This window comes from Sphingomonas sp. S-NIH.Pt15_0812 (assembly GCF_003951315.1).
In the GTDB taxonomy this organism is placed as follows: domain Bacteria; phylum Pseudomonadota; class Alphaproteobacteria; order Sphingomonadales; family Sphingomonadaceae; genus Sphingomonas.
In genome coordinates this window covers 1-57,671 of sequence record NZ_QLJH01000001.1, presented here as the reverse complement: position 1 = coordinate 57,671, position 57,671 = coordinate 1, and the positions used below count along the sequence as shown (strand labels likewise).

The 57,671-nt window shown below is 69.9% G+C and carries 46 protein-coding genes (1 of these 46 running past the window's edge); 37 read left to right on the top strand and 9 right to left on the bottom strand.

Going from position 1 to position 57,671, the window contains the following annotated elements; translation table 11 throughout:
* From BRX43_RS00220 to BRX43_RS00165, 12 genes are all read left to right on the top strand, one after another.
* Window positions 1–148, top strand: the 3' portion of a protein-coding gene (locus BRX43_RS00220; RefSeq protein ID WP_125992813.1) for an ANTAR domain-containing protein. The gene continues 431 nt to the left of window position 1, outside the view; only the last 148 of its 579 coding nucleotides appear in the window; its start codon lies beyond the left edge, outside the window; it ends in the stop codon at window positions 146–148.
* Entirely contained in the window at window positions 148–1,359 is a 1,212-nt protein-coding gene (locus BRX43_RS00215) for a CmpA/NrtA family ABC transporter substrate-binding protein (protein ID WP_125992812.1), read from the top strand. Before BRX43_RS00220 ends, BRX43_RS00215 begins: the two co-directional genes overlap by 1 nt.
* A gap of 180 nt (window positions 1,360–1,539) precedes the next feature.
* The gene (locus BRX43_RS00210) at window positions 1,540–2,859 is read left to right on the top strand and encodes a hemolysin family protein (RefSeq protein ID WP_125992811.1); all 1,320 of its coding nucleotides are present in this window, start codon (window positions 1,540–1,542) and stop codon (window positions 2,857–2,859) included.
* A 253-nt stretch (window positions 2,860–3,112) separates the two neighbouring features.
* Entirely contained in the window at window positions 3,113–4,351 is a 1,239-nt protein-coding gene (locus BRX43_RS00205; protein WP_125992810.1) for a nitrate/nitrite transporter, read from the top strand.
* A 3-nt stretch (window positions 4,352–4,354) separates the two neighbouring features.
* On the top strand, window positions 4,355–5,563 hold the full coding sequence (locus tag BRX43_RS00200) for an alginate export family protein (RefSeq protein ID WP_125992809.1): 1,209 nt from the start codon (window positions 4,355–4,357) through the stop codon (window positions 5,561–5,563).
* On the top strand, window positions 5,563–8,040 hold the full coding sequence (gene nirB, locus BRX43_RS00195; protein ID WP_125992808.1) for a nitrite reductase large subunit NirB: 2,478 nt from the start codon (window positions 5,563–5,565) through the stop codon (window positions 8,038–8,040). The genes BRX43_RS00200 and nirB overlap by 1 nt, the downstream gene beginning before the upstream one ends.
* Complete coding sequence (gene nirD / locus BRX43_RS00190) at window positions 8,037–8,375, top strand: nitrite reductase small subunit NirD (protein ID WP_125992807.1); 339 nt, start codon at window positions 8,037–8,039, stop codon at window positions 8,373–8,375. Before nirB ends, nirD begins: the two co-directional genes overlap by 4 nt.
* Before the next feature lie 37 nt (window positions 8,376–8,412).
* Window positions 8,413–11,004 carry a nitrate reductase gene (locus BRX43_RS00185; RefSeq protein ID WP_125992806.1) on the top strand — a complete coding sequence of 864 codons (2,592 nt, stop codon included), beginning with the start codon at window positions 8,413–8,415 and terminating at the stop codon, window positions 11,002–11,004.
* A complete protein-coding gene (gene cobA / locus BRX43_RS00180; protein WP_125992805.1) occupies window positions 10,994–11,779 on the top strand; it encodes a uroporphyrinogen-III C-methyltransferase in 786 nt (261 codons plus the stop codon). Before BRX43_RS00185 ends, cobA begins: the two co-directional genes overlap by 11 nt.
* A 51-nt stretch (window positions 11,780–11,830) precedes the next feature.
* Window positions 11,831–12,919, top strand: a complete 1,089-nt coding sequence (locus BRX43_RS00175) for a spore photoproduct lyase family protein (protein ID WP_125992804.1) — start codon at window positions 11,831–11,833, stop codon at window positions 12,917–12,919.
* A gap of 51 nt (window positions 12,920–12,970) precedes the next feature.
* On the top strand, window positions 12,971–14,407 hold the full coding sequence (locus BRX43_RS00170) for an NAD-dependent succinate-semialdehyde dehydrogenase (protein WP_125992803.1): 1,437 nt from the start codon (window positions 12,971–12,973) through the stop codon (window positions 14,405–14,407).
* 162 nt (window positions 14,408–14,569) lie between these two features.
* Entirely contained in the window at window positions 14,570–15,385 is an 816-nt protein-coding gene (locus tag BRX43_RS00165) for a hemerythrin domain-containing protein (RefSeq protein WP_241214682.1), read from the top strand.
* Window positions 15,386–15,388: 3 nt separating this feature from the next.
* Here BRX43_RS00165 and BRX43_RS20110 read toward each other — a convergent pair whose 3' ends face one another.
* Window positions 15,389–15,565, bottom strand: a complete 177-nt coding sequence (locus tag BRX43_RS20110) for a hypothetical protein (RefSeq protein WP_164523479.1) — start codon at window positions 15,563–15,565, stop codon at window positions 15,389–15,391.
* Between the two features lie 216 nt (window positions 15,566–15,781).
* On the opposite strand from BRX43_RS20110, the gene BRX43_RS00160 reads away from it, so the two are divergent.
* From BRX43_RS00160 to BRX43_RS00140, 5 genes are all read left to right on the top strand, one after another.
* Entirely contained in the window at window positions 15,782–23,473 is a 7,692-nt protein-coding gene (locus tag BRX43_RS00160) for a BapA/Bap/LapF family large adhesin (protein ID WP_125992802.1), read from the top strand.
* Window positions 23,474–23,671: 198 nt separating this feature from the next.
* Complete coding sequence (locus BRX43_RS00155) at window positions 23,672–24,970, top strand: TolC family protein (protein WP_125992801.1); 1,299 nt, start codon at window positions 23,672–23,674, stop codon at window positions 24,968–24,970.
* Window positions 24,967–27,117, top strand: coding sequence for a type I secretion system permease/ATPase (locus tag BRX43_RS00150; protein WP_125992800.1), 2,151 nt, complete (start codon window positions 24,967–24,969; stop codon window positions 27,115–27,117). Before BRX43_RS00155 ends, BRX43_RS00150 begins: the two co-directional genes overlap by 4 nt.
* Window positions 27,114–28,298, top strand: a complete 1,185-nt coding sequence (locus tag BRX43_RS00145) for an HlyD family type I secretion periplasmic adaptor subunit (protein WP_125992799.1) — start codon at window positions 27,114–27,116, stop codon at window positions 28,296–28,298. The genes BRX43_RS00150 and BRX43_RS00145 overlap by 4 nt, the downstream gene beginning before the upstream one ends.
* A gap of 121 nt (window positions 28,299–28,419) precedes the next feature.
* Window positions 28,420–28,887, top strand: a complete 468-nt coding sequence (locus tag BRX43_RS00140; protein WP_125992798.1) for a MarR family transcriptional regulator — start codon at window positions 28,420–28,422, stop codon at window positions 28,885–28,887.
* Between the two features lie 7 nt (window positions 28,888–28,894).
* Here the strand turns inward: BRX43_RS00140 and BRX43_RS21110 are convergent, their stop codons facing one another.
* A complete protein-coding gene (locus BRX43_RS21110) occupies window positions 28,895–30,097 on the bottom strand; it encodes a GGDEF domain-containing protein (RefSeq protein WP_164523478.1) in 1,203 nt (400 codons plus the stop codon).
* Window positions 30,098–30,228: 131 nt separating this feature from the next.
* Window positions 30,229–32,700 (bottom strand): TonB-dependent receptor, encoded by a 2,472-nt coding sequence (locus BRX43_RS00130; RefSeq protein WP_125992796.1) that lies wholly within the window; start codon window positions 32,698–32,700, stop codon window positions 30,229–30,231.
* 202 nt (window positions 32,701–32,902) lie between these two features.
* Between BRX43_RS00130 and BRX43_RS00125 the strand changes: the two genes are divergently transcribed.
* Window positions 32,903–36,262: a PAS domain S-box protein gene (locus BRX43_RS00125; protein ID WP_241214681.1), complete on the top strand. Its 3,360-nt coding sequence runs from the start codon at window positions 32,903–32,905 to the stop codon at window positions 36,260–36,262.
* 9 nt (window positions 36,263–36,271) lie between these two features.
* Here the strand turns inward: BRX43_RS00125 and BRX43_RS00120 are convergent, their stop codons facing one another.
* On the bottom strand, window positions 36,272–36,451 hold the full coding sequence (locus tag BRX43_RS00120) for a hypothetical protein (RefSeq protein ID WP_241214680.1): 180 nt from the start codon (window positions 36,449–36,451) through the stop codon (window positions 36,272–36,274).
* 137 nt (window positions 36,452–36,588) lie between these two features.
* On the opposite strand from BRX43_RS00120, the gene BRX43_RS00115 reads away from it, so the two are divergent.
* Window positions 36,589–37,446: an SPOR domain-containing protein gene (locus tag BRX43_RS00115; RefSeq protein WP_241214679.1), complete on the top strand. Its 858-nt coding sequence runs from the start codon at window positions 36,589–36,591 to the stop codon at window positions 37,444–37,446.
* On the opposite strand, the gene BRX43_RS00110 is transcribed toward BRX43_RS00115, so the two are convergent.
* Entirely contained in the window at window positions 37,447–37,908 is a 462-nt protein-coding gene (locus tag BRX43_RS00110; RefSeq protein WP_241214678.1) for a hypothetical protein, read from the bottom strand.
* A 72-nt stretch (window positions 37,909–37,980) separates the two neighbouring features.
* On the opposite strand from BRX43_RS00110, the gene nusB reads away from it, so the two are divergent.
* The 5 genes from nusB (at window position 37,981) to BRX43_RS00085 (ending at window position 44,031) form a co-directional block, all read left to right on the top strand.
* Entirely contained in the window at window positions 37,981–38,439 is a 459-nt protein-coding gene (gene nusB, locus BRX43_RS00105; protein ID WP_125992793.1) for a transcription antitermination factor NusB, read from the top strand.
* 3 nt (window positions 38,440–38,442) lie between these two features.
* Window positions 38,443–38,619 (top strand): DUF4169 family protein, encoded by a 177-nt coding sequence (locus BRX43_RS00100; RefSeq protein ID WP_125992792.1) that lies wholly within the window; start codon window positions 38,443–38,445, stop codon window positions 38,617–38,619.
* Between the two features lie 22 nt (window positions 38,620–38,641).
* Window positions 38,642–39,559, top strand: coding sequence for a thiamine-phosphate kinase (thiL, locus tag BRX43_RS00095; protein ID WP_125992791.1), 918 nt, complete (start codon window positions 38,642–38,644; stop codon window positions 39,557–39,559).
* A gap of 224 nt (window positions 39,560–39,783) precedes the next feature.
* Window positions 39,784–41,943, top strand: a complete 2,160-nt coding sequence (locus BRX43_RS00090; protein ID WP_125992790.1) for a sodium-translocating pyrophosphatase — start codon at window positions 39,784–39,786, stop codon at window positions 41,941–41,943.
* Between the two features lie 105 nt (window positions 41,944–42,048).
* Window positions 42,049–44,031: a S9 family peptidase gene (locus BRX43_RS00085; protein WP_241214677.1), complete on the top strand. Its 1,983-nt coding sequence runs from the start codon at window positions 42,049–42,051 to the stop codon at window positions 44,029–44,031.
* Window positions 44,032–44,534: 503 nt separating this feature from the next.
* On the opposite strand, the gene BRX43_RS00080 is transcribed toward BRX43_RS00085, so the two are convergent.
* The 3 genes from BRX43_RS00080 to BRX43_RS00070 are packed head-to-tail and all read right to left on the bottom strand — an operon-like array spanning window position 44,535 to window position 47,100.
* Window positions 44,535–45,320: an SDR family NAD(P)-dependent oxidoreductase gene (locus BRX43_RS00080; RefSeq protein WP_125992789.1), complete on the bottom strand. Its 786-nt coding sequence runs from the start codon at window positions 45,318–45,320 to the stop codon at window positions 44,535–44,537.
* A gap of 17 nt (window positions 45,321–45,337) precedes the next feature.
* Window positions 45,338–46,522 (bottom strand): zinc-dependent alcohol dehydrogenase, encoded by a 1,185-nt coding sequence (locus tag BRX43_RS00075; protein WP_125992788.1) that lies wholly within the window; start codon window positions 46,520–46,522, stop codon window positions 45,338–45,340.
* Window positions 46,519–47,100 carry an SRPBCC family protein gene (locus BRX43_RS00070; RefSeq protein WP_125992787.1) on the bottom strand — a complete coding sequence of 194 codons (582 nt, stop codon included), beginning with the start codon at window positions 47,098–47,100 and terminating at the stop codon, window positions 46,519–46,521. The genes BRX43_RS00075 and BRX43_RS00070 overlap by 4 nt, the downstream gene beginning before the upstream one ends.
* Before the next feature lie 170 nt (window positions 47,101–47,270).
* Here BRX43_RS00070 and BRX43_RS00065 point away from each other — a divergent pair, with 170 nt between their 5' ends.
* From BRX43_RS00065 to BRX43_RS00030, 9 genes are all read left to right on the top strand, one after another.
* Entirely contained in the window at window positions 47,271–48,185 is a 915-nt protein-coding gene (locus tag BRX43_RS00065; RefSeq protein ID WP_125992786.1) for a heme o synthase, read from the top strand.
* The gene (locus BRX43_RS20105) at window positions 48,182–48,319 is read left to right on the top strand and encodes a hypothetical protein (RefSeq protein ID WP_164523477.1); all 138 of its coding nucleotides are present in this window, start codon (window positions 48,182–48,184) and stop codon (window positions 48,317–48,319) included. Before BRX43_RS00065 ends, BRX43_RS20105 begins: the two co-directional genes overlap by 4 nt.
* On the top strand, window positions 48,316–48,861 hold the full coding sequence (locus tag BRX43_RS00060) for a cytochrome c oxidase assembly protein (RefSeq protein WP_125992785.1): 546 nt from the start codon (window positions 48,316–48,318) through the stop codon (window positions 48,859–48,861). Before BRX43_RS20105 ends, BRX43_RS00060 begins: the two co-directional genes overlap by 4 nt.
* A 131-nt stretch (window positions 48,862–48,992) precedes the next feature.
* Complete coding sequence (locus tag BRX43_RS00055) at window positions 48,993–49,919, top strand: cytochrome c oxidase subunit 3 (RefSeq protein ID WP_125992784.1); 927 nt, start codon at window positions 48,993–48,995, stop codon at window positions 49,917–49,919.
* Window positions 49,920–49,942: 23 nt separating this feature from the next.
* The gene (locus tag BRX43_RS00050) at window positions 49,943–50,335 is read left to right on the top strand and encodes a DUF983 domain-containing protein (protein WP_125992783.1); all 393 of its coding nucleotides are present in this window, start codon (window positions 49,943–49,945) and stop codon (window positions 50,333–50,335) included.
* Window positions 50,336–50,346: 11 nt separating this feature from the next.
* Window positions 50,347–50,934, top strand: coding sequence for an SURF1 family cytochrome oxidase biogenesis protein (locus tag BRX43_RS00045; protein WP_346962839.1), 588 nt, complete (start codon window positions 50,347–50,349; stop codon window positions 50,932–50,934).
* A 105-nt stretch (window positions 50,935–51,039) separates the two neighbouring features.
* Entirely contained in the window at window positions 51,040–51,591 is a 552-nt protein-coding gene (locus tag BRX43_RS00040) for a TadE/TadG family type IV pilus assembly protein (RefSeq protein WP_125992781.1), read from the top strand.
* Between the two features lie 20 nt (window positions 51,592–51,611).
* Entirely contained in the window at window positions 51,612–52,133 is a 522-nt protein-coding gene (locus BRX43_RS00035) for a TadE/TadG family type IV pilus assembly protein (protein WP_164523476.1), read from the top strand.
* 14 nt (window positions 52,134–52,147) lie between these two features.
* A complete protein-coding gene (locus BRX43_RS00030) occupies window positions 52,148–53,464 on the top strand; it encodes a pilus assembly protein TadG-related protein (protein ID WP_125992779.1) in 1,317 nt (438 codons plus the stop codon).
* A gap of 7 nt (window positions 53,465–53,471) precedes the next feature.
* On the opposite strand, the gene BRX43_RS00025 is transcribed toward BRX43_RS00030, so the two are convergent.
* Window positions 53,472–54,668, bottom strand: a complete 1,197-nt coding sequence (locus BRX43_RS00025) for a PQQ-dependent sugar dehydrogenase (RefSeq protein WP_125992778.1) — start codon at window positions 54,666–54,668, stop codon at window positions 53,472–53,474.
* Between the two features lie 181 nt (window positions 54,669–54,849).
* Between BRX43_RS00025 and rimP the strand changes: the two genes are divergently transcribed.
* From rimP to BRX43_RS00005, 4 genes are all read left to right on the top strand, one after another.
* Window positions 54,850–55,422 (top strand): ribosome maturation protein RimP, encoded by a 573-nt coding sequence (rimP, locus tag BRX43_RS00020; RefSeq protein WP_241214676.1) that lies wholly within the window; start codon window positions 54,850–54,852, stop codon window positions 55,420–55,422.
* Window positions 55,422–57,071, top strand: coding sequence for a transcription termination factor NusA (gene nusA, locus BRX43_RS00015; RefSeq protein ID WP_125992776.1), 1,650 nt, complete (start codon window positions 55,422–55,424; stop codon window positions 57,069–57,071). Before rimP ends, nusA begins: the two co-directional genes overlap by 1 nt.
* Window positions 57,071–57,295 carry a 4-oxalocrotonate tautomerase family protein gene (locus BRX43_RS00010; protein WP_125992775.1) on the top strand — a complete coding sequence of 75 codons (225 nt, stop codon included), beginning with the start codon at window positions 57,071–57,073 and terminating at the stop codon, window positions 57,293–57,295. The genes nusA and BRX43_RS00010 overlap by 1 nt, the downstream gene beginning before the upstream one ends.
* Window positions 57,276–57,671, top strand: a 396-nt coding sequence (locus BRX43_RS00005; protein ID WP_125992774.1) for a DUF448 domain-containing protein, incomplete at its 3' end; no start/stop codon positions are given. The genes BRX43_RS00010 and BRX43_RS00005, both read left to right, overlap by 20 nt.

The window sequence follows — 57,671 nt, the reverse complement described above, 5'->3', positions numbered from 1 at the left end:
GGCCAAGGCGATCCTGATGAAGCGGCGGAACCTGGACGAACCGGCCGCCTATGCGCTGCTGCGCGGCCATGCGATGCAGTCCAACCGGCGCATCGCCGAGGTGGCGGAGGCGATCGTGACCAGCGACGCCGTGATGGGAGGGCTGTGATGGGCCGCGAGACGTTCCGCATCGGCTTCCTGCCGCTCGTCGATGCCGCGCTGCCGATCCTGGCGCACGAACTGGGCTTCGCGGCGGCCGAGGGGATCGCGATCCGGCCGGTGCGCGACCTGACCTGGGCGACGGTGCGCGACCGGCTGCTCTATGGCCATACCGATGCCGCGCATCTGGTCGCGCCGCTGGCGATCGCGACGACCCTGGGCCGGGGGCGACCGGCGGTGCCGCTGGCGGTGCCGTTCGTGCTGGGGCTGAACGGCAACGCCATCACCCTGTCGACCGCGCTGGGCGAGGCGTGCGGGCTGGACGCGGGACTGGGCGATCCGGTGACGCTGGGCGCGGCGCTGAAGCAGGTGGCGGCGGCGCGCCGCGCGGCCGGGCGACCGATACGGCTGGGCGTGGTGCATCGCCATTCCAGCCACAACTATATGCTCCGCTACTGGCTGGCGCAGGTCGGCATCCGCCCGGACGAGGATGTCGTGATCGCGGTCACCAGCCCGCCCTTCGCCGCCGATGCGCTGGCGACGGGCGCGATCGACGGCATCTGCGTCGGCGAACCGTGGAACTCGATCGCGGTCGATCGCGGCGTTGGCCGCATCGCGCTGGCCAGCGCGCAGGTGTGGCGGCGCGGCGTCGAGAAGGTGCTGGCGCTGACCGCCGCCACCGCCGCCCAACGGCCGGAGGCGGTCGCCGCCCTGATCCGCGCGCTCCATGCCGCCGCCGCGCATTTCGTCGCCCCCGGCACCGCCGGGGACAGCGCGGCGATCCTGGCGCGCCCGGAATATTGCGACGCGCCGGTCGATGCGATCCTGCGCGCGATCACCGATCGCATCCGGGTGGTGCCGGACGGCGACCCGATCCATTATCCCGACTTCATGTTCCAGTATCGCGAGGCCGCCAACTTCCCGTGGCGCAGCCAGGCGGCGTGGCTCTACACCCAGATGATCCGCTGGGAAGGCCAGCCGTTCGACGGGCACGAGGCGGCGGCGGCGATGGCGACCTTCCGCCCCGACCTGTACCGGGCCGCGCTCGCCGGATCGGGCGCGGTGCTGCCCGGCGCCAGCTCCAAGCTGGAGGGCGCCTTGGGCGAACCGATCGCCGCAGGCTCGACCCAGGGCCGGCTGATGCTGGGCAGCGACCGGTTCTTCGACGGACGGGCCTTCGATCCCGACGACATGCCGGGCTATCTGGCGGGACTGCCCTGACCCATTGCGCTCCCCGTCAAGGGTAGAATGCGTGTCCCCGGCGCAAACAACCCCCGCCGCGAACGATCCGCCCTCCCCAAGCCCGCGCGGCTGTGCCACACCCGCGCACAAGGCGCGCCCGCCGCCGACCGCCGGGCATCATGACGCAGGTCGGACTTCGGCCTGCGGGGTAAGGAGCTTATGTCGCCGTTTCTCGGACTGGCCGCGGTGCTGGTGCTCGTCATCGCCAACGGCTTCTTCGTCGCCTCGGAATTCTCGCTGGTCGCGGTGCGGCGCAGCCGGGTGGCGGAGCTGGTCAATGCCGGGCGGATGAACGCCAAGGCCCTGCAACGCGCGATCGACCAGCTCGACGCCAATCTCGCCGCCACGCAGCTCGGCATCACCATCTCGTCGCTGGCGCTGGGCTGGATCGGCGAGCCGGCGCTGGCGCATCTGGTCGAGCCGATGCTCGCCGGCCTGCCCGCCGGTCTCGCCTCGGGCGGGTCTCATGCGGTGGCGGTGGCGATCTCCTTCACCGTCATCACCGCGCTCCACATCGTGCTCGGCGAACTCGCCCCCAAGAGCCTGGCGCTCCAGCGCAGCGAGCGGACCGCGCTCTGGGTGGTGCGGCCGCTCGCCGTCTTCCTGTTCGTGCTGCGCCCGGCGATCGGCGCGCTCAACGGCCTGGGCAATCTGGTGCTGCGGCTGTTCGGCCTGCGTCCCGGCACCGGCGAGGAGGCGCTGCACTCCCCCGAGGAGTTGAAGCTGCTCGTCGCCGCCAGCCACGAGGCCGGCCTGCTCAACGAGGCGCAGCAGGAGGTGGCGGAGCGCGTCTTCACGCTCGGCGACAGGCGGATCGTCGACATCATGACCCCGCGCCGCGACATCGACTGGATCGACGCCGATGCCGGGCCGGAGATGGTCCTCCAGGCGGTGCGACGCTCGACCCACGAACAGTTGCTGGTCGGGCAGGCCGATCTGGACGAGCTGCGCGGCATGATCCTGAAAAAGGACCTGCTCGACCAGGCGCTGGACGGCGGCGCGATCGATCCGCTGGCGGTGGTGCGCAAGCCGCTGATCGTCCATGAGGCGACGCCGATCGTCCGCGTTCTGGAGCAGTTCAAGCGCTCGCCCGTGCGCCTGGCGGTCATCATCAACGAATATGGCAGCGTCGAGGGGCTGGTGACGCAGACCGACCTGCTGGAGGCGCTGGCCGGCGAGCTGGCGGAGGACGAGGACGGGCCCGATCCCGCCATCGTCCGCCAGGACGACGGATCGCTTCTGATCGACGGGCTGGTGTCCGCGCATGACGGCTATCGCCTGCTGCAATGGCGCGACGAGCCGACCGATGCCGATTACCATACCATGGCCGGCTTCGCGCTCGCCCGGCTGACCCATCTGCCGGTGCCGGGGGAGACGTTCGAGCATAATGGCTGGCGTTTCGAGATCGTGTCGCTCGACGGGCGGCGCATCGCGCAGCTGAGGGCGACATCGCTCGATCCCGACCTGACCGTGGAGTGATGCTGCACCTGCGAAAAGGGGCTTGCGCGGCAAGCGTGATTCGGGCAGCTTGTGGTCGTCCGGCAATGGCGTCGGGCATGAGATAGCAGCGAACCGCCTCTCCAGCGCCGGGGAGGCTCCCGCTGACCGGACCGAGGCCGTCACGGCCCCGCACCCGGATGGAGGCAACGAAGCCGCCAGGACGCGATCCCGAAAGGGTCGCCGTCCTGGCGGCTTTTTTCATTTCCGGCCCCGCGCGGCCGAGGGGGACAGCATGGCGACATCGATCTGGAACGATCCGAAGGAGGAACCCGCGACCGGCTTCTGGGCGAGCGGCCATACGCCGACGCTGATCGCCGCCTTTCTCTATTTCGACCTGGCTTTCATGGTCTGGGTGCTGCTCGGCCCGCTGGCGCCCGACATCGCGCACGCGCTGGCGCTGACCCCGGCGCAGAAGGGACTGATGGTCGCGGTGCCGACGCTGGCCGGCGCGGTGCTGCGCGTGGTCAACGGCCTGGCTGTGGACCGGATCGGACCGAAGCGGTCGGGCGCGATCAGCCAGATCATCGTCATCGCCGGCCTGGCCAGCGCCTGGATGCTGGGCGTCAGCAGCTTCGCTGGCACGCTGGCGCTGGGCGTGATCCTGGGCTTTGCCGGGGCCAGCTTCGCGATCGCATTGCCGCTCGCCAGCCGCTGGTATCCGCCCGAACATCAGGGCAAGGCGATGGGCCTGGCCGGCATGGGCAATTCGGGCACGGTGCTGGCGGCCCTGTTCGCCCCCGCGCTCGCCAAGCTGTTCGGCTGGAACGCGGTGCTGGGCCTCGCCTGCATCCCGCTGACCATCGTGTTCGCCGTCTATCTGGTCCTGGCCAAGGACGCCCCCAACGCCCCCGCCCCGCGCCGGCTCGCCGAATATCTGCAACCGCTGCGCCAGGCCGATGCCTGGTGGCTGATGGGCTTCTACGCCGTCACCTTTGGCGGGTTCGTGGGGCTGGCGGCCAGCCTGCCGCTCTATTTCACCGAGCGGTTCGGGCTGACCACGGTGCAGGCCGGCTATGCCACGGCGGCCTGCGTCTTCGCCGGGTCGCTGGTCCGGCCGATGGGCGGGGCGCTGGCCGATGCGATCGGCGGGGTGAAGGCGCTGATGGCGGTGTTCGCCGCCGCCGCCGTGACGCTGACCGGCGTGGCGATCGCCGATGGCTTCGCCGCCTCGCTCGCGCTGTTCGTCCTGTCGATGCTGGCGCTGGGAACCGGCAACGGCTCGGTCTTCCAACTGGTGCCGCAGCGCTTCGCCGCCGAGATCGGCGTGATGACCGGGCTGGTCGGCATGGCGGGCGGCGTCGGCGGCTTCTACCTCGCCTCCTCGCTCGGCCTCGCCAAGCAATGGACCGGCAGCTTTTCCCTCGGTTTCCTGATCTTTGCCGCGCTGGCCATCGTCGCCCTGGCGGGCCTGGCACTGGTGAAGGCCCGGTGGCGCCGCGATTGGGCGACCGCCGGAACCGTACGGATCTGATCGATGCGCCTGGCCCCTTCCCTCCTCCTGTCGGCGTCGCTCCTCGCCACCCTGCCGGCCGCCGCGCAGACCGTGACGCTGACGCCGCTGGCCGAGGCCCGGCTGCGCTGGGAGCGGGTCGACCAGCGCGACCTGCCCCGCCGGTCGGACGCGGTCACCGCCCGCGTCCGCACCGGGATCGCGGCGACCGCCGGCCCCTGGTCGGCGCTGGTCGAGGCGCAGGGCAATCTGGCGATCGTGCCCGACTATTTCGATGGCGTGCATCCCGACGCCAGCCGCCCGCTGATCGGCGATCCGCAGAGCATCGGCCTCTACCGCGCGCAGGTGCAGTACAAGACCGACGCCCTCACCCTGACCGCCGGGCAGCAACGGATCGCGCTGGACGACGAACGCTTCGTCGGCGCGGCCGCCATCCGCAACAACGGCCAGACGTTCGACGCGGTGCGCGCCGAACTGGTGCCGGTGAAGGGCGTCAAGGCGGACCTGAGCTATGTCTGGGGCGTCCGCACCGTCTGGGGGATCGACGGCACCGGCGCGCGGCCGCGCTCGATCGGCGGCGATAGCGTGCTGGCCAATCTCGGCTGGGCGACGCCGATCGGCACGCTGACCGGCTTCGCCTATCTGATCGACGCGGACGAGGCGGCGCTCCAGGGCTATCGCCTGTCGAGCCAGACCTATGGCGCGCGGCTGGCGGGCAGCCGACCGCTGGGCACGGCCAAGCTCGCCTATCAGGCCAGTTGGGCGCGTCAGTCCGACTATCGCCGCAACCCCAACGACTATGCGGCCGATTACTGGCTGGCCGATGTCGCGCTCGACCTGAACGGCCCGCGCCTGGGCGGCGGGTACGAAGTGCTGGGCGCCGATCGGGGCCAGGCGCTGACCAGCTTCCAGACGCCGCTGTCGTCGATCTTCAAGTTCCAGGGCTGGGCCGACAAGTTCACCGCCACGCCCGCGGACGGCATTCGCGACCTCTATGCCAGCACCGGCTGGGGCTGGAAGCAGGTCGGCCCGGTCAAGGCGCTCGGCCTGTCCGCCATCTGGCACCGGTTCGAGAGCGACCGGCTGGTCCGCCATTACGGCAACGAGATGGACCTCCTAGCGCAAGGCAAGGTCGGCCGCACCACCGCGTCGCTCCGCTACGCCGATTATCAGGCCGATCGCTTCGGCACCGACACCCAAAAGCTTTGGCTGCAACTGGACTGGACCATCTGATGGAACACCGCCCCGTCGTCGCGGCGACCGATACCCGCGAACGCCTCATCGTGATCGGCAACGGCATGGCCGGCTGCCGCGCCGTCGAGGAATTGCTGGCCCGCGATCCCGACCGATACCGAATCACCATCTTCGGCGCCGAGCCGCTGGTGAACTATAACCGGATCATGCTGTCGCCGGTGCTGGCGGGCGAGAAGACGTTCGACGAGATCGTCATCAACGGCCATGACTGGTATGCCGATCACGGCATCGCGCTGGTCAGCGGCGATCCGGTGACGGCGATCGATCGCGACGCGCGCACCGTCACCACGCGCGGTGGCATCGTCACCGGCTATGACCGGCTGCTGATCGCGACCGGGTCCGACCCGTTCATCATCCCGGTGCCCGGCCACGACCTGCCCGGCGTCATCAGCTTCCGCGACATGCAGGATGTCGAGCATATGCTCGCCGCCGCCGAGCGGGGCGGCAGCGCGGTGGTGATCGGCGGCGGCCTGCTGGGGCTGGAGGCGGCGCATGGCCTGAGCCTGCGGGGCATGACGGTCACCGTCCTCCACCTGATGCCGACGCTGATGGAGCGGCAACTGGACGAGGCGGCGGGCTGGCTGCTGAAACAGGCGCTGGAGGCGCGCGGCCAGACCGTGCTGACCGGTGCCGACACCGCCGCGATCCTGGGCGACGGCAAGGTCGAATGCGTTCGCCTGAAGGACGGGCGCGAGATCGTCGCCGACCTGGTGGTGATGGCGGTCGGCATCCGCCCCTCGGTCGCGCTCGCCCGCGCCGCCGGGCTGGAGGTCGGACGCGGCATCAAGGTCGACGACCATATGGTCACGTCCGATCCGCGCATCCTGGCGGTTGGCGAATGCGTCGAGCATGACGGACAGGTTTACGGCCTGGTCGCGCCGCTCTGGGACATGTGCCGCAGCCTCGCCGATGCGCTGACCGGCGCACCGTCCGGCTATCGCCCCACCGCCACCGCGACCAAGCTGAAGGTCGCCGGGCTCGACGTCTTCTCGGCGGGCGATTTCGGCGGCGGCGACGGCGCGGAGGATATCGTGCTGCGCGACGCCGCGCGCGGCATCTACAAACGCGTCGTGGTCAAGGACGACCGGATCGTCGGCGCGGTGCTGTACGGCGATACCGCCGACGGCAACTGGTATTTCGACCTGCTGAAAAAGGGCGAGAGCATCGGCGACATCCGCGACGCGCTGATCTTCGGCCAGGCCTTCGCCTCGGGAGGGGGGCAGGCGGACCCTAAGTCGGCCGTTGCGGCGCTCTCCGACACGGCGGAGATCTGCGGCTGCAACGGCGTCACCAAGGGCCAGGTCGTCTCGTGCATCGCCAAGGGCGCGCACAGCCTCGACGCCGTCCGCGCCACCTGCAAGGCGTCGGCGAGCTGCGGCTCGTGCACCGGGCTGGTCGAGACGCTGCTCGCGCTCACGCTGGGCGACGAGGTGGAGGCGGGGCCGAAGACGATGTGCAAATGCACCAGCTTCGGCCATGACGATGTGCGGCGCGAGATCGTCGCGCAGGGCATGCGCTCGATCCCGGAGGTGATGCAGAAGCTGCACTGGTCGACGCCCGACGGCTGTTCCTCCTGTCGCCCGGCGCTCAATTACTATCTGCTCTGCGCCCTGCCCGGCGACTATGTCGACGACCAGCAGAGCCGCTTCGTCAACGAGCGGATGCACGCCAACATCCAGAAGGACGGCACCTATTCGGTGGTGCCGCGCATGTGGGGCGGGATCACGTCGCCGAAGGAACTGCGCGCGATCGCCGATGTGGTCGAGAAGTTCAACGCGCCGATGGTCAAGGTGACCGGCGGCCAGCGGCTCGACATCTTCGGCATCAGGAAGGAGGATCTGCCCGCCGTCTGGGCCGATCTGAACGCCGCGGGGATGGTCAGCGGCCATGCCTATGGCAAGTCGTTGCGCACGGTGAAGACCTGTGTCGGCTCCGAATGGTGCCGCTTCGGCACGCAGGATTCGACCGGGCTGGGCGTCAAGCTGGAGCGGGCGACCTGGGGGTCGTGGATGCCGCACAAGTTCAAGATCGCGGTGTCGGGCTGTCCGCGCAACTGCGCCGAGGCGACGATCAAGGATTTCGGCGTGGTCTGCGTCGACAGCGGCTACGAACTCCATGTCGGCGGCAATGGCGGGATCAAGGTCCGCGCCACCGACCTGCTCTGCAAGGTCGCGACCGAGGCGGAGGCGATGGAGATGTGCGCCGCCTTCGTCCAGCTCTACCGCGAGGAGGCACGCTATCTGGAGCGGACCGCGCCGTGGATCGAGCGGGTCGGGCTGGCGTACATCCAGTCGCGCCTCCTGCCCGACGCGGACGCGCGCGCCGAACTCGCCCGCCGCTTCTTCCATGCGCAGAGCTTCTCGCAAGACGATCCCTGGGCCGCGCGCGTCGCCGGCCAGGAGCGCGAGATGCATGCGCCGATGGCGCGCTTCACCCCGCAGGAGGAAATGGCATGACTGGCGAGTGGCTCGATATCGGCTGGGTGAACGAGATCCCGGTGCGGGGCAGCCGCACGGTGCAGGTCGAGGGCGGCGACGACATCGCCATCTTCCGCACCGGCGAGAACAAGGTCTTCGCGCTGCGCGACCGCTGCCCGCACAAGCATGGCCGGCTGAGCCAGGGCATCGTCCATGGCGGCGCGGTGGCCTGCCCGCTGCACAATTGGCGCATCTCGCTCAGCACCGGGGAAGCGCTGGGCGAGGACAAGGGTTGCACCCCGGTCGTGCCGGTCCGGATCAGCGGCGGCCGCGTGCTGATCTGCCGGGCCAGCACGCTGAAGGCGGCGGCGTGATGGTCCTCCGGTTCCTTCCCTGCACGGCGAGGACGCGGTGACCCCCATCGACACCACCTGCGCCTATTGCGGTGTCGGCTGCGGCATCCGCGCGACCGTGACCGGCGACCGTCAGGTGCGGATCGAGGGCGATCCCGATCACCCCGCCAATCGCGGCAGGCTCTGTTCCAAGGGCACGCATCTGGGCGAGACGGTCGGGCTGGAGGGTCGCCTGCTCCACCCCATGATCGGCCGGCGGCGTGCCTCCTGGGACAAGGCGCTCGATCTCGTCGCCAAACGCTTCCGCGACACCATCGCGCGCCATGGCCCCGACAGCGTCGCCTTCTACGTCTCGGGCCAGTTGCTCACCGAGGATTATTACGTCGCCAACAAGCTGATGAAGGGGTTCATCGGCTCGGCGAACATCGACACCAATTCGCGCCTGTGCATGTCGAGCGCGGTGGCGGGGCAGACCCGCGCCTTTGGCGAGGACGTGGTGCCGGCGAGCTACGACGACATCGACGCCGCCGACCTGATCGTGCTGGTCGGCAGCAACACCGCCTGGTGCCATCCGATCGTCTATCAGCGCATCCGGGCGCGCTGCGAGGCCGGTGCGAAACTGGTCGTGATCGACCCGCGCCGCACCGAGACGGCGGAACAGGCCGATCTGCACCTCGCCATCCGGCCGGGCAGCGATGTGGCGCTGATGAACGGCGCGCTTGCCTGGGCACGGGCGGCGGGGGTGGTGGACGAGGATTTCCTGGCCGCCTCGCTCGCGGTGCCGGAGGATTTCTGGATGGCGCTGGACCAGGGCAGCGACCTGTGGTCGGTCGCGAGGACCTGCGACGTCGCGCCGGGTGACCTGCGCCGCTTCTACGAGATGTTCGCCGCCACGCCGCACACGGTCACGCTGTTCAGCCAAGGCATCAACCAGTCGACAGCCGGCACCGACCAGGTCAATGCGATCCTCAACCTGCACCTCGCCACCGGCCGGATCGGCAAGCCGGGGGCCGCGCCCTTCTCGATCACCGGACAACCCAATGCGATGGGCGGTCGCGAGGTCGGCGGCCTCGCCTCGACGCTGGCGGCGCATATGGACTTCGCAGCCGACAATCGCGCCCGCGTCCAGCGTTTCTGGGCCTCCCCCGCCATCGCCGCCAGGCCGGGGCTGAAGGCCGTCGACCTGTTCCGCGAAATCGGCCAGGGCCGGATCAAGGCGCTGTGGATCATGGCGACCAACCCCGCCGTATCGATGCCCGATGCCGGATCGGTGCGCGACGCGCTCGCCGCCTGCCCCTTTGTCGTGGTCAGCGACGTGATCGCGGAGACGGATACGTCCGTCCATGCGCATGTCCGCCTGCCCGCCGCCGCCTGGGGCGAGAAGGACGGCACCGTCACCAATTCCGACCGCACGGTCAGCCGCCAGCGCGCGCTCTTTCCCCTGCCCGGCGAAGCGAAACCGGACTGGTGGATCGTCAAGGAGGTCGGCCGCCGCATGGGCTGGAAGACCGCCTTCGCCTATGACCGGCCCGCCGAAATCTGGCGCGAGCATTGCCGCCTGTCCACCTATGAGAATGACGGCGCCCGCCTGTTCGCCCTGCCCGGCCGGTCGAGCGGCGGCAATGCGGACTATGACGCGATGCAGCCGTTCCGCTGGGGCGGCACGCCCTTCGCCGATGGCCGCTTCCCGACGGAGGACGGCCGGGCGCGGCTGGTGCCGGTCGTGCAGAAGGCGATCCCCGCGCCGCTTCGCGACTGGCCGATGACGCTCAACACCGGGCGCTATCGCGATCACTGGCACACGATGACCCGCACCGGCCTCGCCCCCAAGCTGGCGCGGCATCGCGAGGAACCGCTGGTCGAGGTCCATCCCGACGATGCCGCGCGGCTGGCGCTGGCCGATGGCGGACTGGCGCGGGTCGGCACGCCGCAGGGCGAGAGCCTGTACCGCGTGTCGGTCGTCGCCAGCCAGCGGCCGGGCGAGCTGTTCGTGCCGATCCACTGGACCGATCGTACGGCGACCGGCGGCCGCACCGGCCTGTTGCCGCGACCGCTGACCGATCCGCATTCGGGCCAGCCGGGCTTCAAGGCCAGCCCCGCCTGCATCGCCCCGGTCGCGACCCGCTGGCGCGGATTCCTGATCCTGGCCGGTGAGGCGGCGCATCGTCCCGACTGCCTGTGGGCGACCCGGATCGCGGTGCCGGCGGGCACGCTGTGGGAGCTGGCCGGCGACGGCGACGCGGCCGCGCTCGACCGGCTGCTGCCGGCGGGCGAGCGGATCGAGGCGGTCGACGCCGCGCGCGGCACCCGCCGCGTCGCGATCCTGTCCGGCGGCCGGCTGGTCGCGGCGCTGTTCGTCACCGAGGCGGGGCAGTTGCCGACCCGCGACTGGCTGGTCGCGCAGCTATCCAAGGCGCAGGCCGCGCCGACCCTGCTCGCCGGGCGCGCGCCGGGCGCGACCGTCGATCGCGGCGCGGTGCTGTGCGTCTGTTTCGACCTGGGCGTGAAGACGATCCTGGCCGCGATCCGCGACCAGCAGCTTGCCGATGTCGCTGCGATCGGCGCGGCGATCGGCGCTGGCACCAATTGCGGGTCGTGCCGCCCTGCCCTGGCCCGCCTGCTCGCGGAGGAGACCATCCATGCAGCCTGACGATTTCCCCGCCGGTTCGGTCTGGCTGGTCGGGGCCGGCCCCGGCGATCCCGAACTGCTCACGCGCAAGGCCGAGCGGCTGATCGCGACCGCCGACATCGTCTTCTTCGATGCGCTGGTCGGCCCGGCCGTGCTCGACCTGATCCCGCCCGGCACCGAGCGGGTCGGCGTCGGCAAGCGATCGGGCCGCCATTCCAAGGACCAGGGCACGATCGACGCGCTGATCGTCGCCGCCGCCCTGTCCGGCCGGCGGGTGGTGCGGCTGAAGGGCGGCGACCCGTCGATCTTCGGTCGCTCGACCGAGGAGATCGATGCCTGTCGCGCGGCCGGCATCGCCGTCCGCATCTGCCCCGGCATCACCGCCGCCAGCGCGGCCGCCGCCTCCGGCCTCGCCTCGCTGACGCTGCGTGGCCTGGCGCGGCGGCTGACTTTGGTAACGGCGCACGCCCGCGCCGGCGAGCCGCTCGACCTCGACTGGCCGGCGCTCGCCGCCTCCGATTCGACGCTGGCGGTCTATATGGGTCGCGCCGCCGCCGGCGAGGTCGCGGGCGAACTGATGAAGGCGGGCCTGGCGCCCGACACGCCGGTGATGGTCGCGGTCAACGTCTCGCTGCCGGGCGAGCGGCTGATCCGCGGCCGGCTCGACGCGCTCGCCTTCCTGGTCGAGGCGATCAGCGACGGCGATCCCGCCTTGCTGCTGATCGGCCAGGCGATGGGCGTGGCCGCGCCCCGGACCGGGGACCGGATCGCCGCGCTCCAGCCGCTGGTCCTGTGACGACGGTACGCGCGGCGATGAACCCAGCCCCCCTCCGCTCGTTCGGCAGGGGTGGAATCTGCCCAAACCCTTGAAGCCAAAGCCCTTCGCCCATGGCTGCCGCGCCGGCTGCTGGTCACGCGCAGCGCACGCGGCTTCGATCATGGCCGCCATGTCATGGACCGTGCCGCCGCGCTGGGCGTCGCGATCGTCGAGCTTCCCGCCGACCGGATCGCGCTCGACCTGCCCGAGGATCCCCGCCGCGCCTATGCCGAGGCCAAGGCGACGCTGGCGCTGGTCGTGGCCCCGCCGTCCAAGCGTCGCCTGCAACCCATCGCCCCCAGCGCCGATTGGCGCGTCGACCTGGCGGAGGGGTGCCCGGCGCATTGCAGCTATTGCTATCTCGCCGGATCGCTCAAGGGCCCGCCGATCACGCGGGTCTATGCCAATCTCGACGAGATCCTGGACGGGCTGCCCGCCTATCTGGGCCAGGGACAGATCACCAGCCGCAACCGCGACCGCGCGGCCGAGGGCACGACGTTCGAGGCGTCCTGCTACACCGACCCGCTGGCGCTGGAGGCGCTGACCGGTTCGCTGTCGGCCGCGATCGCCTGGTTCGGGCGGTGGGAGGCCTCGGTGCAGCTTCGCTTCACCAGCAAGTTCGCCGATGTCTCGGCGCTCACCGATCTCGACCATCAAGGGCGCACGCGGATGCGCGCCTCGATCAACCCGCGCGCCTTCGCCCGGTTCGAGGGCGGCACCGCGCCCGTCGCCGCCCGGCTGGTCGCGCTGCGGCAAATGGCGCTGGCCGGCTATCCGGTCGGGCTGACCATCGCGCCGATCATCGCCGCGCCCGGCTGGGAACAGGCCTATGGCGAGCTGATCGACCAGGCGGCGGCGCAATTGGCCGACATCCCTGCGCTGGACCTGACGATCGAGTGCATCACCCATCGCTTCACCACGGGGTCGAAGGCGGTGCTGGACAGCTGGTATCCCGGCTCCGCGCTCGACATGACGCCCGCCAACCGGACCACCAAGCGCACCAAGTTCGGCACCGAGAAGCAGGTGTACGATACCGCCACGATGCGGTCGCTGCGCGGCTTCTTCGAGGCGCGACTGGGCCGGGTGCTGCCGATGGCGCGACTGCTCTATTGGACCTGACCGCCCCGGCTCGGCTAGACGGGGGGCAAAGTTTCAAAGGAGACGATTGCGATGACCGCATCCTATGACGCACGCCTGGGCCTCTATATCGCCGGCGAATGGCTGGGGACCGAGGGGCGCGAGACGCGCGACGTGCTCAACCCCGCCACCGGCCAGGGCCAGGCCGAACTGCCGCTCGCCACCGCCGCCGATCTCGACCGCGCGCTGGAGGCGAGCCAGCGCGGCTTCCTGGCGTGGCGCGCCACCCCGCCGGAGAAGCGCGCCGCGATCCTGACCCGCACCGCGCAATTGCTGCGCGAGCGCGGCGACCAGATCGCGCGCATCGCCACGCTGGAACAGGGCAAGATCCAGGCCGAGGCCAAGGGCGAGCTCGCCTTCGCCGCCGCCTTGCTCGACTTCCATGCCGCCGAGGGGCAGCGCGTCTATGGCCGCGTCCTGCCGCGCCCGTCGGGCAGCCGCAGCCTGGTGCTGCACCAGCCGGTCGGCCCGGTCGCGGCCTTTTGCGCGTGGAACTTCCCGATCATGAACGTGGTGCGCAAGATCGCGCCGGCGCTGGCGGCGGGTTGTTCGATCATCATCAAGCCGTCGGAGGAGACGGCGGGCAGCGCGGTCGAGGTGATGCGCTGCTTCCAGGATGCCGGCCTGCCCGGCGATGTCGCGCAATGCGTGTTCGGCATGCCCGACATGGTGTCGCGCCAGCTGCTCGCCTCGCCGATCACGCGCAAGCTGAGCTTCACCGGCTCGGTGCCGGTCGGCAAGCAGCTGATGAAGCTGGCGGCGGACACGATGATGCGCACCACCATGGAGCTGGGCGGCCATGGCCCGGTGCTGGTATTCGACGATTGCGACCTGGACAAGACGGTCGAGACGCTGGTCGCGCACAAGTTCCGCAATGCGGGCCAGGTCTGCGTCGCGCCGACCCGCTTCCATGTGCAGGACGGCATCTACGACCGCTTCGCCGCCGCCTTTGCCGAGCGGACGCGGGCGCTGAAGATCGGCGACGGTCTGGACGCGGCCAGCCAGATGGGCCCGATGGCCAATGCCCGCCGGCCCGACGCGATCGCCGAGCTGGTCGGCGACGCGACCAGCCATGGCGCGCGCCTGCTCGCGGGTGGCGAGCGTGGCGGCGATGGCGGCTTCTTCTTCCAGCCGACCGTGCTGGCCGATGTGCCGACCGCCGCACGCGCGATGAACGAGGAACCCTTCGGCCCGATCGCGCTGCTCAGCCGCTTCGGCAGCGAGGAGGATGCGATCGCCGAGGCCAATCGCCTGCCCTTCGGCCTGGCGGCCTATTGCTTCACCGAGAATGGCCGTCGCCAGAACCGGCTGGGCGATGCGATCGAGGCGGGGATGATCGCGATCAACAATGTCCGGCTCAGCTATCCCGACAGCCCGTTCGGCGGGATCAAGGATAGCGGCCATGGCAGCGAGGACGGGCCGGAGGGCATCATGGCGCATCTGGTCACCAAGACCGTGCATATGAGCTGATCGAACGCGACCTGCGGTGGCGCACGCCTCCCCCCTGCCGGGGAGGCGTGCGCGGGATGCCGATCCATCCATCTGATTCAATTAGATAAACCGACAGGAACCGCAATCCGTCCGCACCGGTTGCCCCAGCATGGCGGGGTGATCCCGCATGGGAGACGCGCAATGAGCGACCGATCGGACACCCCGCACCTCTACGGCACCGCTCCCGGATCGGAGAGCAAGCAGGGCAAGGCAGGCCACACCCTCGCCCCCGACCAGCAGGCGCCGACCGAACAAAGCTATGCCCATCAAATCGCGCTGACGGATGGGACCATGGTGACGGTGGAGGAAACCTCCGGCATCGCCTTTGCCGAGAGCGACCGACAGGTCGGGAGTGCCGCACCGCCAGCGGACGACCGACCGGCGGATGGGACGGCCCCGGCCACCGGCACCCCGCCCCCGACCACGCGGCAGGTGGTCCTGGGCGCGGCGCTGGGCGTCGGGGTCGGCCTGCTCGCCAATCTGGTGCGCAAGGCGGCGGTGCAGGCGCCGACCATGCTGGCCGGCCGGTGGGACAAGGCGCTCGCCGCCGAGCATCGCGCCGCGCTGGCGATCTTCGACCTGATCGAACAGACCGACGAAAAGGACGCGGCGCGGCGCACCGTGCTGCTGACCCAGTTGAAACATGCGATCGGCAAGCACGCCTTCCAGGAGGAGAACAGCATCTATGCGATGATGCGGGACCTGGAGATGACCGAAGCGGCCGATCATCTGAATCACGAACATGGCTATGTGAAGCAATATTTCTTCGACCTGGGCGAGATGCCGCGCGACGATCCCGCCTGGCTGCCCAAGCTGCGCGCATTCCGGTCGATGATCGAGACGCATATGCGCGAGGAGGAAGACGACCTGTTCCCCCGGATGCGCGAGCGGCTGACCGGCGACCAGAACCGCCACCTCACCCGGCTGATGCACCGTGAGGGGCTGAAACTCGCCTGACGCCTATCGGAACCAGAGCCGGCGCAGCCAGCCTTGCGCCGGCTCTGGTTCCAGGGCGGCGCGGCGTTCGGCATAGCTGGCGGCAAGTCGCTCGTGCGCCGCCTGTGCGACCGCCGTCGCCGCACGCCGCGCCAGTCGTCGCTCCTGTCGGATGCGACGCTCCAGATAGATCCTTTCCATGCCCGTCTCCTGTCCGTCGCCAGGATTAGGCGGACCGCACATTCCCAACTAATCCGATCGGCTCCGAAAACGGAAGTGTAGCATCTCGTAAACTTAAGTAGGGTTGAGTCCTCCCGTAATCAAAGCGTGAGTTCGCTAGTAGATCGCCCCGATCACAGCACCTATTCGCTTTATATTCATTATCGCGATACGGCAGTTCGCGACGGGAGGACAGTCATGGCAGCCCAGATCATCGTCAAAGCCACCGGCAAGGCAAGTGAAGCCGCGAGCAACAGCATCGAACTCGACGCGCCCAGCGTCGTGCGGCTCGATGTCGACCAGAGCCAGGTCGCCAATCTGGAACGGGCCGGCGACGATCTGGTGGTGCGGCTGACCGATGGCCAGGCGATCCGTGTCGAGCAGTATTACGTCCAGAACAACGGCGTCGGCAGCGACCTGGTACTGCGCGACGGCGCGCAGCGCCTGTGGCTGGCGCATCCGGACGTGGCCGGGGCCGGCCGCTTCACCCTGCTTGGCGAATTGAACGACCTGGTCGCAGCCGGCGGCGCGGCGGCGGCGGGCGGCGGCGGCGGCTTCGTGCTGCCGGCGGTGCTGGGCCTGGCCGGCGCGGGCGCGGCGGGCGCGGTGGTGTCCGCCGCCGGCAGCGGTGGCGGTGGCGGTGGCAATGTCTCCGCGCCGCTACCCTCGGCCGATACCCAGGCCCCCGGTCGCCCGACCGCGATCTTCGCCGCCAACGGCGCCAGCCTGTCGGGAACGGGCGAGGCCGGGGCGACCGTGCAGGTGCGCGGGTCCGACGGCAGTGTCGTCGGCACCGCGACGGTCGGCAGCGACGGCCGCTTCACCGTGCCGTTGACGCAACCGCAGGCCAATGGCCAGACCGTCATCGTGTCGCAGAGCGACGCGGCCGGCAATGTCTCGGCCAGCACCACCGTCGCCGCGCCCGACATCACCGCGCCCGGCGTGCCGACCGCCGGCCTGCAGGGTGGCGGCGCGATCGTCAGCGGCACGGGCGAGGCCGGCGCGACCGTCACGATCCGCGACGCCGCCGGCCAGCCGGTCGGCACCGCGATCGTCGATGCGCAAGGCAATTATGCGGCCACCCTCGCCACGCCCCAGGCCAATGGCGAAACGCTGACCGTCACCCAGAGCGACGCCGCCGGCAATGTTTCCGCAGCGACATCGGTCATCGCGCCCGACACGACGGCCCCGGCCGCACCGACCGCCAGCCTCGACAATGGCGGCACGACCGTCAGCGGCATTGGCGAAATCGGGGCGACCGTCACGATCCGCGACGCGGCGGGCCAGCCGATCGGCACCGCGACCGTCGACGCACAGGGCAATTACGCGGCGACGCTCGCCACGCCCCAGGCCAATGGCCAGACGCTGACCATCACGCAGGGCGACGCCGCCGGCAATATCTCGCCCACCACCACGATCATCGCCCCCGACACGACGGCCCCGGCCGCCCCGATCGCCGGCGTCAGCGCCGATGGCACGACCGTCAGCGGCACGGCCGAGGCCGGCGCGACGGTGACCATCGCCGGGTCTGCGGGCCAGCCGCTCGCCACCGCGATCGTCGCGGCGGATGGCGGCTACAGCGCGACCCTGCCCGCCGGCACGTCCGACGGTCAGATCCTGTCGGTGACGCAGCGCGACGGCGCGGGCAATGTCTCGCCCGCCACCGACGCCCCGACGCCCGATCGGGTCGCGCCTTCCACCCCGGTCGCAACGCTCGGCCCGGATGCCGCCACCCTGTCCGGCACCGGCGAGGCGGGCGCGACGGTCACGGTACGCGATCCCGCCGGCATGGTGATCGGCACCGGCCCGGTCGGCGCGGACGGCAATTGGACCGTCACCCTGCCGGCCCCGCGCCTGGAGGGCGAGACGCTGACCGTCGTCCAGAGCGACGCGGCCGGCAACAGCTCCGCCGCCGCGCCGGTGGTCGCGCCCGATCTCACCCCGCCCGCCGGCCTGACCGCCACGATCGGCGATGGCGGCGCGATCGTCAGCGGCGCGGGCGAGGCGGGCGCGAGCATCAGCGTGCGCGATCCGGCGGGCACACTGATCGGCACCGCCATCGTCGGCGCGGACGGACGTTATGTCGCGCCGCTGTCGCCCGCCCAGACCAATGGCGAGACGGTGCAGGTGACCCAGGCCGATGCCGCCGGCAATGTCGCCGCGCCGGTCGCGGTCACGGCACCCGACACGACGCCGCCCGCCGCCCCCACCGGCACGCTGTCGGCGGACGGCGCGATCCTGACCGGCATCGGCGAGCCCGACGCGACCGTCACGGTGCGCGCCGCCGACGGCACCGTGCTCGGCAGCGCACCGGTGGCGGCGGATGGCGGCTTCGTCGTGTCGCTGGCAAGCGCGCAGACCAACGGCCAGACGATCCGCTTCGACCAGGCGGATGCCGCCGGCAATGTCTCGCCCACCGTACAGGCCGTCGCCACCGACATCAGCGCGCCCCTGGGACTGGTCGCCACGGTCAGCGCGGACGGTGCCCTGGTGACCGGACGCGGCGAGGCGGGCGCGACCGTCACCGTCCGCGCGCCCGACGGCACGCCGATCGGCACCGCGCTGGTCGGCGCGGACGGCCTCTATGTCGCGCCGCTCAATCCGGCGCAGGTCGACGGCCAGGTGTTGCAGGTGACCCAGGCCGATGCGGCCGGCAATATCTCCCGCCCCGCCGCCCCGATCGCGCCCGACCTGACCGCGCCCGCCGCCCCCGACGCGGCGCTGGCGGCGGACGGCGCGAGCGTCAGCGGCACCGGCGAGGTCGGCGCGCTGGTGGTGGTCCGCGCCAGCGACGGCAGCCCCCTGGGCAGCGCCGTGGTCGGCGCGGACGGCCGCTATGTCGCCCCGCTCGTCCCGCCTCAGACCAATGGCGAGACGCTGGGCGTGACCCAGGCGGATGCCGCCGGCAACCTCTCCCCCGCGACGCCGCTCCTCGCCGCCGATACCAGCGCGCCGACCGGCCTGACCGCCGCCGTCAACGTCAATGGCACGATCGTCGGCGGCGTGGCGGAGGCGGGCGCGACCGTCACCGTGCGCGATTCCCTGGGTGCCCCGATCGGCACCGCCGTCGCCGCCGCGAACGGCGCCTATGCGGTGGTGCTGACCGTGCCGCAGACCAATGGCGAAACGGTGCAGGTGACCCAGGCCGATGCCGCCGGCAACGCCTCCGGCCCGACCCCGGCGCTCGCTCCCGATCTCACCGCCCCCGCCGCGCCGGGGCTCGGCCTGAACGCCATCGGCACCGAGGCGAGCGGCACGGGCGAGATCGGCGCGACCGTCATCCTGCGCGACGCGACCGGCACCGAGATCGGCCGCGCGGTGGTGGACGCCAATGGCGCCTATACGGCGACGCTGACCCCGCCCCAGGCCAATGGCGGCCTGGTCAGCGCGACGCAGGCAGATGCGGCCGGCAATATCTCGCTGCCCGCGACCCAGGCCGCGCCCGATATCACCGCGCCCGCCGCACCGGCCGCGACGCTGGACGCGACCGGTGCGGTCGTGACCGGCACCGGCGAGCCCGGCGCGACGGTGACGGTGCGCGACGCGCTGGGCAATCCGCTGGGCAGCGGTCTGGTCGATGCGAACGGCGGCTATGCGATCGCGCTGGCGACGCCGCAGATCGACCGGCAGTCGCTCAGCGTGATCCAGGCCGATCCCACGGGCAATGCCTCCACCCCGACGCCGCTGATTGCGCCCGACCTGACGCCGCCGCCGGCCCCGGTCGGCACCGTCGCCCTCACCGGCGGCAGCGTCGCCGGCACGGGGGAGGTCGGCGCGACCGTCACCGTGACCGATCCGGTCGGGCGCGTGCTGGGCAGCGACGTCGTCGCGGCCGATGGCCGCTTCCTGGTCACGCTCGTCACCCTGCAGACCAATGGCCAGGTGCTGACGCTGACCCAGGCCGATGCCGCCGGCAATATCTCGCCCGCCAGCCTCGCGGTCGCGCCCGATCCGGTGCCCAACGACTCGCCGCCCGCGCCGACCGCGGCCGTGACGGTGGACGGGCTGGTGGTGTTCGGCACCGGCCAGGCCGGCGCGACGGTCACCGTCTATGGCCCGGGCGGCGCCGCGATCGGCACCGCCACCGTCGATCCGTTCGGCAACTACGCCGCAGTGCTCGGCAGTCCCCAAGTGAATGGCGAGACGCTGCGCGTCGTCCAGGCGGATTCGGACGGCGATGTATCGCCGCCCGCCGCCGCGACCGCGCCGGACCTGACCGGTCCGCTGGCCCCGACCGCCACGATCGATGCCGCCGGCCTGGTGGTGACCGGCACGGGCGAGGCGGGCGCGACCGTCACCGTGCGCGACGCGGCCGGCAATCTGCTCGGCACCGCGACCGTGCAGGCGGGGGGCGGCTATAGCGTTGTCCTGACGACCCCGCAGCGTGACGGCGAGTCCCTCTCCGTCGTCCAGGTCGATGGGGCCAACAACCCGTCGCTGCCCGCGACCGTCACCGCGCCGGACATCACCGCACCGCCCGCGCCGCTCGGCATCGTCGCGACCGATGGCCTGAGCGTCACCGGCACTGGTGAGGCCGGCGCGACGGTGACGGTGCGCGACGCGAGTGGCGCGACGCTGGGCACCGCGCTGGTCGCGGCCGATGGCGGCTTCACGGCGGAGCTCGACACCGCGCAACGCAATGGCCAGCCGCTGGTCCTCAGCCAGAGCGACGCCGCGGGCAATGCGTCTCCGACGACCGGCATCGTCGCGCCGGACAGCACGCCGCCCGCCGCCCCGCTCGCCACGGTCGATGCCAGCGGTACGCTGGTGGCGGGGACCGGCGAGGCGGGGGCGACCGTGACGGTGCGCGACCCGGTGGGCGCGCTGCTGGGCACGGCAACGGTGGGGAGCGACGGCCGCTTCGTCGTGACGCTCGCCACGCCGCAGGGCAATGGCGAGCGGTTGCAGGTCGGCCAGGCGGATTCGGCGGGCAATGCCTCGCCGGTCGTCACCACCGCCGCGCCCGACTTCACCGCACCCACCGCGCCGCTGGGCCAGGTGTCGGGCGACGGCACGCAGCTGATCGGCACCGGCGAGCCGGGCGCGATCGTCACCATCGCCGGCGCCGGCGGGCTGACGCTCGGCACCGCCACCGTGGGCGGGGATGGCCGCTTCGTCGCGACGCTGGGCATCCCCCAGGCCAATGGCCAGCTGCTGACGCTGACCCAGGCGGATGCCGCCGGCAACATCTCGCCCGCCACCCAGGCGGTCGCGCCGGACATCACCGCGCCGATCGGCCTGAACGCGGTGGTCAATGGCAGCGGCACGCTCGTCTCCGGCACCGGCGAGGCGGGTGCGTCCGTCACCGTGCGCGATCCGGGGGGGGCGGTGATCGGCACCGCGACGGTGGCGTCGAACGGCAGCTATACGGCGCTGCTCACCACCGCGCAGGCCAATGGGCAGCTCCTGCAAGTCACCCAGGGCGATGCGGCGGGCAATGTCTCCCTCCCCGTGCCGGTGCGGGCGCCCGACCTGATCGCGCCGATTGCCCCGACCGCCACGGTCGACGGCACCGGTACGAGCGTCACCGGCAGTGGCGAGGCCGGCGCGACCGTGCGGATCACCGATCCCGCCGGCGCGGTGATCGGTATTGCCACGGTCGGCGGCGACGGCCTCTACACCGCGACGCTCACCACGCCCCAGGCGAACGGGCAGTCGCTGGGCGTCGTGCAGAGCGATGCGGCGGGCAATGCCTCGCCCGGCATCCGAGTCACCGCGCCCGACATCACGCCGCCGGCCGCGCCCGACGCGACGATCAACCCGGCCGGCACCGTGGTCGCGGGCAGCGGCGAGCCGGGCGCGACCGTCGAGGTGCGCAATACCGGCGGCACGGTGATCGGCAGCGGGCTGGTCGGCGCGGGCGGCGGCTATTCGATCGCGCTGTCCAGCGCGCAGGTATCGGGCGAGGCGCTGAGCGTCAGCCAGCACGATGCGGCCGGCAACGGCTCGCCCGCCGTGGCGATCACCGCGCCGTTCGACATCTCCGCCTTCGACAACAGCGCGACGGCCGCCATCGACCTGCGGCCGGTGGAGACGCAGCGTGCGCTGGGCAGCGCCAGCTATACCGCGCTGGTGTCGCTGGGCCTGGTCAACGTCAATGCGCAGGTGCTGGCCATCCCCAATGTCCAATTCACCGTGCAGGCGGGGCATCGGCTGGATGCCAGCTTCACCTATGACGCCACGCTCAACCTGGGGGTCGCCAGCGGCTACTCGGTGGTGGTGCAGCGGTTCGACGGCACCAACTGGGTCGCGCTGCCCGGCGGGTCGGGCAACAACTCGCTGCTCGAACTGGGGCTGCTGAACGGCAACCTGGTCGGCGGGGTGAACGACCTGGGACCGGGCACCTACCGCGCCTTCGTCACCTTCGACAACACGCTCGGCGTCGGGCTGCTCGGCGGCCTGTCGATCACCGGCGCCGACCGCGACTTCACCGATGTCGCGGCGGCGGTGCCCGCCCCGACCAGCGGCAACGTCATCGCCGATGCGAGCCCGGACGGGGCGCTCGATCGGGTCAGCTCGCAGACCGCCGTGCGTAGCGTCACCGTCGGCGGCACGACGACCCTGGTCAGCGGCGACGATACCGTGGTGGTCGGGCAATGGGGCCGGCTGGTGATCGACCCGGACGGCAGCTACATCTATACGCCCAATGCGAGCGCCGGGGCGATCGGCCAGACCGACCGCTTCACCTACACGCTGCTGGACGCCAGCGACGGCGAAACGGAAAGCGCGACGCTGTCGGTCCGGATCGGCAGTCCGGATGTGTTCGGCGCGCCGCTGGCGATCAACGACAGCGCGGTGGCGACGGCGAGCTTCACCAATCTGGTCACCACCATCCCGGCCGCGATCGACTCCAGCTTCGCTACACCGGGCGCGGTGCTGGGCACCCAGACCGGCCGCGTCGTCGACAGCTTCACGGTCGAGCCGAACGCCACCGCCACCGTCACCCTGTCGGCGGTGGTGGCGCCCGGGTTGAGCCTGCTGCCAAGCTACACGATCAGCGTCACCAACGCGGCCGGCGTCGAGGTCGGCCGGGCGCAGGGCGTGGCCCTTACCGGGCTGCTCGGCAGCGGCGTGACGCTGACGATGAACGGGCTGGCGTCCGGCACCTACACCTACACCGTCACCAGCCCGAACTCGCTGGGTGTCGGCTATGGCACCAGTGTCTATGTCGCGGAGACGGTGACGCATCTCGACCGCTATGTCCTGACCGGCGCCACGACGGTGCAGGGCGAGCTGCTCGGCAACGACGTGCCGGGCAGCAGCTTCCCGGGCGTGAAGATCCTGTCGGGCGGCACCTATGTCGAGGTGGGCGAGACGCCGCTGACCATCGCCGGCGCGCATGGCACGCTGACGATCGACGAGACCGGCCATTATAGCTACCAGCTGAGCGCGACGCTGGGCTATGCGGCGGTCGATCCGGTCGACAGCTTCAGCTACCAGCTGGTCCAGCCCGACGGACAGGTGTCGACGGCGCGGCTCGACGTGGCGGTCGACATCAACAATGGCGCGGCCCCGGTGCTGCCCGCGGCCGCCACCGCCTTCATGGTGCTGGCCCCGGAACAGGATGTCGTGTCGCTGTCGCTGACGGCGACCCATGGCACCGATGCTCCCGCCACCACCGACGCCGCCACGACCGACCATCATCTGGCGCAGGCGACGCTCGCCTTCGACACTATGGCGGACCAGGGCAGCGTCGAGGAGGTGCTGGGCCACTATCTGGATGCGCATGGATCGATCGACACGACCGGCCATGATGCGTCCGGCGCGACGGTCGCGGCGGTGGTGACGAGCGACCCGGCGGCGACGACGCCGGTCGACGATCCGCTCGCCTATCTGGCGGTGTCGATGACGCATGAGGATGAGCGGCTGACGATGCTGCACAGCGTGTGAGGATGCCGGCCGCGTGTCCCTCCCCACCACCCCGGCGCGGGCCGGGGTGGTGGATGGAACATGGCATCACCCCTGACCGATCGCTCCGCAAACGGAGCCGATAACCGGCCGCAACCCTATGGTTTAAGGCAATTCTTTCTCGGATTTTAAGCATGTTCTGCGATCCCGTGCCCACCACGGAAAAGGATTTCGGACGACATGTTTCGATGGCAGCGATGGGCTGGTACGGCAGCCGCGATCCTGTCCCTGGCGTCGATCGGGCAGGCCGCCGCGACGACCGAGCCGGTGACGTTGCCCGGCGCGATGCGCGAGATGCTGGCCTGGCATCCAGGCATCGCCCAGGCCGCCGCGACGATCGATGCGCGCGATGCGGAGGTGGAGGTCGCGCGCGCCGGCTATCTGCCCCGGATCAGCGCCGGGGTCGGCAGCGGCTATGACAACCGGCTGGGGTCGAGCTGGCGCCCGCGCCCGCAAGTCTCGGCGTCGCAGATGCTGTTCGATTTCGGCAAGGTGTCGAGCGCGGTCGACGCGGCGCGCGCCGGCACGCGGATCGGCCGCGCCGACCTGCTGCTGGCGGTGGACGGGCTGATCCGCGACACCGGCTATGCGGTGGTCGAGCTGCAACGCAACGTCGCGCTGCGCACGGTCGCCAGCGAACAGCTGGAGCGCATCCGCGCGATCAGCGCGCTGGTCGGCAACCGCTTCGCCAAGGGGGCGACGACCCGGTCCGATGCGCTCCAGGCGCAGTCGCGGGTCGCGGCGGCGGAGGCGGCACTGGCCCGCATCGATGCCGAGGAGCGCCGCTGGGCCAGCAACCTCGCCTTCCTGCTCGGCCGCGACGCGCCGCCCGCCGCGATCGATACCGACATGCCCGACTGGCTGTCGCGCAGCTGCGACGAGACCGCGATCGACTGGGACGGGGTGCCCGCCGTGATGCGCGCCGACGCGGAGAAGTCCCAGGCGGATGCCGACCTGCGTCGCAACCGCGCCGGTCGCATGCCCACGGTCGCGCTGGCCGGCGACGCGGCGACGGACGTGACCGGCCCGCTGTCCAACCGCAGCGCCTATAGCTTTGGCCTGACCGTCACCAGCGACGTGTTCGGCGGCAATGCGGTGCGCGCCCGCGTGCGCGGGGCCAGCGCCGCCGTCAGCGCGGCCGAGGCCGGCGCGCGGCAGGCGCGGCTGGAGACGGGCCAGCGACTCGCCGAAGCACAGCAGCAGATCGTCAGCCTGTCCGCGCTGCTCGACACGCTGGCCGCGCGCCAGGGCGACATGGTGGAGACGGGCAAGCTCTATCGCCTGCAATATCTCGACATGGGCACGCGCACCCTGGTCGACCTGCTCAACGCCGAACAGGAATTGCAGCAGGCGCGCTTCGACTCGGTCAATACGATGCACGACCTGCGCCGGCTGCAACTCGACTGCCTCTATTATTCCGGCCGCTCGCGCGATGCCTTCGCGCTGACCGGCACCCGCTTTCGGGGAGTGACGCTGTGACCGCGCCCTTTCGCATCGACGACAGCCATGCCGGCCTGCACGCCTGGATCGACCTGTTCGGGCAGGTCGCGCGCCACTATCGCATCCCCCTGCCCGAACAGCGCGCCCGGCTCGCCGGCCTGTGGCACGACACGGCGGACGAGGAGACACGCATCGCCACGGTGGCGCGCGCCGCCGGCCTGTCGGTCCGCTTCGTCGCGCCTGAGGGGGCGAAGCTGTCGAGCTGGCGGCTGCCGGTGATCGTCACGCTCGCGGGCGGCGAGCTGGCGCTGGTCACCGCGATCGACGGCACGGGCGACGCGCATTTTTCGATCGCGGGCGAGGGCGGCCTGTCCAGCGCCCGACCCCTCGCCGAACTGCTCGCCGCCGCCGAGCGGATCGTCGTCCCCCGCCCCGCCCGCTCCGCGCAGGACGTGCGGGTCGACACCTATATCCGCCCCTATCGCGAACATTGGCTGCGCAGCACGCTGTTGCAGGATGCACGCGGCTATGGCCCGGTCGCGATCGCCTCGATCGTCACCAACGCCCTGGGACTGGCCGGCGTGCTCTTCTCGATGCAGGTCTATGACCGGGTGATCCCGGCGCAGTCGATCCCGACGCTGGCGATCCTGTTCCTGGGCGTGCTGCTGGCGACGGTCTTCGATTTCCTGCTGCGGCGGATGCGCGTGTCGATCACGGACATCCTGGGCAAGCGCACCGACCTGCGCCTGTCGGACCAGGTGTTCGGCCATGCGCTGCGCGTCCGCAACCGGGCGCGGCCGACCTCCACCGGCACCTTCATCGCGCAGCTTCGCGACCTGGAGCAGGTGCGCGACATGCTGACCTCCACCACCGTCGCGGCGGTGGCGGACCTGCCCTTCTTCCTGCTGTTCCTCGCCTTGCTCTGCATGATCGGCGGGGTGCTGGCGCTGGTGCCGCTGGTCGCGGTCGTGCTGCTGCTGGCGCCCAGCCTGATGGCGCAGCGCCGCCTGCGCGCCCACGCCACCGAGTCGATGCGCGAGACCTCGCTGCGCAACGCCCTGCTGGTCGAGGCGGTGCAGGGTATCGAGGATATCAAGACGCTGCAGGCCGAGGAGCGCTTCCAGCGCCAGTGGAACCATTGCAACGCGGTGGCGGGCGAGGCGCAGTTGCGCCTGCGCGGGCTGACCGCCAGCCTGTCGACCTGGGCGCAGAGCGTGCAGAACCTGGTCTATGCCGGCGTCATCCTGGTCGGTGCGCCGCTGGTCATCGCCGGCGACATCACCACCGGCGCGCTGGTCGCGACCTCGATGCTGGCCAGCCGGATGATGGCGCCGATGGGCCAGGTATCGCACCTGCTCGGCCGCTACCAACATGCCAGGGTCGCGGCGCAGAGCCTGAACCAGATCATGGCGCTGCCCGTCGACCATCCGGAGGCGGAGCATCGCATCCCCCTGCCGGTGGTGCGTGGCGGCTTCCTGCTGACAGGGGCAGCGTTCGGCTATGCCGATCCGCCCGCCCCGCCTGCCCTGTCGGTCGCGCGACTGGAGATCGCACCGGGCGAGCGGATCGCGCTGCTGGGCCGCAACGGCGCGGGCAAATCGACGCTGCTCCAGGCGCTGTCGGGCATGATGCCGCCCCAGTCGGGCGAGGTGCTGATCGACGGGCTGGCGCTCCACCAGGTCGATCCCGCCGACATCCGCCGCGACGTGGCGCTGCTGACCCAGACCAGCCGGCTGTTCCACGGCACGCTGCGCGAGAACCTGACCATGGGGGCGCCGCACGCCACCGACGCGGCGATCCTCCAGACGCTGGCGATGGTCGGCGCGACCGAGTTCGTGCGCCGGCTGCGCGAGGGACTGGATTACAGGATCCTGGAGGGCGGGCGTGGCCTGTCCGGCGGGCAGGTGCAGGCGCTGCTGCTCGCCCGGCTGCTGCTGCGCGATCCGCGCGTGCTGCTGCTCGACGAACCCACCGCGGCGATGGACGAGATGGCCGAGCGGCGCTTCATCGACGCGCTGCGCGACACCCGCCGCGACCGGACGCTCGTCATCGCCACCCACCGGATGCGCGTGCTCGATCTGGTCGATCGCGTGATCGTGATCGACGAGGGCCGCATCCTGCTCGACCAACCCAAGGCCGCCGCGCTCGACGCGATGCGGGCCGCCGCGCGGAGCACCGCCGCATGACCAGCCTGTCTCCCGCCGCCCTGTCCTTCGACGACGATAGCGGCCAGCGCCTGCTCGCCGCGCGCCGCATGACCTGGATCGTCGCGGCGCTGTTCGTCGTCGCCCTGCTCTGGGCCTGGGCCGCGACGCTGGACGAGGTGGCGACCGGCCAGGGCCGCGTCGTGCCCACCACCCACGACCAGGTGCTGCAATCGCTGGAGGGCGGCATCCTGAAGCGGATGCTGGTGCGCCAGGACGATATCGTGAAGCCCGGCCAGGTACTGGCGCAGCTCGACCCGACCCAGGCCGGATCGACCGTGGAGGAAAGCGCCGCCAAATATCGCGCCGCGCTCGCCAGCCAAGCGCGGTTGCAGGCGGAGGTGAACGGCACCGCCCTGCGCTTCCCCGCCGAACTGGACGGCTTCCCCGCGCTCAAGGCCGAGCAGCAGCGGCTGTTCGAGACGCGTCGCGCCAGCCTGGCCGCCTCGACCGGGCTGATCGACCAGTCGCTGGCGCTGATCCGGCGCGAGGAAGGGATCGGCGAGTCGCTGATCGAGGTCGGCGCGGCGAGCCAGGTCGAGGTGCTGCGGCTGAAGCGGCAGCGCGCCGACCTGGACCTGAAGAAATCCGACCTCCGCTCGCAATATCTGGTCGAGGCGCGGCAGGACCTGGCCAAGGTCAGCGAGGAGGTGGAGGCCCTGGCCCCGGTGGTGCGCGGCCGGTCCGACACGGTGCAGCGGCTGACCCTGCGCTCGCCGGTGCGCGGCGTGGTCAAGAATATCGAGGTGTCGACGGTCGGCGGCGTCATCGCGCCGGGCGGCAAGGTGATGGAGATCGTGCCGCTCGACGACCGGCTGCTGATCGAGGCGCGCATGGCACCGCGCGACATCGCCTTCATCCGGCCAGGCCAGCGCGCCAGCGTCAAGGTCACCGCCTATGACTATGCGATCTTCGGCGGGCTGGAGGGCGAGGTGAGCAGCATCTCGCCCGACACGATCCGCGACGAGGTCAATCCCGACCTCTATTATTACCGCGTGTTCGTACGGACCCGGTCGGATGCCCTGGTCAACAAGGCGGGGCGGCGTTTTCCGATCGTGCCGGGCATGATCGCGACGGTCGACGTCCACACCGGCACCAAGACGGTGCTGCAATATCTGCTCAAACCGCTGAACCGCGCGCGGGAAGCGATGCGCGAACGATGAACCCAGTAAGCCATTGAGATACAATCAATGTGGATGCGATAGATTAGCCCCGGGTAAGGTTTCGGAAAGCATTTTTCGACAAAAAATCTTTAACGCAACCAAGACTTTAGGGTCGATTACCATGTCCACTCCGCTGACGGCCGATGCCTTGGCACGGCTCGGCACCCCCTCTACCGGCACGCCGCGCACGCTGCTCGACATGGCGCGCCAGACACAGGCGATGCGCACCACCGTCGCGGCCTTTTTCCCGCGCGACATCTTCCGCGATTCCGCCTGGGACATGATGCTGGCGATGTTCGTCGCGGGCGAGGAAGGCCGGATCCTGTGCGTCAAGCAGGTCATCCTGGTCTCCGGCGAGACCTCGACCAGCGCCCTGCGCCGGATCGACCGGCTGGCGGCCGCCGGGCTGATGGCGCGGCGGGTCGATCCGTCCGATCATCGCCGCGTGTCGGTGACGCTGACGGTCAGGGGGCATGACGCGATGGCGGCGATGCTGCGCAGCCTGTTCGTCATCGGCGACCGGCCGGGCCGGGCCGGCGCATCGCCCCAGGGCTTCCTGCCTGCCCATCTGGCCGGCCTGCGCGACTGAGAGGCGGTCAGGCGCTCTGCCGCAGCCAGTCATATCCGGGCAGCGACACGATGGTGGACCCCGGGATCGACGCCGGGGCCGAGCCCGGACCGAAACCCGGGCCGGTCGTGCCCTCCGCCGGCTGGGACTTGCGCTCCGCCTTGCGCAGGCGCAGCGCGTCGTCGGCCTGCTGGAGCAGCGCGTCGAGCAGCGGCTCGGCCGTATCGTCCAGGCACCAGCCGACGCTGGCGCCGATCACGATCTCGCGTCCGTCGAGCGCATAGGGTTCGGCCAGGTCGCGCTCGAGCCGGCGCGCCATCGCCGCCACCTCCTCCTCGTCGCGCACCGCCGTCTGCACGACGACGAACTCGTCGCCGCCCAGCCGCGCGGCGATGTCGTCGCCCCGGATATGGTCGCGCAGCCGCCCCGCCACCGCGCGCAGCAGCGCGTCGCCCGTCGGATGGCCGAGCCGATCGTTGACCGGCTTGAAATCGTCCAGGTCGAGATAATGGATCGCCACCCGCTTGGTCCGGAAACCCTCGGTGCAGAGCCGATCGAACCGCTCCGCCAGTTCCAGCCGATTGGCCAGCCCGGTCAGATGGTCGCGCCGGGCAAGCGCGGCGAAGCCGTGGCGCTTTGCGGTCGACATCGCTTCGGTCCGATAGCGGCGCAGCAGGCTGCGCATCCCGCCCGCCAAGAAGCCGGCGAGCGCGATCGCCGAGGCGATATAGGCCGGATCGCTCTGGAAGAGCAGCACCGCGACGGGCGGCAGCACTGCGACCAGCAGGCTGGCGACCGCGATGCGGGGGCGCAGCGCCGTGCCCGCCGCGGCGCCGGCGGCATAGCCGACGACCAGGATGCCCGCCAGCGTGTGGAGCGCGGCGTCGGGCAATTGCATCGTGCGTGCCACGAACAGCCCCAGGATGATCGCGAAGACGACATAGCTGATCGCGAAGCGCCGCTCGATCACCACCGCCGCCGCATGGTCGATCGCGCCGGCATCGTGGCGCATCCGGCCGCTGAATAGCAGGGTGATGCGGACCAGGCTGGACAGCACGCCCCCCGCCATCAGGATCGCCGCCACCGGGTCCTGGGTCCGCTCCACCACCAGCATCCCGGCCATCAGGAACAACAGGCTCATGATGACGGTCGGCACGCGGGTAGCGAACAGGCTCGACACCAATTCGACATAGGTGGCATCCGGCAGGCGGCCGGACGCGATGGCGGACATTTCGTGGGGCACCGCCGGACGCTACGCTCCAATCGTAAACGATCGGTAACGAATCACCATTATTGATCTGGGGCAAGGTCGATTTGCCTATCGGGACTCCCGCCAGGCCGGCGCGAGTCCCGGTCCACCGCCTACCAGTTCACGCCGACCCGCGCGTAGAGATAGCGGCCGTTGAAGCCGAAGGGCGAGTAATAGGGAAAGCCCAGCGTGCCGGTCGAATTGTTCGCGGCGATCGTCCGGTCGGGATAGACGTCGAACAGGTTGCTGACGCCCAGACCGATCTGCGCGCCCCTGGGGGCGGCGTAGCGCAGTTCGAGATCGGTGATCGCGTGGCGGCCGGTATGGACGTCGGCGGCGGGGGTCGTGCCGGGCTGGTTGACGTCGCCATAATAGGTGACGCGCGCCAGCGCACCCAGCCGCTCCAGCGACCAGTCGACCGTGCCGGTCACCTTCTGCTGCGGCGTGCCGTCCTCCAGCGTCAGGATGCGGCTGCGCGCGAACAGCGTCGGCGCGGGGTCGAGCGTCGCGGTGGAGGTGGGCACCCGCGTGACCTTCACGTCGTTGATATTGCCCGCCAGCGTGAAGTCGAACGCGCCCGCTTCCTGGGTCCGCCAGCGATAATGCGCGACCAGGTCGATGCCCTTGGTCGTCGTCGCCAGCCCGTTGAGGAAGAAGCGCGCGGCGCTGGCCCCCGTATTGGTGGCGGCGAGCAGCTGCGCGATCTGCGCGTTCACCGCCGCGGTCGAGCCGGTGGCGGAGATATTCTCCGACAGGCCGATCTGGTTGCGGATATGGATGCGATAGGCGTCCACGGTCAGGTCGAACCCGCCGAAGCGGATCACCGTGCCCGCCGACAGGTTGGTCGACTTCTCCGGCTCCAGCGCCAGGCCGCCCAGCGCCGTGCCGACCGTGCTGGTCGACGGGAAGGTGCCGGTCAGCACCGGAACGCCATTGGTCACGACCGACGCGATCTGCGTGAAATATTGCTGCTGGAGCGACGGCGCGCGGAAGCCGGTGGAGGCGGTGCCGCGCAGCGCGATCCAGTCCGCAAGGTCGTAGCGGGCGGAGAATTTGCCGGTCGCGGTGGTGCCGAAGTCGGAATAATCCTCGGCCCGCCCCGCCAGGCCGAGCAGCAGCTTGTCCGTCACCTGCGCCTCGACGTCGACATAGATGCTGCCGTTGCGGCGGCTGCGCTTGGTCTCGTTGAGCGGCGAGAATCCGCCGAACCCCTGTGCGCCCGGCGCCACGGTCGTGCCCGCCGGGATGCCGGTGACGGCGCCGGCCGGCGCATAGCCGTAAGACGCCGGCTCGCCCGCGCTGATCTTGTACCCCTCGCGCCGTCCTTCGATGCCGAAGGCGAGATTGAGCGACTGGAACACGTCGAACTTGCGAGTCACGTCCAGCCCGGCGACATATTGGTCATAGGCGACCGAGCCGGCGCGGAAGTCGCGCGGGGTGGCCGTGCCATAGGCATAGTTGGCGGAGTCGAGCGTGCGGAAGTCGACCGTGTTGCGGCCGTAGCTGAACGACAGGTCGACGTTGAAGCCGCCCAGGTCGCCCCGCAGGCCGGCGGCCGAGTTGATGTCCTTCGACCGGGTGTTGATGATCGGCAGGAATCCGTCGGGCAGCCCGGCGCGGTCGAGCAAAGCGGCCGAGGCGGCGGTGCGGATGCGCGGGAAGGCAGCGCCCCGACTGTCACGATCCTGGTAACCGCCGAACGCGTAGAGGCTGATATTGTCGGTTAGCGAGGTGCCGGCATTGACATAGCCGGTATATTGCTCGGTCTCGGGATCGCCATAGCGGCCGGTGACGCGACGCGGGGTGACGCGCGTGTCGAGATCCGCCCGGTTGGTCGGCTGGCGCTTCAGATACTCGCCCGAAATCGTCAGGAAGCCGTCGTCGCCGAAACCGATGCCCTGCCACGCCGAAACGGTGACGGTCGGCTCGCCGGTGACGTGGCGGCGGTTGTTCGCCGTGTCGACCTGCGTGTCGTAGAAGCCGTAGACGACCTGCGCGCCGCCGCCCGAGCGCGCCTCGCGCAGCCGCAGGTTGACGACGCCGGCGATCGCGTCGGAGCCATATTGCGCCGAAGCGCCGTCGCGCAGCACCTCGATCCGGTCGAGCGCGACCGTGGGGATGGTGTTGAGGTCGACCGCCGCCGAACCGCGCCCGACCGTGCCGTTGGTGTTGAGATTGGCGGAGGTATGGCCGCGAATCCCGTTGATGAGGACCAGCGTCTGGTCGGGGGCCAGGCCGCGCAGCGTGGCGGGACGGATCGCGTCGGTCGCGTCATTGGCGGAGGGACGCGGGAAATCGATCGACGGCGCGATGGCCGACAGCGCCGCGCCCAATTCGGTCGTGCCCTGGCGTTGCAGGCTCGCACCGCTCAGCACGTCGACCGGCGACACGCTGTCCAGCCGGCTGCGCCCCTCGACGCGGGTGCCGGTGACGATGATGTCGCCGCCCTCGTCGCTGGCGGTCGCGGCATCGGCGACGGGCGCGGTCTGGGCCAGCTCGGTCGGGGCCTGCGCCGTCGGGACGGTAGGCGTCTGCGCGGCGGGCGCAAACGTCGCCGCGGTGCTGAGCAGAAGCTCGCTGATCATCGGGATTCCCTTTGGCTTATTGGCGTTGCCACCGCCAAATCCTGGCAGGCAGGCTGTCCTTCTAGCGTGCCAAGTCCCGGCCCGCCGCCAAGAAAAACTTGAAGCCGCGAAGGCAGACCCTGCCGCCCCAAAATGGAACCGGTGCCCGGACCTCGCGCAAATGGCGCTTGCGAACCGATCACCGGCATATAGGAACGGCGGCGTGACCGGCCTCCACCATCCCTTGCCCGACGTGCTTCGCGACGTGACCGAAGCATGCGAAGACACCGCCGTTATCCGTGCCGCGGCGCTGGCCCGTTACAGGATAATGGACAGCGCGCGCGAGGCGGTGTTCGACGAGATCGCCGGGCTGGCCGCCTCCGTGTGCGACGCCCCGATCGCCGTCATCAACTTCGTCGACCGCGATCGGCAATTCTTCAAGGCGGAGGTCGGGCTGGGTGTGGACGGCACGCCGCTCGAAACCTCGCTCTGCGCCCATGCCCTGCTGGAGGAGGAATTCCTGCTGGTGCCCGACACCACGCGGGACGCGCGCTTCGCCTGCAACCCGCTCGTCACCGGCGCGCCGCACCTGCGATTCTATGCCGGCGCCCTGCTGCGAACGCCGGAGGGCGTGGCGATCGGGACGATGTGCGTGCTCGACCATCGCCCGCGCAGCCTGACCGACCTGCAGATCCGCACGCTGCGGGTACTGGCGCAGCATGTGATGGCGCAGCTGGAACGCGGTCTCGCCTGCCACAAGGCGACGCTCGCCGAGGCGCGGCAGCGCGCGATCGTCGACAATGCGGTCGACTTGGCGATCGTCACCATCGATCGCGACGGCATGGTGATGGAATGGGGTGCCGGCGCGGACCATGTGTTCGGCTGGCGCGAGGCGGAGGCGATCGGCCGCCATGCCGGCTTCCTCTTCACGCCCGAGGATCGCGCGGTGGGCCGGTTGCACCAGGACATGGTGGAGGCGGATCGCAATGGCCGCGCGCTCGCCGATCGCTGGCATCTGGCGCGGAACGGCCGCCGCCTGTGGTCCAGTGTCGAGCTGACCCCGCTGGCGGGCCGCGACGGGCAGCAACTCGGCTATGTCCTGGTGCTGCGCGACCGGAGCGAACAGCACCGCGTCGACACCGCGCTGAAGGCCGCCGAACAGGGTCTGCGCTGGGCGCAGCAGGCGGGGCGGCTGGGCCTGTTCCAAGTCGGCGAGGATGCGATCCTCCACGCCACGCCGGAATTCTGCCGGCTGTTCGGCCTGGCCTCGGCCACGACGCTGCCCGCCGCGACGATCACGTCGCTGATCCTGCCCGAGGACCGCGCCACGGCCGCGCCGCTCTGGACCGTCCCGGGCAGCGCGGGAAATCCTGCCCAGCAGGAGGTGGAGTATCGCATCCGTCGCGCCGAGGACGGCGCGGTGCGGTGGATCGCGCATCGGGGCGAGCGGATGCACGACGCCGAGACCGACAGCGACCGCATCGCCGGCGTGGTGCAGGACGTGACCGAGCGACGCGCGGCGGCGGACACGCTCGCCCGAAGCGAGCAGCGCTATCGCGCGCTGTTCGAGGCGATCGACGACGGCTTCTGCATCATCGAATTCTTCGACGGCCCGCATGGTCCCTCAAGCGACTATGTGCATGTCGAGGCGAATGCCGGCTATGAACGTCATTCGGGCATCGCCGGCATCGTCGGCCGCACCCTGCGCGACCTGGCGCCCGATCAGGCCGACGACTGGATCGCGCTCTATGGCGAGGTGCTGCGCACCGGCGAGCCGATCCGCTTCGAACGCTATTTCGAACAGGCCGGCCGGCATGTCGAGGTGTCGGCGGCACGGGTCGAGCCGGCCAGCCGCCGCCAAGTATTGGTCATGTTCCGCGACATCGAGGCGCGCAGGGTGGCGGAGGTGGCGCTCCGGGCGAGCGAGGCGCTGGCGCAGGAGAATATCGAGCGGGTCCAGCTCGCCCTGTCGGCCGGCGCGATCATCGGCACCTGGTTCTGGCACCTGCCGACCGACCGGTTTACGGTCGACAAGGCCTTCGCCATCGCCTTCGGCCTGGACCCGGCGCTTGGTCGCGAGGGGTTGAGCCTGGCGCAGGTCGTCGAGACCGTCCATCCGGACGATCAGGCCGGGCTGGCGGAGGCGATCAACGCCGCCATCGCGCGGGGCGGCCCCTATGCGCATCAATATCGCGTCCGCCGCGCCGACGGCCGTTACTATTGGATCGAGGCGAACGGCCGGGTCGACCATGGTGCGGATGGCACGCCGCTTTTCTTCCCCGGCGTGCTGCTCGATGTCGAGGAACGGCGCGCGGTCGAGAAGGAGCTGGATCGCACCACGGCGGCGCTGCGCGCCCTGACCGAAACGCTGGAACAGCGCGTCGCCGAGCGTGGCGCCGAGCTGATGAAGACCGAGGAGCAGCTTCGCCAGGCGCAGAAGATGGAGGCGGTCGGCCAGCTGACCGGCGGGCTGGCGCATGACTTCAACAATCTCCTCGCCGGCATGTCGGGCGCACTGGAGATGATCGGCACCCGGCTCGGCCAGGGGCGGCTGGGCGATGTCGATCGCTATCTGATCGCCGCGCAAGGCGCGGTGAAGCGGGCCGCCGCCCTCACCCACCGGCTGCTCGCCTTTTCGCGCCGCCAGACGCTCGATCCCAAGCCGACCGACGTCAACACGCTGATCTCCGGCATGGTGGAGCTGATCCAGCGCACCGTCGGCCCCGCCATCATGCTGGAAACCGGCCAGACGGCCGGATTGTGGACCACGCTGGTCGATGCCGGGCAGCTGGAGAATGCGCTGCTCAACCTGTGCATCAACGCACGCGACGCGATGCCGGACGGCGGCCGGATCCGGATCGAGACAGCGAACACCTGGCTCGACCGCGAAACCGCCCGCACCCATGACATGCCGGAGGGCCCCTATCTGTCCCTGTCCGTCACCGACAGCGGCACCGGCATGAGCCCGGAGGTGATCGAGCGCGTGTTCGAGCCCTTCTTCACCACCAAGCCGATCGGCCAGGGCACGGGGCTGGGCCTGTCGATGATCTATGGCTTCGCCAAACAGTCGGGCGGGCAGGTGCGCATCCAGTCGGAAGCCGGCATCGGCACCGTCGTCCGCCTCTATCTGCCACGCTATGACGGCGAGTTGATGCCGGAGGCGGAGAATGACGACGCGCGGATACGCAACCGGACGGGCGACGGCGAAACGATCCTGGTGGTCGACGACGAACCGACCGTGCGGCTGCTGCTCGCCGATGTCCTGGAGGATCTCGGTTACGGCGTGGTCGAGGCGGCGGACGGCATGTCCGGCCTGCGCCTGCTCCAGTCGGACATGCGGATCGACCTGCTGATCAGCGATATCGGCCTGCCGGGCGGGATGAACGGCCGCCAGATGGCGGAGGCGGCACAAGCACATCGGGCGGGGCTGCCGACCCTGTTCATCACCGGCTATGCCGAGAATTCGGTGATCGGCAGCGGCCTGCGCGCACCGGGCATCGAGGTGATGACCAAGCCGTTCGCGATCGACAAGCTGGTGGCCCGGGTCGCCGAACTGATCGCGCAGGGTCGGGGTGCCGCCTGATCGCGGTGGTCAGCGCTCCGGCTTGGCGGCGGCCGGCGGCGACGCATCGGGCCCGCCGATCGCATCGAGGCGCTCGATCAGGTCCGCGAAACTGTCATCCTGCTCCACCGGGAACACGCGTTTGAATCCGCTGCCGAGCACGTCCAGGTCGCGCTGGGTCAACAATCCGATCGCGACGATCTTTTCCACCACTGGCTGCTCCTTTCAGGGCGACAAACCGACAGCGGGGCGAAAGGTGCCGCGCTTTGTGACGGCGTGGTGAAGCGGATGGCGCGCCGGGGTTTACCGGAGGCCGAGACGGGCGCTAGGACCGATCGCCATCGGGCGTGATCGGGGAGGAACGGATGACCGGACGGCGGATCGGATGGACGGGCGCGATGGCCTCGACCGCGCTCTTGCTGGCGAGCTGCGCGCACCGCCGCGCGGCGGAGCCGGTCCCGCCGCCGCCCGTGGCCGAGCCGACCCCCGCCCCCACCCCCGTGGCACCGCTGCCGGAGACGATCAACAGCCATCTCGGCGAGCAGGAGGCGCTGTGGCATGTCCGCGCCGCGCTCAACGTCGCCGCGCTCAGCTGCGGGCGGACCGCCGCCGGCGCGACGCTGACGCCCGACTATAACCGCCTGCTGCTCCAGCGGAAGACGGTGCTCGCCGCCGCCTATCGCGACGAACAGCAGCGGTTCGACGCGGCGCCCGGCGGGCTCGACCATCACATGACCCTGCTCTACAATTATTTCGCCAAGCCGGGCACGCAGGCCAATTTCTGCCCCATGGCGGCGGCGGTCGCGACCGAGATGACGGCGCTGCCTGCCGATGCGCTGGCGGCGGCGGCCGGACCCGCATTGGCGCGGCTGGAGGCGGCGCTGCTCGCCCCGCCGCCGCCGGCCGTGCGCATGGCCGCCGCACCAGTCGCCGCCGAAGCCCTGCCGGCCGGCGACTGGCGAATCCAGATCGGCGCGTTCACCGGCCGCACCCGGGCGGAGGCGGCCTGGGCGCTGGCGCGGGACCGCGTGCCGTCGCTGGGCAAGTTCCAGCCGCGCTTCGATCCCGTTCCGAACAGCCCGCTGGTGCGCGTCCAGATCGGACCGGCGGCGGACCGCGCGGGCGCGGTGGCGCTGTGCGCGGCGGCGGCGGCCGGCGGCTTCGACTGCCTGCCGCTCGCCGCCCCACGCCCGGCCAGGCCCTGATCAGCCGGCGGCCAGCACCGCCTCCACCTCCGCGACGCTGAGGCCGAACGCGCCGGCCAGGCCGGTGACCGACGCGCCGCGCTTGGCAAGGGCGCGGATGCGATCCTCGTCGACGACGGTGCGATAACTACGCGTGTCGCGTTCCTCGGTCGGCATCCCCGTGCGCGCGATCGCCCCGGTCGAGCGGCGACGGCGCGGCGCGGCCGGCTCCTCCTCCGCGACGGTCGCCGCCGCCTCGCGCCGGACGGCCGCGCGCGCCTCCTCCTCGACCCGGCGGGCGGTGCGCGCCGCCTCGCGCGCCTGCGATGCGGCGTCGCGGGCGGCGGCCCGCGCCTCGATCCGCGCATCGGCGGAGGCCGCACGCTCCAGCGCCCGGCGTTCGCGATCGGCGGCGCGCGCCGCTTCGCGATCGTTCGCCCGCACCCGCAGGGCCGCCGGTTTCCTTCCCCAACTGTCGTCCATCATTCCTCTTCCATCACACCGTTCCGCAACGGGGCTGACATCCGCCGCCGGGCGGCGTACAGGGCGGCGCTTATGTCCCGCAACTCGAACCGCACCAAGGCCCGCGCCGCCGCGCGTCTCGCCGCCGTCCAGGCGCTCTATCAGCTTGAGATGGAGGGCACGGCGATTCCCGTGCTGCTGCACGAATTCCACCAGCACCGCCTGGGCGCGGTGATCGAGGATGTGGAATATGCCGATGCCGAGGTCGATTTCTTCGACGACCTGGTCAAGGGCGCCCAGGCGCGCGCCGGCGAGATCGACCGGCTGATCGAGGCGAAGCTGGCCAGCGGCTGGACACTGGCGCGACTCGACAAGCCGATGAAGGCGATCCTGCGCGCCGGGACCTATGAACTGCTCGCGCGCAAGGACGTGCCGACCGGCGCCGTCATCAGCGAATATGTCGATGTCGCCCACGCCTTCTACGAGCGGCGCGAGGCCGGCTTCGTCAACGGCCTGCTCGACGCCATCGCCAAGTCGGGCCCGCGCGCCTGATCCATGGCGGAGGTCGTCAACCTGAACCGCGCGCGCAAGGCGAAGGCCAGGGCGGCGGCACAGGCGACGGCCGCCGCCAACCGCGTCGCCTTCGGCCGCACCGGCGCGGAGAAGCGCGCGGCCAAGGCCGAGGCGGAGCGCCAGGTCCGGGCTCTCGACGGCGCGAAGCTGGACGATTGAGCCGCCCCCTGCCCTGCCCGCGATGACGGAGGCCGAGTTCCTCGCCGGCCTGCGTGCGCTGCCGCTGCACCCCGGCGCGCGCGACCTGCGCGACGATGCCGCGACGTTGGGCGACCTGGTGCTGACCACCGACACGCTGGTCGAGGGGGTGCATTTCCTCGGCACCGACCCGGCCGGGGACGTGGCGTGGAAGCTGCTGGCGGTGAACCTGTCCGACCTGGCCGCCAAGGGGGCGGTGCCGGAGGGGGTGCTGCTCAACCTGCCGCTGGGCGGGGATGGCTGGGACCGGGCGTTCCTCGCCGGGCTGGCGGCGGCGCTGGCGACGTTCGACACGCGCCTGATCGGCGGCGACACGGTGTCGCTGCCCGACGGCGCGCCGCGCGTCCTGACCTGCACCGCGATCGGCCGCAGCGGGCGCCCCCCGACGCGGAGCGGCGCGCGGCCGGGCGACCGCCTGTGGGTGACGGGCACGATCGGCGATGCCGGCCCCGGCCTGGCGGCGGCGCGGGGGGAGATCGACAGCCCGGCCTTGCGCGACGCCTATCGCCGGCCCCGCCCCCGGCTGGCGGAGGGACGCGCGCTCGGGCCCCTGGTGACGGCGATGGCGGACGTGTCGGACGGGCTGCTGATCGACGCGGCGCGCATGGCGGCGGCGAGCGGCCTTGCCGTCACGGTTCGATTGGAGGCGGTGCCGCTGTCCGCCGCCTATGGTGCCGTGCGCGGTACGGATCGCGCGGCGCGATTGGCGGCGGTGACGGCGGGGGACGATTACCAACTGCTCTTCGCCCTCCCCGCAGCGATGGAGCCGCCGGTGGCCGCGACCTGTGTCGGCGCGTTCGCGATCGGCGCGGGCCTGACGCTGACCGACGGTGGCGAGTCGCTGCCCCTGCCGGATCGATTGGGCTGGGAGCATGATGGCGGGGCCACTCCGGCGCATTGAGGTCACACGGAGGCGCGGCGCGCTTTTCCTATGATCCCGAAGACGATTGCCGGACTTCCGCGCGCGTAGCTCGGGCTCCTGCCTTCGCAGCAGCACGGACGATATTTCGCAACCTCCCCCTGTCGCGGGACCGGCACAGCATGGTTGCACCCCGCGCCAATCGGCGTAGCTTCGCCGGCGACGGGCGGCCCATGGCGGCGCGCCCGCGATCAGGAGGGACGAGTATGACGGCAGTCTATCTCGCCATGATCTGCGGCGGGATCGCCGTGCTTTATGGCATCGTCACCAGCGGGCAAGTGCTTCGCCAATCGCCGGGCGACGCCCGGATGCAGGACATCGCCGGCGCCATCCAGGAAGGCGCCAAGGCCTATCTGGGCCGCCAATACACCACCATCGCCGTGGTCGGGATCGTCGTCGCCATCGTCCTGGCGGTGACGCTGGGCTGGCTGTCGACCCTGGGCTTCGCGATCGGCGCGATCCTGTCGGGGGTTGCCGGCTATGTCGGCATGACCATTTCGGTGCGCGCCAATGTCCGCACGGCGGAGGCCGCCCGCACCTCGCTCCAGGCGGGTCTGACCACCGCCTTCCGCTCGGGCGCGGTGACGGGGATGCTGGTGGCGGGGCTGGGCCTGCTCGCGATCGCCGTCTTCTTCTGGTATCTGGTCGGTCCCGCCGGCCATGCCCCCAATGACCGCATCATCGTCGAGGCGCTGACCGCGCTGGCCTTCGGCGCGTCGCTCATCTCGATCTTCGCGCGGCTGGGCGGCGGCATCTTCACCAAGGCGGCCGATGTCGGCGCGGATCTGGTCGGCAAGGTCGAGGCCGGCATCCCGGAGGACGATCCCCGCAACCCGGCGGTGATCGCGGACAATGTCGGCGACAATGTCGGCGATTGCGCCGGCATGGCCGCCGATCTGTTCGAGACCTATGTGGTGACGCTGGGCGTGACGATGATCTCGATCGCGCTGTTGGTCCGCGCCGATGCGGGCGAGTTGCTGCGGCTGATGAGCCTGCCGCTGATCGTCGGCGGCGTGTGCATCCTGACCAGCATCATCGGCACCTATATGGTGCGGCTCGGCCGGAACGGCTCGATCATGGGCGCGCTCTACAAGGGCTTCTGGACCTCGGCGCTGCTCGCGGTTCCGGCGATCTTCGCCGCCGCCCATTATACGCTGGGCGACCTGCACGCGGTGATCGGCAATGCCGGCTTCCTCGACGCGGTCAGCGACGACCTGACGCAAGGGGGCGCCGCCGCGGCGACCGGGCCGGGCTTCACCGGCATGGACCTGATCTGGTGCATGGTGATCGGGCTGGCGGTCACCGGACTGATCGTGTGGATCACCGAATATTATACGGGCACCGCCTATCGCCCGGTCCGCTCGATCGCGCGCGCCAGCGAGACGGGGCACGGCACCAACGTGATCCAGGGCCTGGCGATCAGCCTGGAGGCGACGGCGCTGCCGACGCTGGTGATCGTCGTCGCGGTGGTCGCCACCTATCAGCTCGCCGGCGTGATCGGCATCGCCTTCGCCGCGACCGCGATGCTGGCGCTGGCGGGCATGGTCGTCGCGCTCGACGCCTATGGCCCGGTCACCGACAATGCCGGCGGCATCGCCGAGATGGCCGCGCTGCCCGACGAGGTGCGCCAGCGCACCGACGCGCTGGATGCGGTCGGCAACACCACCAAGGCGGTGACCAAGGGCTATGCGATCGGCTCGGCCGGGCTGGCCGCGCTGGTGCTGTTCGGCGCCTATACCACCGACCTGTCGACCTATTTCCCGGAGGTGGAGGTCGATTTCAGCCTGTCCAACCCCTATGTCATCGTCGGCCTGCTGCTCGGTGCGCTGCTGCCCTATCTGTTCGGCGCGTTCGGGATGACGGCGGTCGGGCGCGCCGCGGGCGCGGTGGTGGAGGAGGTGCGCGGCCAGTTCCGCGACGATCCCGGCATCATGCTGGGCACCAGCCGGCCGCAATATGGCCGCACCGTCGACCTCGTCACCCGCGCCGCGATCCGCGAGATGATCGTGCCCTCGCTGCTGCCGGTGCTGTCGCCGATCGCGGTCTATTTCATCGTGTCGCTGGTGGCGGGCCAGGCCAATGGCTTCGCCGCGCTGGGGGCGATGCTGCTGGGCGTGATCGTGTCGGGGCTGTTCGTCGCGCTGTCGATGACCTCGGGCGGCGGGGCCTGGGACAATGCCAAGAAATATATCGAGGACGGCCATCATGGCGGCAAGGGATCGGAGGCGCACAAGGCGGCGGTGACCGGCGACACGGTCGGCGACCCGTACAAGGATACCGCCGGTCCCGCGGTCAACCCGATGATCAAGATCACCAATATCGTCGCGCTGCTGCTGCTGGCGGTACTGGCGACGCGGGGCGGATGACCAATACCTCCATTATGGCGGTATTTCGGATCAACTTGTCAGCCGATGCTTTGATCGATTAGCATGACCTCATGCCGGGCGGGGGGCCCGGTATGGGGGATGATCATGACAGGTATCGGGCGTGGCGTCGCATGTGCGGCGTGGTTGCTGGCGGCATCGGCGATGGGGGGCAGTGTTCCGGCTGGCGCAGCGTCGGACCAGGCCGCTGCCAAGGACGCCGGCGCAGGTGCCAAGGACGGGCCGGTTCCGGTCGAGGCCTTCGCCGCCCTGCCCGCGATCGACGAGCCCAGATTGTCGCCCGACGGCACCCGCGTGGCCGGCAAGATGGCGATCGACGGCACCCAATATCTGATGATTGCCCCGGTCGCTGGCGGCCCCGACGCCAAGCCGTCGGTGGTCAGGGTCGGGCCGACCGTCGACATCAACTGGTGGCGCTGGGTGGGGGACGGCTGGCTGGCGGTCGGCCTGGGCTCGCAGGACATGGTCTATGGCAACGAGATCTACGTCACCCGCGTGATCGGCCTGTCGGCGGACGCCAAGGTGATGAAGCGGCTGGACTGGGAGAAGAGCGGCATCCGCGCCGACGATGTGCTGTGGACCGCCCGCGACGGCAGCCCGCGCATCCTGCTGGCCAAGCAGACCGGCATCACCTCGGAAATGGATTTCTGGCCGAGCGTCTATGAATATGACCTGTCCACCGGGCGCGGGCGACGGATCGTCAACGGCGTCGCCAATGTGTGGGACTGGTATGCCGATGGCGCCGGCCAGGTCCGTATCGGCTATCGCCTGGACGACAGTTCGCGCAAGGCGACCCTGCTCTACCGCACCAACAATGGCGAGACCTTCCGCACCATCGCCCGCGCCGATCGCAAGAATAACGAGAGCTTCGTCACCCCGGTCCTGTTCCGGGCCGATGGCAGCGCGATCGGCATCGACGACAGCGATGGGCATGACACCGCCTATGAGATGTCGCTGCCCGACCTGAAGCTCGGCAAGACGCTGTTCGCGACGCCCGGCTACGACATCGCCTCGGTCATCCCCAATCCGGCCGGCGACGATGTCGCGGGCTATGGCGTCGACGACCATTATTATCATAGCGAATGGACCGACCCGGCGATGCACGAGGTGCAGGCCGCGATGGACGAGGCGGTCGGCAACGGCCGGCACGCGCATATCCTGTCGTGGAGCGCGGATCGCACCAAGCTGCTGGTCTCGGTCGGCAGCGCGTCGCAGGCGGGCATCATCTATTATTTCGACACCGGGTCCGGCCGGATGCAGCGCCTGTCCTGGGCGAACCCGAAGCTGCAGGGGCGCATCCTGTCGCCGGTCCGTACCATCCGCTATCCCGCGCGCGACGGCACCATGATCGAGGCGGTGCTGACCCTGCCCCGGGCGCGGACGGCCAAGGCGCTGCCGATCATCATATTGCCGCATGGCGGCCCCTTCGCCCGCGACGATGAAAGCTGGGACTGGTGGACGCAATATCTGGCGGAACTGGGCTATGCGGTGATCCAGCCCAATTATCGCGGCTCGTCCGGCTATGGCCGCGAATTCGCCAAGAAGGGCGAGGGGCAATGGGGCCTGAAGATGCAGGACGATCTGGACGATGCGCTCGCCTGGACCGTGAAGGAGGGGATCGCCGATCCCAAGCGCGCATGCATGGTCGGGGCGTCCTATGGCGGTTATGCGGCGATGCGCGCGGCCCAGCGCGGCGGCGGGCTGTACCGCTGCGCCATCTCCTATGCAGGCGTATCGGACCTGGCGGCGATGCGGGCCTATGACGGGCAGTTCCTGTACGGACGTACGCGCGGCGACTGGCTGAAGAAACAGGCGCCCGACTTCCGCTCGGTCAGCCCCCGCTTCGGCGCCGCCGCCTTTTCGGTGCCGATCCTGCTGGTCCATGGCAAGGCGGACAAGCGCGTGCCGGTCAAACAGTCGCGGATGATGGCCGGCGCGCTGGAGGATGCGGGCAAGCCGTTCGAGTATTTCGAACAGCCGCTTGCCGACCATCATTTCACCCGCAGCGAGGATCGGCTGACCTTCCTCCAGCGGATGAAGGCGTTCCTGGACCGGCACAATCCGGCCTGAGGGGTGGAAGGCCTGGCTTTGCCCTGCTCTTCACGTCATCGCGATGGAGGTCGGGGTCCAGTCCCGGAACGTCTCGCCTAACGTGCAGAGGTTCCCGGATCGAATCCCGGCCGTCGCGGGACCCTTGCAATAATCGCTCCCGTGCTCCTGCGGACGCAGGACCCCAGGGTTGCGGATAGCACAAGGCGTTACTTTGTTGGGCCCTAGGCTGCTGCCTTCGCAAGAGCGCGAGCCCGTCCGGCCTGTTTGCTGGAGCAGGATGACATCGGGTTGACCCAGGCCGTCATTGCGGGCGCAGTGAAGCAATCCAGGCCATCATGCGCGCGGCTGCGGGTTGCTTCGCCGCGCTCGCAATGGCGTTTCCGGAGCAAGGGCATCGCATCGGGCTGTAGACGTCCACGAAGGTTCCACCTTCACCGGCATGCTGAGGCGGGTGATACACCGCCACGGACCCCACCGGGGTGAGGTCCGTGGCAGGTAGGACAGACGCTGGAAGCCGGCCGTTACTCCTTGCCGCTACCCGGCTCGGCCATCTTGCGATGCTGTTCCGCCAGCACGCTGGCCGGCGTGATATTGGCGAGCGTACCTTGCAGCTTAGTCTTCCAGCCCGAGAAGATCGACGCCTCGCCCTTCATCAGCGCGCTCCAGCCGTCCTTGGCCACATCGACCGGATCGCTCTTGCTTTCCGACTGGCCGACCGAGGTGTCGAGCATGTCGCCGCGCGCGAAGAATTCGGTGTCGACCGGTCCGGGCTTCAGCGTGGTGATGGTGACGCCGTCCGATTCCTTCAGCTCGTTGCGGATCGCATCGCTGAAATAGTCGATGAACGACTTGGACGAGTTATACACCGCCTGGAACGCGCCGGGGATATAGCCGGCGATCGAGCCGGTGATCAGCACCTTGCCTTCGTTCCGCGCCACCATCGGCTTCAGCGCCTTCTGGAGCAGATAAAGCGTGCCGGTGATGTTGGTGTCGATCACCTTGCGCCACTCGTCGACCGCCTGGTCGAGGAAGCCGTGGCCCAGGCCCCGCCCGGCATTGGCGCAGAGGATATCGACCTGCCGACCGCCGGCGGCGTCGAGCAGTGCGTCGACGCCCTCCAGCGTCGACAGGTCCGCCTCCACCGCCTGCACCTCGGTGCCGAACTGGCGCAGGTCCTGCGCGGCGGACTGGATCAGGGGTTCGTCGGCGACGATCAGCAGGTCGTAGCCATCCTGCGCGGCGAGCGTCGCCAGTTCGAAGCCGATGCCGGTCGAGGCGCCGGTGATGATCGCGAATTTATCAGCCATGTCGATCTCTCCTGTTTTCAACCCTGGGCCATGCCGGGTTTCAGCACGATCTTGGTCACGTCGTTCTGCTGGTCGTGGAACATCTTATAGCCCTTGGGCGCGTCCATCAGCGGCATGCGGTGCGAGATCAGGAACTCGGTGTCGATCTTGCCTTCCATGATCGCGTTGAGCAGGCCGGGCAGGTAATGCTGCACATGGGTCTGGCCGGTTTTCATGGTCAGCCCCTTCTCCATGAAGGCGCCGAGCGGGAACTTGTCGACGAAGCCGCCATAGACCGCCGGCATGGAGACCCGCCCGCCCTTGCGACAGGCGATGATCGCCTGGCGGATCGAATGCGGCCGGTCGGTGCCGAGGAAGGTCGACGCCTTGATCTGGTCGATGACGTTGTCGACGAACAGTCCGTGCGCCTCCAGCCCGACCGCGTCGATCACCGCATCGGGACCGATGCCGCCGGTCATCTCCATCAGCGCCTCATAGGTCGCCGTCTCCTCAAAGTTGATCGTCTCCGCGCCGAAGCGCTTGGCGAGCGCCAGCCGGTTGGGGAAATGGTCGATCGCGATCACCCGCTCCGCACCCATCAGGAAGGCGGACTGGACCGCGAACAACCCGACCGGGCCACAACCCCAGACCGCGACCGTGTCGCCCGGTTCGATCTGGGCATATTCCGCCGCCTGCCATCCGGTCGGCAGGATGTCGGACAGGAACAGCACCTTGTCGTCGTCGACCCCGTCCGGGATGACGATCGGGCCGACATCGCTGAACGGCACGCGGACATATTCCGCCTGTCCGCCCGCATAGCCGCCGGTCATGTGGCTGTAGCCGAACAGGCCCGACATGGGCTGGCCATAGAGCGTCTGGGCGATATCCTGGTTGTCGGCGGGCAAGCCGTTGTCGCAGGCCGAATATTGGTGCTTGCCGCAATGATAGCAGCTGCCGCAGGCGATGGTGAAGGGCACCACCACACGCTGCCCCTTCTTCAGCGTCGACTTCGGCCCGACCTCGACCACCTCGCCCATGAATTCATGGCCCAATATGTCGCCGGCCTTCATGGTCGGGATATAGCCGTCATAGAGATGCAGGTCCGACCCGCAGATCGCGGTCGAGGTGACCTTGATGATCGCGTCGCGCGGATTGACGATCTCGGGATCGTCGACCGTGTCCATGCGGACGTCGTGCTTGCCGTGCCAGGCCAGGGCTTTCACAGTCCCATCTCCTCGAACTGCTTGGGATTCATCGCCGGGGTGGCGATTTCGCCCGTTTCCATCAATTGCTTGAACCGGCGCAGGTCGCGGCGCGCCTGGATGGCGGGTTCGCGCTGGAACATCTTGGCGACGATCTTGCCGATCAAGCCGGCGGGCGGATCATAGAGGATGGTGGCGGTCACCACCGTGCCGCGCGCGCCGGCGTCGCGGAAGGTGACATGGCCGCTGTTCGGCACGTCCGCCCCTTCCTCCGACGTCCAGGCGATCAGGGTATTGGCCGCCTCGTCGGTGATCCGCGCGGTCCATTCCACCGTGCCACCGCCGGGCGCCTTCACCACCCAATGCGAGCGCGTGTCGTCGAGGATGTCGATGCGGACGACATTCTCCATGAAACTCGGCAGGTTGGAGAAATCGCGGAAGAAGGTGAACAGCTCGCCGACCGGCCGGTTGATCGTCACCGACCGGGCCACGACCTGGTCGCCCTTGGCCTCCGGCAACTCTTGGGCGAACTGCTCGGCCGCGTCGCCGGACTTGGCCGTGGCCGGCGGGGCATCGTCCCTCACGCTATCGTCAGCCATAACGGGTGCCTCTTTGGTTGGGGTTGGTCCAAGAAGCGCATCTCCACCGCCCCGGTTCCCGGCTAAATCCATGGAAAGTGGGGATTTGGCTGATGCATATCAAAGCGTCGGGCCGTGTTCGGCGAAGGCTTTGCCCCGCCCGCGCGCTGGCCTATATCCTCGGACAAGAGATGAGCACCGCGACCCCCCTGCTGCCGCCGGCCGACTGGCGCGACTTCCTGGCGCTGACCAAGCCCCGGGTCATGACGCTGGTCGTCTTCACTGGCCTGTGCGGGATGCTGGCCGCGCCGGTCGGCATCCACCCCGTGCTGGGCTTCACCGCGATCCTGTGCATCGCGCTGGGCGCGGGCGCGGCGGGGGCGCTCAACCAATGGTATGAAGCGGATATCGACGCGATCATGCGCCGGACGCAGAAGCGGCCGCTGCCCGCCGGGCGGATGGACCGGCAGTCGGCGCTTCATTTCGGCGTGGGTCTCGCCAGCTTCTCGGTCATCCTGATGTTCGTCGCGGTCAATTGGACGGCGGCGGCGATCCTGGCGGTGTCGATCCTGTTCTACGTGCTGATCTATACCGTGTGGCTGAAGCGGCGCACGCCGCAGAACATCGTCATCGGCGGCGCGGCCGGCGCGTTTCCGCCGCTGATCGGCTGGGCGGCGGCGACCAACCAGGTCGCGCTGCTGCCGTTCCTGATGTTCATGCTCGTCTTTCTGTGGACGCCGCCGCATTTCTGGGCGCTCGCGCTGTTCGTGAAGACCGATTACGCCAATGCCGGCGTGCCGATGCTACCGGTCGTCGCGGGCGAGCGGGTGACGCGGACCCAGATCGGCCTGTACACCATCCCGATGGCGGCGGCGGCGGTGCTGCCCTGGCCGCTGGGGCTGACCGGCGCGGTCTATGGCTGGACCGCCAGCCTCACCACGGCGGTGTTCGCGCTGTTCGCCGCGCAGGTGGCACTGCGCCAGACGGGCGCGGACGACGCGATGAAGCCGGAAAAGCGTTTGTTCAAATATTCGATCCTCTATCTCTTCGTGATCTTCGGCGCGCTGGTCGCCGATCGCTGGCTGCTGGCAGGAGGAAGCGCATGACCCCCGAGGAACAGGATCTGGTCCGTCGCCGCCAGCGGTCGCGCGCGATCGTGATGGCGGTGCTGCTGGGGGCGTTCGTGCTGCTGGTGTTCGGCATCTCGATCGCCAAGATCCAGGCGGGGATGCCGCATTGAGCGACCCCGCCGCCCGCACGCGCCGCACCGCGCTGCTGGCGGTGCTGGGCATCGCCTTCATGACCGGCCTGGCCTGGGCCAGCGTGCCGCTCTATCGCCTGTTCTGCCAGGCGACCGGGCTGAACGGCACCACCGGCCGCGGCCTCGCCGCGCCGGGCGCGGTCGACCGGCAGGTCCGAGTCGATTTCGACACCAATGTCAGCCCCAAGCTGGCCTGGCGCTTCGTGCCCGAAAGCCGGTTCGACACGGTGGCGGTCGGCGCGCGCGACATGGCCTTCTTCAAGGCGACCAACACCAGCGGCCAGCCGCTGACCGGCACCGCCACCTTCAACGTCCAGCCCGCGCAGGCCGGCAAATATTTCAAGAAGATCCAGTGTTTCTGCTTCACCGAGCAGACGCTGAAGCCCGGCGAGACGGCGCGGATGCCGGTGATCTTCTACATCGACCCGGCGATGCTGACCGATCCCGACGCCGCCGACATCCAGACCATCACCCTGTCCTATACCTTCTACCCGGCCGAACAGGGCAGGACGGCGGGCTGATCCCTCGACCGGACTGACATACTTGCCGGTCCGACCGGTCGGCGGCCGTCCGTCCGCACGCTGTCATCCCCTATTGTTCTGTCCGGCGGACGACCCTAGGATGGCTGCAAAAGATAGACGGGGACAGGATTATGGCAGGCGCCAAGAACCACGATTATCATATCCTTCCGCCGAGCATCCTGCCCCTGTTCACGTCCTTTTCGGCGTTGGCGATGGCGGCGGGCGCGATCATGTGGATGCATGGCGGCCATGTCGACAAGCCCAATGGCGGCGGCTGGATCTTCATCATGGGCACGATCGCCGTGCTGTTCGCCATGTACAGCTGGTGGGCGCAGGTGATCCACGAGGCGCATCAGGGCGACCATACCCCCGTCGTCCAGCTCCATTTCCGCTATGGCATGATCCTGTTCATCGCCTCCGAGGTGATGTTCTTCGTCGGCTGGTTCTGGGCCTATTTCGACTTCGCGCTGTTCCCGACCGCCATGACCTTCGTCGACGGCCAGGTCGAACGCGCGGCCGAGGGCGCGACCGCGATCGCCGCGCAATGGCCGCCCAAGGGGCTGGAGGTCATCAACGCCTTCGAACTGCCGCTGCTCAACACGCTGATCCTGCTGACCTCGGGCACCACCGTCACCTGGGCGCACCATGCGCTGATCCACAACCAGCGTGGCGGCGAGAAGACCGGCCTGTGGGGCCTGCTGGGCGTCGGCAATCGCGATGGCGTGCTGAAGGGCTTGTGGCTGACGGTGGCGCTCGGCGTGCTGTTCAGCAGCATCCAGGCCTATGAGTATGCGCACGCGCCCTTCCCCTTCAAGGGGATCAACTATGGCGCGTCCTTCTTCATGGCGACCGGCTTCCACGGCTTCCACGTGCTGGTCGGCACGATCTTCCTGATCGTCTGCCTGATCCGCGCCTATAAGGGCGACTTCACCCCCCGCCAGCATTTCGGCTTCGAGGCGGCGGCCTGGTACTGGCATTTCGTCGACGTCGTCTGGCTGTTCCTGTTCGTCACCATCTATGTCTGGGGTGGCTGGGGCGCGCCGGTCCACGGCGGCTGATCCGGCATGAGGGGGCGGGCGCGATGACCGACGATCCTGTCCCCGCGCCGCGCGAGGTCGGCGCACCGACCATCGTCCAGGCGGGCATGAAGGGCCTGTGCCCGCGCTGCGGCGAACCGAGCCTCTATGCCGGATTGCTGCGCTTCCGGGACCGTTGCGGACGCTGCGGGCTGGACTTCACCCGCTTCAATGTCGGCGATGGTCCGGCCGCCTTCCTGACGCTGATCCTGGGCGCGCTGGTCGTGGGGCTGGCGATCTGGTTGCAGGTGAAGGTCGAACCGCCCTGGTGGGTGCATGTGCTGCTCTGGGTGCCGTTCATGACGGTCGCGACCATCCTGTCGCTGCGGGTCGCCAAGGCGATGCTGCTCTGGGCCGAATTCCGTAACGCCGCGCATGAGGGGCGGATCGACCCGTGAGGCGCGTGCCGGTGCTAGCCACAATGCTGGTCACGCTGGCGGTGGCCGCGATGATCGCGCTCGGTCTATGGCAGTTGCTCGACCGTCGGCCGCAGAAGCTCGCCTTCCTCCAGCAACTGGCGGCCAATCCGACGCGCCCCGCCATCCCCTTCCCCACCCGTGCCGACGAGCGCCTGCTGTTCCGCCGCGCCACGGGCCGATGCGCGCCGCCGGTGGTGATCCGGCTGGCCGGCGCAGGCGCGGCGGGGTTTCGGGCGATTGCCACTTGCGGGGGCGGTGCCACACCGATGATGGCGCAGCTCGGCACCACCCGCGATCCCAATGCGCACCCGGTCTGGGGCGGCGGCATGGTGGCCGGCTATATCGGCCACGCTCCCAGCGGCCAGTCGCTGATCGGCGCGGCGCTGCACCCGCAGCCCACCAGGCTGATGCTGATCGCCGCCGAGCCGGTCGCCGGACTGGCGGCCAATCCGGCCCCCGATCTCGAATCGGTGCCGAACAACCATCTCGCCTATGCGGTGCAATGGTTCCTGTTCGCCGGCGTGGCGGTGGTGATCTACATCCTCGCCTTGCGCCGCAAAGGATCGTCGTCGAAATAATCTTACCGGGCGGGATCAACACCCTACCCGCCATAGTTCGCGGAGCCGCACGGAACTCGATCATATCTTAACCTGTGTTTCACCGGTGACGGGCAGGGCAAGGCGATGCGTCGTGTCCGCCCATCTTTCCGCCCGGTTCAACGCGTGTCGGCCCTGGCACGGGATCGGCGCGGCGTGGCGGCGATCGAGTTCGCCTTGTGCGGGTCGGCCTTTTTCGCGCTGATGATCGCGATCCTGGCGACCGGGCTGACGCTGTTCGCGCAACAGACGCTCCAGACCGTCGCCGACCAGATGGCGCGACAGGTGCTGACCGGCAAGACGACGATCGCCGGCGTCGACGCGGACGGGTTTCGGCGGCAGGCCTGCGATCGCCTGCCCCCCTTCCTGTCCTGCACGCGGCTGATGGTCGACCTGCGCCGCGCCGATGCCTTTGCCGACGCCGATGTCGCCGCGCCGACGATCCGCTTCGACGACAAGGGCCGGGTCACCAATGAGTGGCGGTTCGAGCGGGTCGCGCCGGGGGACGTGGTGGTGTTGCGGATCCTCTATCTGTGGCCGGTGCCGGGCGGGCCGCTCGGCGTCTCGCTGGCGGACAGCGGACCGGGGCAGCGCCTGCTCATCGGCACGCAGATGTTCAAGGCCGAGCCCTTCGCATGAGACGCCGCGACGCCCCCGCCATGCTCCGCGCAGACCGTCGCGGCGCGGTGCTGGTCGAGTTCGCGCTGGTGCTGCCGCTGATGGTGATGGTCTATCTGGCCATCGTTCATCTGGTGCTCGCCGCCGGCTGCGACCGGCGGGTGGCGATCACCGCGCGGGCGATGGCCGATCTGGTGTCGCAATATGCGCTGCTGTCGCCGGCGATGCTCGACACGATCCTCGTCGCCTCGGGCCAGATGATGACGCCATGCGCCGGAACCGCGGCGACGATCCGCGTGTCGCAGGTGACGATCGACGACAGGCTCGCCGCGCGCATCGTCTGGAGCGACGCCGATCCCGGCCACCGCCCGGACAGGGTCGGTCGTCGGATGACCCTCGCCGAAATCCCGGCGACGCTGCGCGTGCCCGGCACGTCGCTCATCTATAGCGACGTATCCTATGACTATGATCCCGGACGCTGGCTGCCCGGCCCGATCCGGCTGCGCCAGTCGATCATCATGATGCCGCGCCGGTCGCGCAGCGTCGTCCTGTCGGACGGTTGAGGGGAACGGGGGGGATGCGCGGCCTGGCCGACCTGATCCGTGACCGTCGCGGCGCGGTCCTGATGATCTTCGCGCTGGCGCTGCCGGTGCTGGTGTTCGCCACCGGCATGAGCCTGGACTATGCCAATGCGATGCGCATCCAGACGCGGCTGGCCGCCGCCGCCGACGCCGCCGTGCTGACGGCGACCAGCCGGACGCTGATGGACGCGCCGAGCACCGTCGCCGAACGACGCGCCCGCGACGTGTTCCGCGCGACGGCGGGACTGATCCCGGGCCTGCGTCTCGATCCCAATGCGGCCGGCGACCTGGCGATCAGCGTGTCCGACGACACCCATGACGGCCAGTATCGCCGCGCCACCATCCGCTTCAGCGGTGGGTCGCGCACCTATTTCGGCGGCATATTGGGGATCGCCGAACTGGCGGTGAACGGGTCGGCCGGATCGATGGCCAAGCGCGCGCCGGACATCGACTTCCATGTGATGCTCGACACGTCCAGCTCGATGGCGCTGCCCACCACCCGCGCGGGCATCGCCCTGATGCGGGCGAAGACCTGGAATGTGGACCCATCGAATCCCAGAGGATGCGCTTTCGCCTGTCACCAGATCAACCCGGACAAACCCAGGCTGGTCGATCGGGACGGCAAGATGATCGATTATTATCAACTGGCCCATGACAATGGGATCGAACTGCGCATCGATGCCGGCAAGCGGGCGATCCTGGACCTGCTGGGGGATGCCCAGCGGGAAAGCCGGGTGAACGGCGCGACCTATCGCTTTGCCGTTTCCACCTTCGACCGGACCGCCGACTTCCGCAACGTCGCGCCGCTGACCGACGACTATGCCCTTGCCAGGGCCGGGACATCGGCGGCGACCATCATCGCGGTGGATAGCAGTCAGCCGAATTACGACCGGCAGACCGAGCATGACGGCTCCCTTCGCCGGCAGATGGCGCTGATGCCGGCCATGGCCGGGACCGGCAGCGGCCAGACCGGCGACACGCCGCAGGCCTATGTGATGCTGATCACCGACGGGATGCGCGACGAGGAGATCAATGGCCGCCAGTTGGGATCGATGATCCAGACCGCCTGTTCCGCGATCAAGGGCCGGCGCATCAAGATCGCGATCCTCTACACCACCTATCAGGAGGAGTCGGTCAACTATCACGACTGGTCGATCGCCAACATCGTCCCGTTGCTGCCCATGCTGCGCCCCGCGCTGCAACAATGCGCCTCCAGCGACCTGATGTTCGAGGTCGGCACCGACGGCGACATCTCCGCCGCGCTGGGCGCGCTGTTCCAGAAGGTGATCGCGACCTCGCGCCTGACCGACTGAGGCCGCGTCAGCCGCGACTCAGCCGGATCAGGCGACCCTGCGAGTCGCCGCCATCCTCCAGCAGCCAGATCGCGCCGTCAGGCCCCTGCTCCACCTCGCGGATGCGCGCGCCCATGTCCCATTGGTCGCCCTTGCCCGCCTGCTCGCCGGACAGATGGATGCGCAGCAGCGCCTGGCTCGACAGGCCACCGACGAACGCGTCGCCGCGCCATTCCGGGAACATCGCGCCCGAATAGATCATCAGGCCGGACGGCGAGATCGACGGGTTCCACCAGACCTTGGGCGCTTCATAGCCGTCGCCCGCCCGGTGATCGGGAATGTCGCGCCCGTCATAATGGCTCCCGTTCGAGGCGTTGGGCCAGCCGTAATTACGGCCGGGCTGGATCAGGTTGATCTCGTCGCCGCCCTTGGGCCCCATCTCCTGCTCCCACAGGCGGCCCTGCGCGTCGAAGGCGAGCCCCAACAGGTTGCGATGGCCATAGCTCCACACCTCGGGCTGGAAACCCTGTGCCGCCAGCGGGTTGCCCGGCGCGGGCCGTCCGTCCGGCGTCAGGCGCAGCACCTTGCCCAGCGTGCCGCCCTTGTCCTGGGCCGGGGTGAATTTCTGGCGCTCGCCATTGGTGAAGAACAGATATTGCCCGTCGGGCGAGAAGGCGATGCGGCCCGAATAATGGCCGTCGCCCGCCACGAAGGGACGCGCGCGGAAGATCGCCTCGATCTCGCCCAGCCGATCGCCCCCCGCGCCGTCGGGCCGCAGCCGGCCGCGCGCCAATATCACGCCCTTGCCGCCCTCGCCCGCCGCCGAATAGCTGAAATAGACGCGCCGGCTCTGCGCGAAGTCGGGGGCGAGCACCACGTCCATCAGCCCGCCCTGACCGGCCGAATCCACGGTGACCGTCGCCACGGTCGAGCGGCTGCGGCCATCGGCCGACACCAGCAGCATCCGCCCGTCCTTCTCGGTCACCAGCATCCGGCCATCGGGCAGGAAGGTCATCGCCCAGGGCGCGTCGAAATCGGCCACCACCGTCTTCACGAACGGTTCGGCACCGGCGGGCGGCGGCGTCGCGGGGGCGCTCGGACCCGGCGCGGGGGCGTCGACCACCGGCGGGGCCGCCGTATCGCCCCCCGGCGCGGCATTGCCCGAACAGGCTAGAAGCGCGAACGGCAACGCCGCCAGCAGGGATACACGACCGTTGCTCTTCATGACCGACCTCTCCCGTTGATCGGGACTGCAACGTCCGTATATCGGGCATGGATGCAAGCCGCATCGGCAAGGCTTGTGGAATGGCGACGACTCGCATATATCCGCGTCGCTTTCTCTACATCGCCAGATGCGGAGGCTGCGGGGCCCGGCTCCGCGGCGGCGCCCTCGCATGGAGTTCCGCTTGACCGATATCGCTGCCCTGACCGCCCTGATCGAACCCGAAGCGCAAGCGTTGGGTTTCGCGTTGGTGCGCGTGAAGATGACCGGCGGCAAGTCGGACCCGACGCTCCAGGTGATGGCCGAGCGCCCCGACACGCGCCAGCTGACGATCGAGGATTGCACCGCGCTGTCGCACCGCATCTCCGACCGGCTCGACGAACTGGAGGCGGCCGGGCGCGACCCGATCGCCGAGGCGTACCGGCTGGAAGTGTCCAGCCCCGGCATCGACCGGCCGCTGACCCGCCTGTCCGACTATCGCGACTGGACCGGGCATGAGGCGCGCATCCGCCTGACCGAGGCGGTGGACGGACGCAAGCAGATGACCGGCGACATCGCCGGGGTCGAGGGCGACCGCATCTCGGTCGACCTGGGCCAGCACGGCGTGGCGACGATCGGCTTCGACCAGATCGACCATGCCAAGCTGGTGATGACCGACCGGCTCATCGCCGCCACCGCGCCGCTGTCCATGGACGGCGCCGACGAATTCGAAGATGCGCCTGACGAGGCGCCCGCATCAGCAGAGGATACCCACTGATGGCCACGGCCACCGCCAACCGCGCCGAACTGATCGCGATCGCCAACTCGGTCGCGGCCGAGAAGATGATCGATCGCGCGATCGTGATCGAGGCGATGGAGGACGCGATCCAGCGTGCCGCCCGTACCCGCTACGGCCAGGAAATGGACATCCGCGCCAAGCTGGACCCGAACAGCGGCGACCTGCGCCTGTGGCGCGTCGTCGAAGTGGTCGAGCTGGTCGACGATCTCTACAAGCAGGTATCCGAGAGGGACGCGCAGAAGCTGAAGAAGGGCGCGGTCGTCGGCGACTTCCTGGTCGATCCGCTGCCGCCGATCGAATTCGGCCGCATCCAGGCGCAGGCGTCCAAGCAGGTCATCTTCCAGAAGGTCCGCGACGCCGAGCGCGAGCGGCAGTTTGAAGAGTTCAAGGACCGTCAGGGCGAGATCATCACCGGCGTCGTCAAGCGCGTCGAGTTCGGCCATATCGTCGTCGATCTCGGCCGCGCCGAGGGCGTGATCCGCCGCGACCAGCAGATCCCCCGCGAGGTGGTGCGCGTCAACGACCGCATCCGTTCGCTGATCCTGAAGGTGGTGCGCGAGAATCGCGGCCCGCAGATCTTCCTGAGCCGGGCGCACCCCGACTTCATGAAGAAGCTGTTCGCGCAGGAAGTGCCCGAGATCTACGACGGCATCATCACCATCCAGGCCGCCGCGCGCGATCCGGGCAGCCGCGCCAAGATCGGCGTGATCAGCCGCGACAGCTCGATCGATCCGGTCGGCGCCTGCGTCGGCATGAAGGGCAGCCGCGTCCAGGCCGTGGTGCAGGAGATGCAGGGCGAGAAGATCGACATCATCCCCTGGTCGCCCGACATCGCCACCTTCGTCGTCAACGCGCTCCAGCCGGCTTCGGTCAGCCGCGTCGTGATCGACGAGGAAGAGGAGCGGATCGAGGTGGTGGTGCCCGACGACCAGCTGTCGCTGGCGATCGGTCGTCGCGGCCAGAATGTCCGGCTCGCGTCGCAGCTGACCGGCAAGGCGATCGACATCCTGACCGAGGCCGACGCCTCCGAGAAGCGCCAGAAGGAATTCGTCGCCAATTCCGACCTGTTCCAGCAGGAGCTGGACGTGGACGAGACGCTGGCGCAGCTGCTGGTGGCCGAGGGCTTCACCAACCTCGAAGAGGTCGCCTATGTCGAGATCGACGAGCTGGCGGCGATCGAGGGCTTCGACGACGACCTGGCGCAGGAGCTGCAGAGCCGTGCGCAGGAGGCGCTCGACCGGCGCGAGCAGAACAACCGCGAGCAGCGCCGCGCGCTGGGCGTCGACGATGCGCTGATCGACATGCCCTATCTGACCGAGGCGATGCTGGTCACGCTCGGCAAGGCGGGCATCAAGACGCTGGACGACCTGGCCGACCTGGCGACCGACGAGCTGGTCGAGAAGAAGCGCGCCGAACAGCGTCGTCGCAACGACGAGACCAAGCGCCCCGAACCCAAGGGCGGTATCCTGGCCGAATATGGGCTGAGCGACGAGCAGGGCAACGAGATCATCATGGCCGCCCGCGCGCATTGGTTCGCGGACGAGGAGGCCCCGGCCGCCGAGTCGTCGGACGAGACCCAGGGCGTGGACGGCGATGACGACGCGACGACGGAGGATCATCAGGCCTGATGCCCTTTGTCAGCATCCGCATTTCCGGCACGGCGACGCGCGACCAGAAGGCCGCGATCGTCGCCGATGTCACCGATTCGCTGGTGCAACGGCTGGGCAAGACCCCGGCCGCCGTCCAGATCGTGATCGAGGAAGTGCCAACCGAAAATTACGGGGCCGGCGGGCAGTTGCTCGCCGACCGCGATGCCGCGAAGGGAGACGCTGATGCGGTCCCCTCGCAATGAGACCCGCTCGCTAGACACGCGCGCGCACGCCGACATCGACGGTCCGGTCCGCAAGTGCATCCTGTCCCAGGATCGCGCTTCGCCGGTGGCGCTGGTCCGACTCGCGCTGTCGCCGGATGGCGTGATCCTGCCCGACGTGCGCGCCAAGGCCCCCGGCCGCGGCGCATGGATCGGCGTTGATCGTGCCGAACTGGACGTGGCGTTGGCCAAGGGCCGGTTGCGCGGGGCGCTGTCGCGCGCGTTCAAGACGAGCGCGCTGACCATCCCCGACGATCTGCCGCAGCTGATCGAGTCGGCGCTGGAGCGCAACGCGCTCGACCGGCTGGGGCTGGAGGCGAAGGCGGGCACCTTGGTCACCGGGTCCGACCGGATCGAG

Coding starts and splice junctions, on each gene's coding strand:
- BRX43_RS00215 (WP_125992812.1), top strand. CDS start 148: ATGGGCCGCGAGACGTTCCGCATCGGCTTCCTGCCGCTCGTCGATGCC.
- BRX43_RS00210 (WP_125992811.1), top strand. CDS start 1,540: ATGTCGCCGTTTCTCGGACTGGCCGCGGTGCTGGTGCTCGTCATCGCC.
- BRX43_RS00205 (WP_125992810.1), top strand. CDS start 3,113: ATGGCGACATCGATCTGGAACGATCCGAAGGAGGAACCCGCGACCGGC.
- BRX43_RS00200 (WP_125992809.1), top strand. CDS start 4,355: ATGCGCCTGGCCCCTTCCCTCCTCCTGTCGGCGTCGCTCCTCGCCACC.
- nirB (WP_125992808.1), top strand. CDS start 5,563: ATGGAACACCGCCCCGTCGTCGCGGCGACCGATACCCGCGAACGCCTC.
- nirD (WP_125992807.1), top strand. CDS start 8,037: ATGACTGGCGAGTGGCTCGATATCGGCTGGGTGAACGAGATCCCGGTG.
- cobA (WP_125992805.1), top strand. CDS start 10,994: ATGCAGCCTGACGATTTCCCCGCCGGTTCGGTCTGGCTGGTCGGGGCC.
- BRX43_RS00170 (WP_125992803.1), top strand. CDS start 12,971: ATGACCGCATCCTATGACGCACGCCTGGGCCTCTATATCGCCGGCGAA.
- BRX43_RS00165 (WP_241214682.1), top strand. CDS start 14,570: ATGAGCGACCGATCGGACACCCCGCACCTCTACGGCACCGCTCCCGGA.
- BRX43_RS20110 (WP_164523479.1), bottom strand. CDS start 15,565: ATGGAAAGGATCTATCTGGAGCGTCGCATCCGACAGGAGCGACGACTG.
- BRX43_RS00160 (WP_125992802.1), top strand. CDS start 15,782: ATGGCAGCCCAGATCATCGTCAAAGCCACCGGCAAGGCAAGTGAAGCC.
- BRX43_RS00155 (WP_125992801.1), top strand. CDS start 23,672: ATGTTTCGATGGCAGCGATGGGCTGGTACGGCAGCCGCGATCCTGTCC.
- BRX43_RS00145 (WP_125992799.1), top strand. CDS start 27,114: ATGACCAGCCTGTCTCCCGCCGCCCTGTCCTTCGACGACGATAGCGGC.
- BRX43_RS00140 (WP_125992798.1), top strand. CDS start 28,420: ATGTCCACTCCGCTGACGGCCGATGCCTTGGCACGGCTCGGCACCCCC.
- BRX43_RS21110 (WP_164523478.1), bottom strand. CDS start 30,097: ATGTCCGCCATCGCGTCCGGCCGCCTGCCGGATGCCACCTATGTCGAA.
- BRX43_RS00130 (WP_125992796.1), bottom strand. CDS start 32,700: ATGATCAGCGAGCTTCTGCTCAGCACCGCGGCGACGTTTGCGCCCGCC.
- BRX43_RS00110 (WP_241214678.1), bottom strand. CDS start 37,908: ATGGACGACAGTTGGGGAAGGAAACCGGCGGCCCTGCGGGTGCGGGCG.
- nusB (WP_125992793.1), top strand. CDS start 37,981: ATGTCCCGCAACTCGAACCGCACCAAGGCCCGCGCCGCCGCGCGTCTC.
- BRX43_RS00100 (WP_125992792.1), top strand. CDS start 38,443: ATGGCGGAGGTCGTCAACCTGAACCGCGCGCGCAAGGCGAAGGCCAGG.
- thiL (WP_125992791.1), top strand. CDS start 38,642: ATGACGGAGGCCGAGTTCCTCGCCGGCCTGCGTGCGCTGCCGCTGCAC.
- BRX43_RS00090 (WP_125992790.1), top strand. CDS start 39,784: ATGACGGCAGTCTATCTCGCCATGATCTGCGGCGGGATCGCCGTGCTT.
- BRX43_RS00085 (WP_241214677.1), top strand. CDS start 42,049: ATGACAGGTATCGGGCGTGGCGTCGCATGTGCGGCGTGGTTGCTGGCG.
- BRX43_RS00080 (WP_125992789.1), bottom strand. CDS start 45,320: ATGGCTGATAAATTCGCGATCATCACCGGCGCCTCGACCGGCATCGGC.
- BRX43_RS00070 (WP_125992787.1), bottom strand. CDS start 47,100: ATGGCTGACGATAGCGTGAGGGACGATGCCCCGCCGGCCACGGCCAAG.
- BRX43_RS00065 (WP_125992786.1), top strand. CDS start 47,271: ATGAGCACCGCGACCCCCCTGCTGCCGCCGGCCGACTGGCGCGACTTC.
- BRX43_RS20105 (WP_164523477.1), top strand. CDS start 48,182: ATGACCCCCGAGGAACAGGATCTGGTCCGTCGCCGCCAGCGGTCGCGC.
- BRX43_RS00055 (WP_125992784.1), top strand. CDS start 48,993: ATGGCAGGCGCCAAGAACCACGATTATCATATCCTTCCGCCGAGCATC.
- BRX43_RS00050 (WP_125992783.1), top strand. CDS start 49,943: ATGACCGACGATCCTGTCCCCGCGCCGCGCGAGGTCGGCGCACCGACC.
- BRX43_RS00040 (WP_125992781.1), top strand. CDS start 51,040: ATGCGTCGTGTCCGCCCATCTTTCCGCCCGGTTCAACGCGTGTCGGCC.
- BRX43_RS00035 (WP_164523476.1), top strand. CDS start 51,612: ATGCTCCGCGCAGACCGTCGCGGCGCGGTGCTGGTCGAGTTCGCGCTG.
- BRX43_RS00030 (WP_125992779.1), top strand. CDS start 52,148: ATGCGCGGCCTGGCCGACCTGATCCGTGACCGTCGCGGCGCGGTCCTG.
- BRX43_RS00025 (WP_125992778.1), bottom strand. CDS start 54,668: ATGAAGAGCAACGGTCGTGTATCCCTGCTGGCGGCGTTGCCGTTCGCG.
- nusA (WP_125992776.1), top strand. CDS start 55,422: ATGGCCACGGCCACCGCCAACCGCGCCGAACTGATCGCGATCGCCAAC.
- BRX43_RS00010 (WP_125992775.1), top strand. CDS start 57,071: ATGCCCTTTGTCAGCATCCGCATTTCCGGCACGGCGACGCGCGACCAG.